Source organism: Streptomyces sp. NPDC002125 (genome assembly GCF_053593715.1).
The window spans coordinates 1-55760 of record NZ_JBSFDD010000009.1 but is presented as its reverse complement, the minus strand read 5'-3'; the positions used below and the strand labels follow the sequence as shown (position 1 = coordinate 55760).

General features: G+C 69.1%; 61 protein-coding genes (1 of these 61 running past the window's edge). 8 read left to right on the top strand and 53 right to left on the bottom strand.

From position 1 onward, the window contains the following. Positions 1–90: the 3' portion of a gamma-glutamylcyclotransferase family protein gene (locus ACWCQM_RS17545; protein ID WP_450916132.1), read on the top strand. Its footprint begins 399 nt before the window's first position; only the last 90 of its 489 coding nucleotides appear in the window; the start codon falls outside the window, past its left edge; it ends in the stop codon at positions 88–90. Between the two features lie 153 nt (positions 91–243). Here the strand turns inward: ACWCQM_RS17545 and ACWCQM_RS17540 are convergent, their stop codons facing one another. After that, positions 244–684, bottom strand: coding sequence for an SsgA family sporulation/cell division regulator (locus tag ACWCQM_RS17540; protein ID WP_450916131.1), 441 nt, complete (start codon positions 682–684; stop codon positions 244–246). Between the two features lie 261 nt (positions 685–945). On the opposite strand from ACWCQM_RS17540, the gene ACWCQM_RS17535 reads away from it, so the two are divergent. Then, positions 946–1380: a hypothetical protein gene (locus tag ACWCQM_RS17535; RefSeq protein WP_413093176.1), complete on the top strand. Its 435-nt coding sequence runs from the start codon at positions 946–948 to the stop codon at positions 1378–1380. A 46-nt stretch (positions 1381–1426) separates the two neighbouring features. Here the strand turns inward: ACWCQM_RS17535 and ACWCQM_RS17530 are convergent, their stop codons facing one another. The 6 genes from ACWCQM_RS17530 to ACWCQM_RS17505 all read right to left on the bottom strand — a co-directional run bounded on the left by ACWCQM_RS17530 (position 1427) and on the right by ACWCQM_RS17505 (position 7066). Further along, a complete protein-coding gene (locus ACWCQM_RS17530; protein ID WP_450916130.1) occupies positions 1427–1651 on the bottom strand; it encodes a hypothetical protein in 225 nt (74 codons plus the stop codon). A gap of 64 nt (positions 1652–1715) precedes the next feature. Continuing rightward, on the bottom strand, positions 1716–3005 hold the full coding sequence (locus ACWCQM_RS17525; RefSeq protein ID WP_450916129.1) for an MFS transporter: 1290 nt from the start codon (positions 3003–3005) through the stop codon (positions 1716–1718). Between the two features lie 57 nt (positions 3006–3062). Further along, complete coding sequence (trpA, locus tag ACWCQM_RS17520; RefSeq protein ID WP_411098863.1) at positions 3063–3881, bottom strand: tryptophan synthase subunit alpha; 819 nt, start codon at positions 3879–3881, stop codon at positions 3063–3065. A gap of 45 nt (positions 3882–3926) precedes the next feature. After that, entirely contained in the window at positions 3927–5186 is a 1260-nt protein-coding gene (locus ACWCQM_RS17515) for an MFS transporter (protein WP_376620647.1), read from the bottom strand. Positions 5187–5717: 531 nt separating this feature from the next. Then, entirely contained in the window at positions 5718–6062 is a 345-nt protein-coding gene (locus tag ACWCQM_RS17510) for an SH3 domain-containing protein (RefSeq protein ID WP_351866873.1), read from the bottom strand. Positions 6063–6178: 116 nt separating this feature from the next. Then, positions 6179–7066, bottom strand: a complete 888-nt coding sequence (locus ACWCQM_RS17505; RefSeq protein WP_450916128.1) for a hypothetical protein — start codon at positions 7064–7066, stop codon at positions 6179–6181. A gap of 387 nt (positions 7067–7453) precedes the next feature. On the opposite strand from ACWCQM_RS17505, the gene ACWCQM_RS17500 reads away from it, so the two are divergent. From ACWCQM_RS17500 to ACWCQM_RS17490, 3 genes are all read left to right on the top strand, one after another. Then, positions 7454–7798, top strand: a complete 345-nt coding sequence (locus tag ACWCQM_RS17500; RefSeq protein ID WP_351866868.1) for an SH3 domain-containing protein — start codon at positions 7454–7456, stop codon at positions 7796–7798. A 179-nt stretch (positions 7799–7977) separates the two neighbouring features. After that, entirely contained in the window at positions 7978–8337 is a 360-nt protein-coding gene (locus tag ACWCQM_RS17495) for a hypothetical protein (RefSeq protein ID WP_450916127.1), read from the top strand. Between the two features lie 42 nt (positions 8338–8379). Then, on the top strand, positions 8380–9177 hold the full coding sequence (locus ACWCQM_RS17490) for a glycosyltransferase family 2 protein (protein WP_450916126.1): 798 nt from the start codon (positions 8380–8382) through the stop codon (positions 9175–9177). 439 nt (positions 9178–9616) lie between these two features. Here ACWCQM_RS17490 and ACWCQM_RS17485 read toward each other — a convergent pair whose 3' ends face one another. From ACWCQM_RS17485 to ACWCQM_RS17295, 39 genes are all read right to left on the bottom strand, one after another. Beyond that, on the bottom strand, positions 9617–10048 hold the full coding sequence (locus tag ACWCQM_RS17485; RefSeq protein ID WP_450916125.1) for a hypothetical protein: 432 nt from the start codon (positions 10046–10048) through the stop codon (positions 9617–9619). Between the two features lie 125 nt (positions 10049–10173). Further along, complete coding sequence (locus ACWCQM_RS17480; protein ID WP_450916124.1) at positions 10174–11028, bottom strand: hypothetical protein; 855 nt, start codon at positions 11026–11028, stop codon at positions 10174–10176. 285 nt (positions 11029–11313) lie between these two features. Continuing rightward, positions 11314–12852, bottom strand: coding sequence for a 3'-5' exonuclease (locus tag ACWCQM_RS17475; protein ID WP_450916123.1), 1539 nt, complete (start codon positions 12850–12852; stop codon positions 11314–11316). Between the two features lie 298 nt (positions 12853–13150). Beyond that, positions 13151–13705 carry a hypothetical protein gene (locus tag ACWCQM_RS17470; protein WP_450916122.1) on the bottom strand — a complete coding sequence of 185 codons (555 nt, stop codon included), beginning with the start codon at positions 13703–13705 and terminating at the stop codon, positions 13151–13153. Beyond that, a complete protein-coding gene (locus tag ACWCQM_RS17465; RefSeq protein ID WP_450916121.1) occupies positions 13702–14280 on the bottom strand; it encodes a hypothetical protein in 579 nt (192 codons plus the stop codon). Before ACWCQM_RS17465 ends, ACWCQM_RS17470 begins: the two co-directional genes overlap by 4 nt. Positions 14281–14835: 555 nt before the next feature. After that, the gene (locus ACWCQM_RS17460; protein ID WP_450916120.1) at positions 14836–15606 is read right to left on the bottom strand and encodes a hypothetical protein; all 771 of its coding nucleotides are present in this window, start codon (positions 15604–15606) and stop codon (positions 14836–14838) included. Positions 15607–15851: 245 nt separating this feature from the next. Further along, a complete protein-coding gene (locus ACWCQM_RS17455) occupies positions 15852–16340 on the bottom strand; it encodes a single-stranded DNA-binding protein (RefSeq protein ID WP_332757075.1) in 489 nt (162 codons plus the stop codon). A 139-nt stretch (positions 16341–16479) separates the two neighbouring features. Next, entirely contained in the window at positions 16480–16791 is a 312-nt protein-coding gene (locus ACWCQM_RS17450; RefSeq protein ID WP_450916119.1) for a hypothetical protein, read from the bottom strand. A gap of 109 nt (positions 16792–16900) precedes the next feature. Continuing rightward, on the bottom strand, positions 16901–19909 hold the full coding sequence (locus ACWCQM_RS17445) for a hypothetical protein (RefSeq protein WP_450916118.1): 3009 nt from the start codon (positions 19907–19909) through the stop codon (positions 16901–16903). A gap of 96 nt (positions 19910–20005) precedes the next feature. Continuing rightward, entirely contained in the window at positions 20006–20242 is a 237-nt protein-coding gene (locus tag ACWCQM_RS17440) for a hypothetical protein (RefSeq protein WP_450916117.1), read from the bottom strand. Between the two features lie 66 nt (positions 20243–20308). Then, positions 20309–21127: a hypothetical protein gene (locus ACWCQM_RS17435; protein WP_450916116.1), complete on the bottom strand. Its 819-nt coding sequence runs from the start codon at positions 21125–21127 to the stop codon at positions 20309–20311. Positions 21128–21288: 161 nt separating this feature from the next. Continuing rightward, the gene (locus ACWCQM_RS17430) at positions 21289–22716 is read right to left on the bottom strand and encodes a hypothetical protein (RefSeq protein WP_450916115.1); all 1428 of its coding nucleotides are present in this window, start codon (positions 22714–22716) and stop codon (positions 21289–21291) included. Positions 22717–22912: 196 nt separating this feature from the next. Continuing rightward, complete coding sequence (locus ACWCQM_RS17425) at positions 22913–23758, bottom strand: N-6 DNA methylase (RefSeq protein ID WP_450916114.1); 846 nt, start codon at positions 23756–23758, stop codon at positions 22913–22915. A gap of 131 nt (positions 23759–23889) precedes the next feature. Next, entirely contained in the window at positions 23890–24510 is a 621-nt protein-coding gene (locus ACWCQM_RS17420; protein ID WP_450916113.1) for a cell envelope biogenesis protein OmpA, read from the bottom strand. 365 nt (positions 24511–24875) lie between these two features. Continuing rightward, on the bottom strand, positions 24876–25082 hold the full coding sequence (locus tag ACWCQM_RS17415) for a hypothetical protein (RefSeq protein ID WP_332757067.1): 207 nt from the start codon (positions 25080–25082) through the stop codon (positions 24876–24878). A gap of 182 nt (positions 25083–25264) precedes the next feature. Next, positions 25265–27571 carry an AAA family ATPase gene (locus ACWCQM_RS17410; RefSeq protein WP_450916112.1) on the bottom strand — a complete coding sequence of 769 codons (2307 nt, stop codon included), beginning with the start codon at positions 27569–27571 and terminating at the stop codon, positions 25265–25267. Beyond that, positions 27568–28179, bottom strand: a complete 612-nt coding sequence (locus ACWCQM_RS17405) for a hypothetical protein (protein ID WP_450916111.1) — start codon at positions 28177–28179, stop codon at positions 27568–27570. Before ACWCQM_RS17405 ends, ACWCQM_RS17410 begins: the two co-directional genes overlap by 4 nt. A 269-nt stretch (positions 28180–28448) precedes the next feature. Further along, on the bottom strand, positions 28449–29327 hold the full coding sequence (locus ACWCQM_RS17400; RefSeq protein WP_450916110.1) for a sortase: 879 nt from the start codon (positions 29325–29327) through the stop codon (positions 28449–28451). Positions 29328–29418: 91 nt separating this feature from the next. Then, complete coding sequence (locus tag ACWCQM_RS17395; protein WP_450916109.1) at positions 29419–30675, bottom strand: SpaA isopeptide-forming pilin-related protein; 1257 nt, start codon at positions 30673–30675, stop codon at positions 29419–29421. Between the two features lie 89 nt (positions 30676–30764). Continuing rightward, a complete protein-coding gene (locus ACWCQM_RS17390) occupies positions 30765–32084 on the bottom strand; it encodes a hypothetical protein (RefSeq protein ID WP_450916108.1) in 1320 nt (439 codons plus the stop codon). A gap of 163 nt (positions 32085–32247) precedes the next feature. Further along, positions 32248–32724: a hypothetical protein gene (locus tag ACWCQM_RS17385; RefSeq protein WP_450916107.1), complete on the bottom strand. Its 477-nt coding sequence runs from the start codon at positions 32722–32724 to the stop codon at positions 32248–32250. After that, on the bottom strand, positions 32721–33131 hold the full coding sequence (locus ACWCQM_RS17380; RefSeq protein WP_450916106.1) for a hypothetical protein: 411 nt from the start codon (positions 33129–33131) through the stop codon (positions 32721–32723). Before ACWCQM_RS17380 ends, ACWCQM_RS17385 begins: the two co-directional genes overlap by 4 nt. 13 nt (positions 33132–33144) lie before the next feature. After that, on the bottom strand, positions 33145–33564 hold the full coding sequence (locus tag ACWCQM_RS17375) for a hypothetical protein (RefSeq protein WP_450916105.1): 420 nt from the start codon (positions 33562–33564) through the stop codon (positions 33145–33147). Positions 33565–33840: 276 nt separating this feature from the next. Then, positions 33841–34368: a hypothetical protein gene (locus ACWCQM_RS17370; RefSeq protein ID WP_450916104.1), complete on the bottom strand. Its 528-nt coding sequence runs from the start codon at positions 34366–34368 to the stop codon at positions 33841–33843. Between the two features lie 227 nt (positions 34369–34595). Continuing rightward, complete coding sequence (locus ACWCQM_RS17365) at positions 34596–35231, bottom strand: hypothetical protein (protein ID WP_332757055.1); 636 nt, start codon at positions 35229–35231, stop codon at positions 34596–34598. 206 nt (positions 35232–35437) lie between these two features. Further along, positions 35438–37471 carry a peptidoglycan DD-metalloendopeptidase family protein gene (locus tag ACWCQM_RS17360; protein ID WP_450916103.1) on the bottom strand — a complete coding sequence of 678 codons (2034 nt, stop codon included), beginning with the start codon at positions 37469–37471 and terminating at the stop codon, positions 35438–35440. Beyond that, positions 37471–38091: a hypothetical protein gene (locus ACWCQM_RS17355; protein ID WP_332757053.1), complete on the bottom strand. Its 621-nt coding sequence runs from the start codon at positions 38089–38091 to the stop codon at positions 37471–37473. Before ACWCQM_RS17355 ends, ACWCQM_RS17360 begins: the two co-directional genes overlap by 1 nt. 103 nt (positions 38092–38194) lie before the next feature. After that, the gene (locus tag ACWCQM_RS17350) at positions 38195–38557 is read right to left on the bottom strand and encodes a hypothetical protein (RefSeq protein ID WP_325745555.1); all 363 of its coding nucleotides are present in this window, start codon (positions 38555–38557) and stop codon (positions 38195–38197) included. After that, the gene (locus ACWCQM_RS17345; RefSeq protein WP_450916102.1) at positions 38517–39677 is read right to left on the bottom strand and encodes a DUF2637 domain-containing protein; all 1161 of its coding nucleotides are present in this window, start codon (positions 39675–39677) and stop codon (positions 38517–38519) included. The genes ACWCQM_RS17350 and ACWCQM_RS17345 overlap by 41 nt, the downstream gene beginning before the upstream one ends. Before the next feature lie 250 nt (positions 39678–39927). Then, complete coding sequence (locus tag ACWCQM_RS17340) at positions 39928–40428, bottom strand: DUF6884 domain-containing protein (protein ID WP_332757051.1); 501 nt, start codon at positions 40426–40428, stop codon at positions 39928–39930. Between the two features lie 166 nt (positions 40429–40594). Next, positions 40595–40873 carry a hypothetical protein gene (locus ACWCQM_RS17335; protein ID WP_450916101.1) on the bottom strand — a complete coding sequence of 93 codons (279 nt, stop codon included), beginning with the start codon at positions 40871–40873 and terminating at the stop codon, positions 40595–40597. 138 nt (positions 40874–41011) lie between these two features. Further along, entirely contained in the window at positions 41012–41830 is an 819-nt protein-coding gene (locus ACWCQM_RS17330) for a hypothetical protein (RefSeq protein ID WP_450916100.1), read from the bottom strand. A 157-nt stretch (positions 41831–41987) separates the two neighbouring features. Further along, positions 41988–42530 (bottom strand): hypothetical protein, encoded by a 543-nt coding sequence (locus ACWCQM_RS17325; protein WP_450916099.1) that lies wholly within the window; start codon positions 42528–42530, stop codon positions 41988–41990. A 256-nt stretch (positions 42531–42786) separates the two neighbouring features. Beyond that, a complete protein-coding gene (locus ACWCQM_RS17320; protein WP_450916098.1) occupies positions 42787–43431 on the bottom strand; it encodes a bifunctional DNA primase/polymerase in 645 nt (214 codons plus the stop codon). A gap of 62 nt (positions 43432–43493) precedes the next feature. Next, positions 43494–43784 carry a hypothetical protein gene (locus tag ACWCQM_RS17315; RefSeq protein WP_332757046.1) on the bottom strand — a complete coding sequence of 97 codons (291 nt, stop codon included), beginning with the start codon at positions 43782–43784 and terminating at the stop codon, positions 43494–43496. Positions 43785–43812: 28 nt separating this feature from the next. Further along, complete coding sequence (locus ACWCQM_RS17310) at positions 43813–44979, bottom strand: hypothetical protein (protein ID WP_450916097.1); 1167 nt, start codon at positions 44977–44979, stop codon at positions 43813–43815. Positions 44980–45216: 237 nt separating this feature from the next. Next, positions 45217–45480: a hypothetical protein gene (locus tag ACWCQM_RS17305; protein ID WP_332757044.1), complete on the bottom strand. Its 264-nt coding sequence runs from the start codon at positions 45478–45480 to the stop codon at positions 45217–45219. 204 nt (positions 45481–45684) lie between these two features. Beyond that, the gene (locus tag ACWCQM_RS17300) at positions 45685–45921 is read right to left on the bottom strand and encodes a DUF3263 domain-containing protein (protein ID WP_332757043.1); all 237 of its coding nucleotides are present in this window, start codon (positions 45919–45921) and stop codon (positions 45685–45687) included. Positions 45922–45951: 30 nt separating this feature from the next. Next, entirely contained in the window at positions 45952–46275 is a 324-nt protein-coding gene (locus ACWCQM_RS17295; protein ID WP_450916096.1) for a hypothetical protein, read from the bottom strand. Between the two features lie 131 nt (positions 46276–46406). Between ACWCQM_RS17295 and ACWCQM_RS17290 the strand changes: the two genes are divergently transcribed. Together ACWCQM_RS17290 and ACWCQM_RS17285 are read left to right on the top strand one after the other, a co-directional pair. Continuing rightward, positions 46407–46679, top strand: a complete 273-nt coding sequence (locus tag ACWCQM_RS17290) for a hypothetical protein (RefSeq protein ID WP_332757041.1) — start codon at positions 46407–46409, stop codon at positions 46677–46679. Beyond that, the gene (locus ACWCQM_RS17285; RefSeq protein WP_450916095.1) at positions 46676–46996 is read left to right on the top strand and encodes a hypothetical protein; all 321 of its coding nucleotides are present in this window, start codon (positions 46676–46678) and stop codon (positions 46994–46996) included. Before ACWCQM_RS17290 ends, ACWCQM_RS17285 begins: the two co-directional genes overlap by 4 nt. A 31-nt stretch (positions 46997–47027) precedes the next feature. Here the strand turns inward: ACWCQM_RS17285 and ACWCQM_RS17280 are convergent, their stop codons facing one another. The 7 genes from ACWCQM_RS17280 to ACWCQM_RS17250 all read right to left on the bottom strand — a co-directional run bounded on the left by ACWCQM_RS17280 (position 47028) and on the right by ACWCQM_RS17250 (position 53931). Next, entirely contained in the window at positions 47028–47333 is a 306-nt protein-coding gene (locus ACWCQM_RS17280; RefSeq protein ID WP_450916094.1) for a hypothetical protein, read from the bottom strand. A 115-nt stretch (positions 47334–47448) separates the two neighbouring features. Continuing rightward, complete coding sequence (locus tag ACWCQM_RS17275) at positions 47449–47727, bottom strand: hypothetical protein (RefSeq protein WP_332757038.1); 279 nt, start codon at positions 47725–47727, stop codon at positions 47449–47451. Positions 47728–47993: 266 nt separating this feature from the next. Continuing rightward, positions 47994–48221 carry a hypothetical protein gene (locus ACWCQM_RS17270; protein ID WP_351866744.1) on the bottom strand — a complete coding sequence of 76 codons (228 nt, stop codon included), beginning with the start codon at positions 48219–48221 and terminating at the stop codon, positions 47994–47996. 248 nt (positions 48222–48469) lie between these two features. After that, positions 48470–49912, bottom strand: a complete 1443-nt coding sequence (locus ACWCQM_RS17265; RefSeq protein ID WP_450916093.1) for a hypothetical protein — start codon at positions 49910–49912, stop codon at positions 48470–48472. A 369-nt stretch (positions 49913–50281) separates the two neighbouring features. Beyond that, on the bottom strand, positions 50282–51430 hold the full coding sequence (locus ACWCQM_RS17260) for a hypothetical protein (RefSeq protein WP_450916092.1): 1149 nt from the start codon (positions 51428–51430) through the stop codon (positions 50282–50284). A 190-nt stretch (positions 51431–51620) separates the two neighbouring features. Further along, positions 51621–51869 (bottom strand): hypothetical protein, encoded by a 249-nt coding sequence (locus tag ACWCQM_RS17255; protein WP_450916091.1) that lies wholly within the window; start codon positions 51867–51869, stop codon positions 51621–51623. Positions 51870–52002: 133 nt separating this feature from the next. Next, positions 52003–53931: a hypothetical protein gene (locus ACWCQM_RS17250; protein WP_450916090.1), complete on the bottom strand. Its 1929-nt coding sequence runs from the start codon at positions 53929–53931 to the stop codon at positions 52003–52005. Between the two features lie 419 nt (positions 53932–54350). Between ACWCQM_RS17250 and ACWCQM_RS17245 the strand changes: the two genes are divergently transcribed. Beyond that, positions 54351–55661, top strand: a complete 1311-nt coding sequence (locus tag ACWCQM_RS17245) for an ATP-binding protein (protein WP_450916089.1) — start codon at positions 54351–54353, stop codon at positions 55659–55661. The last annotated feature ends 99 nt before the right edge of the window (positions 55662–55760 follow it).

The following is a 55760-nucleotide window of genomic DNA, read 5'->3' as shown; positions in this document are numbered from 1 at the left end:
GCATTCGAGGCCCAGCATCTCGTTGCGTACGCAGCCCGCTGCGCGCGGCTTGCCCCTGGGCTGGCCGCTGGGCGGCCGAAGGGCGAGTAGACCGCGACGGTGCACGGAGGAGCGGCGGAACCCGGCGACAGACGGCTGTCGGCACTACCAGTCGGTGCGGAAGCGCCATGCCCCTGACATCGGTCAAGGGCATGGCGTCCGAGCTGGAAGTGTCGGCATGAGGCAGCGGAATCTGTTGCAGGGCTACGAGGTGGTGAGGATGCGGTTCAGTTCGGCGTCCAGCGCCGCTCGCACGCTGGGCACTGAGCTCTCCCGGCCGTACGGAACCGCTTCGGTCGTACGGCGGAGGAAGTCTTCGATCGGCGGCCGAGGGGCCGTCAGGATCGCGCTCGCGCCGTCCACACGGAGACGGAAGACGACGTCGTCTGCGTTGCGCGGATCAGGACCGATCTGTACATCCCCTTCCCCCGTCAGCCGGACCAGGCTGTCTCGGATCAGGTCGCGGTTCACATGCCAGACGACAGGCTCGTCTCCCATGCTCATGCGGAAGACGATCCGTACGGCGTACGGGTCTTCCAGCGCGTAGTGCAGAAACGCTGTGATGACGAAGCAGGGGTGCGGCTGCGGCATGTGGAGCCGCATCGCGAAGGCGGTGCTGACCGGCTCCTGCACATCAGTGCTCATCGAAACTGATCTCCTCGGTAGTGAATGGCAGGAGTGTCTAGCTGAGGCCGTTGAGGCGTGGTCCCGTCGCGAATCTCTTGCCATCCGTGAGCAGGTGTCGGCGTTGGTCTCTTCGGGGACTGAGCACGCAACCTACGGGGTGGAGCGGACAACCACCCGGAGCTCCTGTCTGTGATCACCACCGCCGACAGGCCGTGTCCGGTTGACCGGTGAGCATGCGGCGGGGCCACCACCGCGGTGGCCCGCAAGGAGGTCACGACTTTGCCCGCCGACTACATCCCTTCGCCGGCCGAGACCGCGGAGGCCATGCCTGCAGAGATCGAAGATCAGGTGCACGCTGACTACGCCGACTGGAGTGTGGTGACCAGTGTGGACGAGAGCCATCCCTTCCCCATGCTGGTTCTGGGGAACGACAGGGCCGAGTTGCATCTTGAGCTGGGCCCGGAACGACTGGACGAGCTCCTCGGTGCGCTTGCCGCGCAGATCCAGGAGAGCGACGACGGTGATCTTGACTACCTGGAGCCCGATGATGCTGCGCGGAAGCCTCTAACCAGGCGGATCGGTTCCAAGGCAGTGCACGCCTCGGGCTGGCCGACCGCGGACCGCTGGTGGCGGTCGGCCGATTCAGGTACGCGCATCATCGTCGTCGGCGTCATCGTGGCGGTCATGGTGCTCGGGCTGCTGGTGACGTTTTGAGCCCAACGTGACGAGGCGCCGTCCTCTCCAGCCCGCGGGTGTGCTGTCAGGCAGTGCGGTCGCTGCTTCCTCGAATGAGAGCGAGTTGCTGTTCATCGGGCAGCTGGTCGAGAAACGTCGCCTCGCCGTACTGCTGTGCCTTGGCGGTCAGTGCCTCTTCTTCTGTTGCGCCTGGAAGGAGAGCCCAGGTGGCGGTGCACCACGGCGCACCGACGAAGTGGTGGAGTCGACCGTGGGAGAAGCACCAGGCGAAGACGGTGGGGTCACTCAATGGTTGTCCTGAGGTGCTAGTCGGGAAAGGTGGTGATGGGCAACGTACCTGGCGGTACCGACAGTCATGCTGTTCCCGCGGAGTGCTCTGCTTCATCGTTCGTCGAGCGGGGTCCCGGGGTAATCAGTGGGTCGGCCGTGCGAATGCTGGAGTGCAGCGGCCAGCACAGGACAGCCCCGAGTGCCCCGGCGCCGCAGATGGTCCACGTCGCAGTCACTCCTCCGCCGTGGCTGAGGGACCAGGCGGCAAGGAGAGGCGCGGCGATGACCGCCAAGGCGAGGTTGCTGCCCCACAGGCCGGCGTACCGTCCGTGTGCTCCAGGCGGGGCAAGGCGGGAGACGAGGTCGCCGGCTGCGATGAACAGGATGATCTCGCCTGGGACGGCGGCGGCTGCGGCAAGGCAATAGCCGGCGGTGGAATCCGCCAGACCGGCCAGGCCCATGCCGGCGCCCAGGAGGAGGGCGCTGGTTGCCAGCAGACCGGTCATGGGCCCTCCGTGCGCCGCGCGTCTGCTGAGCCATGGGGTCATGAACGGGGACAGGATCAGTACGGCGGCCGCGTTCGCTACCTGCGTCCAGCCGTATGCGGTGGCGTCCAAGTTGTCGTAGCTCATCATCATCGGAAGGGCCGTGAAGACGCTGCCGGCGCAGATGAGTGCGCAGAGGCTGGCGAGGGAGAGCAGCCACAGACGGGCGTCGCGTACCGCGTGGGTGTACCCCGTCTTGGTTGCCTCGGGGCCGGTGCGGCGGGCGTAAGGAGGGAGCAGGAGTACGGCGGCCACTCCGAACATCGCGCAGGCGAGCGCGTTGACCCAGAACAGTGTCGGAAGTCCTGCTGTGGCGGCAAGATAGCCGCCCAGTGATCCGGTGAGGGCGGCACCGATGTTGACGGCGAAGTGTCGCCAGCCATTCACCAGTACCTGCTGCGCCTTGGTGGGGAAGGTGTCGTCGATGAGTGTGGTGATCACCGGCCGGGCGGCGTCGTAGACCACGCCGGTGAGTAGGGCGGCGGTGATGATCCCCGTTGAGGAGCGCACTTCCGCCAGGATCGGCAGGATGACCGCGGCTGTGGCCATGGCGCAGGCAAGTGTTGCGCGCGGTCCGATGCGGTCGGACAGCCAGCCGCCGCCCACCTGTCCTATGAGCCAGCCTGCGCCGAAACTTGCCACGACCCAGCCGGTCGTCTGTGCGGAGAAGCCGAGGCTGTCGGCGTGGTACGGCAGGAAGGGGTAGGCGAAGCCGAGGGCACGGATGGCGAAGGTTCCGATCAGGGCTGCCCAGATGATCGGGGGCCATCGGCGGTTCTCGGCTGGTGTTGTGGTGGTGGCCTGCGGCGAAACGACGGCAGAAGGCACGGCTGCTCCAGGGGTCAGGTTCCTTGTGCGGGGGTGGTCGCGCCGAGGCCTGCTCGGTCAGGTCAGCGCGGGGGTGCGGATGGAGTCCGCGAACAGGGCGGCGGTATCGGCGGCAGCTGCTGCGCCGGTGCTGTCGGGGCGCCGAAGGAGACAGCGGACGATGGGGGATCCGACTACGACGCCGGCGACGTGAGGGGCGACCTGCTCGGCAAGCTCGGGGGTGGAGATGCCGACCCCGGTGACGATGGGGACGTCGGACAGTCGCTTCAGCCTGCGGGTGAAGGCCTTCAGGGCGGCTATGTCGAGGTGTCCCTGGTAACCGGTGCGGCCCGTAACGGCTGGGGCGTACAGCCAGCCGCTCGCAGGTGCGGTGACCTGGCCGAGTTCGGTGTCGGTGGCCTGTCGGGGGGCGAACTGGAGGTTGTGGAGTCCTGCCGCCCGGGCGGCTACGGCCCACTCGGCAGCTGCGGCCGCGGGGAGGTCCGGGATCAACGCTCCTGCGGCGCCGGCGTCGGCGAGTTCACACGCGAATCGACGCGGATTGTGCGCGCGCACGGGCTCCCAGTACGTCATCACCAGCACGGAGGCTTGGGTGGTTTCGGCTGTGCGCCGGACCGTGGTGAAGACGTCCTGGATCTGTGTCCCGTGTTCGAGGGAGCGCTGGTTCGCCGCGGTGATGGCCGGTCCGTCGAGGGGGGCATGCGGGTGGGGCAGGCCGATTTCGAGAACGTCCGCTCCGGCTACGGCGAGCATCTGCAGGGTCTCGATGTCCAGGCCGGGGGCCGGAAATCCGGCCGGCAGGTAGGCACCGAATACGGGTACGGGCTGGGCCAGCCTGGCGGTGAGACGGGCCGCAGCGGGGGTGATGTCGTGCACGGAAGGTCCTTGGGGGAGTGATCGGCCGGGGCCGGGAGGCCCGGGCTACGGGGCGGGGGTGGGAAGCGGATGTGTTTGTTCCTGCTGCGCGTCTCGGAGGGCCCTGGCCAGGGGGCGGCACGCGGCGACGGCGACGAGTGCGCTGCCGACCAGGAGGGCGGCGACCAGGGGGCGGCCACCGGTGTTCAGCGCCAGGGCTATGCCGAGCGGCGGAAGAGAGGCGACGGCGGTTGCTCCGCTGAGGACTGCCTGGTAGCGGCCGGTGGCGTTGCGGGGGGCGTGGGTGGAGATGTAGGCGCCGAGCGCGACGGAGAAGGCGATCTCACCGGGGACCAGGAGCGCGGCCGCGGCGGCGTACCCGAGGGTGGTGTGCTGCAAAGCGGCGAGGCTGATGCCAAGCCCGAGAATGGCGCAGCCGCAGGCGAGGATGGGGACGAGCGGGTATCTGGGGGTGTCCCCGGAGCCGACGAGCAGCCGGGTGAGGGGTGGAGTGAGCGCCAGGACTGTGATCGTGTTGGCGAGCATCGCCAGGCCGTAGCTGGTGGGCGGGAGTCCGTCGTCGGTCATGAGTAGCGGCAGGACAGAGACCAGTCCCCAGGCGCAGGTCATGCCGCAGACTGCCGCGACGGCGATCCAGCGCAGTGAGGGGTCGGCGAAGACCTGGCGGTAGGTGACGGCCGGGACGTCGGCGCTGTCAGTCGCGGTCCGTGGTGTCAGGACTCGGTAGGCCACGGCCGCGAATCCCAGGCACGCAAGTCCGTTGACGACGAAAAGGGCTTTGTAGCCGTAGTGATGGGCCAGGTATCCGCCGGCTGCCGCACAGATGGCTATGCCGACGTTGGAAGCCCAGTACAGCCAGGACTGCGCACGGGTGCGGCCGGCTTCACTGTCGATGGTGGCGTTGATCTGCGCGCTGACCGCCGGCCGGTGGATCTCCATCGTCATGCCGAGGAAGAACGAGACCAGGAGCAGGGCGGGAAACGACTCGGCGATCGCGAGGGCGAAGCAGGCGAGGGAGGACAGCGCCATGACGAGCGAGAGGCCGACCCGTTGTCCCAGCCGGTCTGTGAGGGCCCCGGCTGAAGCGAGGCCAGCGCACCAGCCGAGTCCGAATGCGGTCAGTGCTGCGCCTGCGGCCGTGGTGCCGTATCCGAGCCCGTCAGCGACGTAGTAGCCCAGGAAATCCCATGCGAAGCCGGCGGCCTTGATGAGCAGAGAGGAGGCAAGCAAGGTCCAGACGACGGATCGCGCCGCTCGCATCGCTGGGCTGACGGGCGGGGTGATGACGGTGGGGGCGGTGGTCATGCAGCTGCTCCGGATACTTGAGGGGCGAACGCCCGGTTGTGCTGGTGGGAGAGGGGTGGGTGGCCCGGATTGAGCCCGGACCTGTCGGCCGTCTCTGGAACCCGACGGACAAGTTCGAGCGCCGCGATGCTCAGCCCCGACCGCTTCGTCTTCGTGGAGGTGCGATCTCTTGTTCCAGCTCGAGGTCGGCGTCGATCTCCTGCTGAATCGCCGGGTCGTACCGCGGTTCGAGGAAGACGTCTTGCCAAACCGGTCGAGGTGACAGCGGCTGCCGACGGGCTCGCCCGGGAAGGGTGGTGCGTGCGCCCGGGACCTGTTGGGACCGGTGCGCTGGCTGAGCGGGTGACACTGCGTCTCCTCTTCGTGGCATGACCAAGTGGGCCGCAGAGGGCATCAGCGGTCTGGAGGGGTGGGCGGTGCCCCGGCACTGGGGCCGGGGCACCACCTGTACGTGCGCAGGGAGCCCGCGTTGCGGGCATCGCGTATACGGAGGGCCCAGCGGTGACAGCTCGCACCGCCTGGCAGGTTCGGCTAGCCGGCGAGGCTGAGGAGCATGTCCTTGCGTATCCAGCCGTACGTGTTCGCGGCCATGCCGCTCTTGGACCGGTAGATCAACTTGCCGTAGTACCAGTCACCCTTGCCGCAGTAGATGCGCAGGTCGTCGCCGTCGTAGAGGAATCCCTTGGAGGCGTACGACGTCCCCGGGCCCGATCGGTAGTTGATTCCGTTCCCGTCGACCTGGGCGTTGTGGTCCGCCAGGTTGTAGGTGCAGCTGGAGGCGGTGGCCGCTGACGCTGCCGGTGCCAGGGCGGCCGCCCCGCCGGCCAAGAGGGCCGCGGACAGGGCGACGGTGGTGAAACGGCGGATGGACTTCATGAGTGCTGCTCCTTCGATCGCTGGCGCTTCCTGAACAAAAGCCATAAATGCGACTCGCCTGAGCAGGCGGGGGTAAGGGGTGTTCTCACCCCCGCCTGATCGGTTACGACGTGGCGTTACGCGGCGTCGGGCTTGCCGGCGCCTCGAGCGGCGCGGCGCTTGTTGATGCCGGCGACTCCGAGGGCGGCAACGCCGGCCGCGAGCAACCCACCTGCCGCCAGGCCGAGCTGGGTGTTGCCGTCCGCTCCGGTATGGGCGAGCGATCCGCTCGGCTTGCTGCCTGCCACGTTCTGCGTCGTGTCGGACACCTTGCTCGCTTCGGACTTGCCGTTGCCAGCTGCCTCACCCGCCGGCCCGCCCGCCCCGGACCCCGGCGTCGACTCGTCGCCACCCCCAGGGTTTGAGGTCGGGTCCGGGGTGGGGTCGACGCTCGGGTCGGGCTTCGGGTCGGGCTTCGGGTCCGGCTTCGGGTCGGGCTTCGGGTCCGGCTTCGGGTCCGGCTTCGGGTCGGGCTTCGGGTCCGGCTTCGGGTCCGGCTTCGGGTCCGGCTTCGGGTCCGTACCCGGGTCGGTGCCCGGGTCCGTACCGGGATCGGTGCCCGGGTCCGTACCCGGGTCCGTGCCGGGATCGGTGCCCGGGTCGGTGCCCGGGTCCGTGCCGGGATCGGTGCCGGGATCGGTGCCGGGATCGGTGCCGGGATCGGTGCCGGGATCGGTGCCGGGATCGGTGCCGGGATCGGTTCCCGGGTCCGTGCCCGGGTCGGTTCCCGGGTCCGTGCCCGGGTCGGTTCCCGGCTCGGTCGGGTCGTCCGCGGGCGTCACGACCGTCTTCGCGTCGGCCTTGGCCCCTTCGTCCCCGGCCTCATCGGCCTTCACCTGCGCCGTGGCGCTCACCTCTGCGGCCGAGGCACCGGTGGTGGCGACGCCCAGCACACCGACTGCCATGACGGCGGCCGAGGCCACCCGCATCATGCGCCGGCGCGGCGTCGTACTCCTCTTACTCATGCGTCTCGCTGCCCTTCATCGCACGTTGGCAGGCCGCCGCGGATCGACGATCTCCAACGAGACGCACAGTAGGAACGGAAGCGGACACCTCCCTCGAAGCGCATTACCGGCGGCCTCGACCACACGCCGAGGTGGTGACCACTGTCCTGTTGGGCCCCCGTCGTCAGCGCCTCGGCACAGCACTCCGGCCGCAGACGAGCCTGTCCGCTCTGCTTCATACGTTCAGGACATGAGTAGTTCACAGCTTCCGACCCACCCAGCGGGGCTCGCAGTGCCGGCACAGGTCCCACCAGTGCCTCTTCGACGCCCTCCAGAGGCTCGCGCACCGCCGAGGGCGCCTCGCGCCGCCAGCCGAACGCCGTCTCTCGACAACGAAGGAAGTAATCCATGCGACCTCTGACCCGCCGGGCCGCGACCGCCACCGCGGTCACAGCCCTCATGCTCGGTGGAGCCACCGCCCTCGCCGCTCCCGCATCCGCAGTCGGCTCCACCGCGTGCACCAAGAACGTGGCCGACTACACCGCCTGGACCTCAACCACCGTCCACCTCCGCAACGGCCCGAGCACCAGCTACACGTCCCTGGGCCTGCTGCGCACCGACACCAAGATCACAGTGGCCTGCTACGCAAAGAGCGGCACCTGGGCCCACATCAAGGTCCGCAGCGGGGCCAACTCGGGCAAGACCGGATGGATCAGCGCCTACTACATCTCGGTGCCGATGCAACTGGACTAACCGCGCCACAGGGCGCGGCAACCGCCCCCGAAGGCGCCGTTCCGGCCGTCACGCCATGGGTGGGCCCTGACGCGAGAGCGTCAGGGCCCACCCAGCCCAACACGGCCAAGTTCCACCGATTCCTGAAACGTCACCTGAGTCCTCCCCTCCCTGCGGAGCCTCGGAAGGAGACACATTCCGTGAACCGACCACCCCTGGCCGCCCACTACGGCCTCGGTGTGATCTTCCCCGTTGTCGTATTGGACAGCAGCGGATGGAAGCAGGCGGCGCCCTGGGCCCGCCCCCAGCGGGCCACAGAACGCGATGACCTCCTGGTCCTGCGCTGGTCCGGTTTGGACCAAGACGAGGACGAGTCGGTACAGCTGCTGGTCGCCCTCGCCCGACTCGCACCCGACCCGCTCGACGACGAATCAGCGCTGGCGGCGTATGCCGAGCAGTTGCCCCGCTCCGTACGTCTGATCGCGCTGCGACCTTCCGCACTGATTGGCAGCTGGGCAAAGCGCCCCGGACAGCAGCAGCCGGCCCGCCGCGTCGCATAGCCCCTCTCTTACCGCCCGACCTGCACCACATCGGAGTCGCACATGCCCTACACCGACGAACCGGCTGTCGCCGTCATCACCCCGACCGGCCTGAGCAGCCGCCGCCTCGCCTACCTGGAGGAGCTCTATGAGAGTCTCCGCCTGCAGAAAGAGGTGACGTGGGAATGGATCATCGCGCCGAATGGCCCCCACGCGGATCCGGATCGTATCCCCGAGCTGATCGCCAAGGACCATCGAGTGCGGGTCTGCGCCCGGCCCGATCCGGGTCCCGCGCCGGCTCGGAATACGGCCCTGAACTACGTGTCCGCACGCTTCGTCGCCTTCGCCGACGATGACGATCGGCTGCCCGAGCGTTCGCTCGCTGTGCGGTACGACCGCGCCATGGAAAGTGGGCTCCGGTGGGTCGCCGGCTGGTCCGCCGACTGGCGGTCCGACGGAAGTCTGGAGACGTGGATGTGCCCGACCCCGGTCGGAAGGCACGAGCCCGGAGACGTCTGGACGTACTGGCCGACGGCCACTGGTAGCAAGCCCCCGGTGGGGCACTGCATGCTCCTCACCGACACCCAGCTCGCTCGGGCCGTAGGCCATGGCGGGCTGCACAAGGGTGAGGACTACACCTACGTCATGGGGGTCACGGGCCGCAGTGCCGGGGAACTGCTACCCGCGGTCGTCTACCATCGGCGCGATCATGAGGACCAGTGGACAGCCGACGCAAGTTACCGCGATCAGGCGGAGTTCGATGCGCGTACGCACGCCTGGAACCAAGGTCGTGCCGAACGCGCTCTCTACCGGGCGCTGCATTCGCCAGACGGCCTGAACGAGGCGAGGTCATTGGTCTGACCTGCAAGCCCGGGCGGCGGTGCCTGCTGAATCATTCCGCAGGCCAAGGGGCTGGCAGCGTTAGGTCACCACGTTCCTCGCGCTGCCGGTCGATCGCTCCGGCCTCATGAAGCCGGCCGACGTGTGGGTCTGCATCATGTCCGCTCGGTCTGCGGCATCGCTGGGACGGCTGGGCGTGGCACAGAGGGCAGCTCAGGCTCAGCGGACACGTGAAGCCGTCGGTGAGACCACCGCACGCCCAGTCGCACTCCGCGGCGCCCAGGGCGAGACCGCGGCGGTCGATGAGGATGCCAGCGCCGAGCAGCTTCAGGTAGTCAGCCTGGTAGAGAGGAGCTGGCACCGGTTGAGTGATCCCATCAGCGCCGAGTCGAGCTCGGTCTTGAAGCACAGTCCCTCTTCTGGTTCGGATCTCGCCGGTTCGGCCTTGCCGTAGGTGCCGTCATGCGGCTGTGAGCTCCGCTTCATCGAGCAGCAGCATGGCCTGATCGAGCACGGTGGGCCTGACGTTGCGGTAGAAGAGGGCGGGCGGCCAGAACAGCTCAATCGGCTCCTGCATCCGCATGGTGAACCACAGCGCCTCACGCATGCTCTCCAGCACGTCGCGCGTCTGGCGCCGTCGCCACGCTCGGCCCGCCCACGTTCGCGCTCCGGCGACGTAGGTGTCCACCAGCTGCTGGAGCTGCAACAGAGCACGACGCAGGTGGTCCTCTGCTACCCAGCCAGCGCTGCTTCGGCTCAGGCCGTAACGCTCGTAGCGGTGCACCAAGCCCGTGGCCGCCTGGATCTCCCGCACGACGTCGCTCGACGCCAAGGCGTGGGTGAACTGCTGAGCCGTGATGCGGCGGGGGCGAGCGTGGCGGGCCGTGAGCACGAGGTCCTCCGAGGCTGGGGCGGGGTGAGGGCCACAGCTTCGGGCGGTAGCTGGCAGAAGCGAATCTCCCGCGAAATCCGCCTCGGCGCCTGTCACCGTCCGCGGGGTCTGGTGCTCGCCCGCGGTCACAGGGCGCTGAGTGCTTCCTCCGTAGCTGCGGCAACCCCGCCCACCTTCTGCGCCAGCTCCATCAGTTCCTTCTCCTCAGGCTCATCGGCGTTGTCGAGGATGCCGGGAAGCTCGCCGCCCGTCGCGGCGATCACACGCATCGCGCGCAAGAACTCCTCGTAGCGGTCGGCTTCCGCCAGAGCGGCTTTGCTCGGGGGTGCGACGGCAGGCTGGACAGGCTCCTGCGGCTCGTCTCCGAAGCCGTCAGCGTCGAAGTCGGTATCAGCGCCCCAGCCCTCGCTGTCGTCGCGGCGCGAGGCGGGGGCTGCACCGCCCTGCCGGGCCTGGGGCTCGTCCTCGCCGGCCCACATGTCCTCCTCCGGTGGCGCGTTTCGAGAGTGCGCACGGAGCGTCTCGTTCACCGCCTCATCCATTTCCTCCGGGCTGTCGGCATCGGACAGGCGGCTCTCGAGGGCATTGATCACTTCGGCGTCACGGCTCGGAGCGACCTGGCGCAGGGCGCGCTCGGTCAGCTGCAGCTCCAAGGCGTCGTCGCCGAGCCGTTCGGTCAGCTGGTGAGCGAAGGCGGCGAAGCGCGCCAGCCGGTAGCGGTGCGCTCGGGAGGAGTTGGTGAACTCCTTGAGTACGTACTCGCGCGGGTCTCGGTAGCCCAAGGGCTCCCATGCCCTCACACGGACGATCTCCGTCATCGTGCCGTCCAGCTCGTCGGCCAAATGCAGGGCGCGTTCCGTCAGAGTCCGTGCGTACTCCGGAGTGCAGGGTGTTCCCGGGTCGTCGACGACGACGCCGGTGATGACGCCCGTCTCAGGCTCGGTCGCCTTCTCAAGGCTGGTGTCGGAAGTGTGGTCCATGATGATCTCCGGAGGTCCGCCGCTGAAGCCGATGCAGCTAGCACTCTGCCGAGGAAAGCGGACACCTCCGCCCGAGCCCGGAAGGTGGGCTCGGCGCCCAGGCCGAGATGGGGGTGTGGGCGAGGTCCCGGCAGGAAACCGGCTCCTTGGTGACGCCGGACGCTCGCGTACGGCGCGGCCAGTCGTACGGCTCCGCCTCTGCCTCCCCTGCCGGCAGAGCTCTCGCGTTCGCGCACCTGGCGGCCCTGGTCTGTTCACCGCAGGTGGCGGGACACCGGTTCGCGGCTACGCAGAGGCGGCGACGGGTACCCCTTGCTCAGGGACGGTCGCTGGCACGTCGGTCGGCGTGGGCGGGTTGGGCTCGGGCTCGCCGGCTGGGGCGAGGCGGGGCTCGAACATGGTGCCGCGGCCTCTGGACATTTCCAGCAGGACCTCGCGGGCGGCCTGTGCGTCGCCTAGGGCGCGGTGATTCCCGCCCAGAGCGGTCCACCGGTTGGAGCCAAGCCACACCGCGTAGGACTCCATGAGGCACCACCAGTTGTCGGGATCGGCCAGGTGCATCGGCCGCTTCCCGACGCGATGGGCGTCGTTGGTGACCACGGTGCGGTCGAATTCCTCCTTGTACGCGCAGATCACCCTGCCCCGTGTCACCTTCCGCAGTCGAGGGAGGATCCTGTCGAAGGTCCGGGCATTGGCAGCCAACAGGTCCTCGTCGCTGATGCCGTGCACCCCATACGCCTCGGGCGCGATGGGCGCCTCGGGCTGCACCAGGGTGTTCATCAGCTTCTTACCGCTCGCGGCATCGATGACGGCCACCTCCACGGTGCGCCCGTACAGGTCCGTGGTCTCGGTGTCCAGGACGACGGCCGCGCCCGGCTCCAGCAGCGCCCGGGCCCTGCGGGTGATCCGGCCCCACTTCGGGCACAGGGTGATCTCGCCGGCGTACGGCCCGGCCGCCGGGTCCTTGGCGAGCTCGGCAGCGACGTCCTTCTTCGTCGGGGCACCGTCGCGGCGCACCCAGTCCAGCTCCCAGCTGCCGGTGTACGGGGAGCACCAGGCCCACACAGTCACGCCGTGCCGGTCGGCGAGGGCCTGCGCGAAGCCGCGGACAACGTCGCCCCGGGTGGGGGCCTTCCGCGCGTATGTGCGCAGCGGACTCGGCGCACCCTTGGGCAGGCCTCGTACGGAGTTCCAGTCCACGCCGGGGACCTCCTCTACCGCGCGGACGTCGGCGAGCCGATACAGCGGCACGGTGACCGTTCGGTACCGGCTCGTGCCGGCGGGCATCTCCATAGTGGTCACCGGGGCGAGCCACCCGGCCGCTTCGACGTACCGCAGGTCCGTGGGGTACCGGATCCCCAGCTCCTTGGCGGCGGCCTGACCGGTGATGTGCTGTTCACCCTCGGCCTCGCGGGGAAGGCGGTCGACGTCCGCGGTCAGGTAGCGGCCGAACCGGCCGACCTTCACCCGGCCCTCGTCTCCCATGCGGGCGATGTCCCGCCAGTGCCATCCGATGCGTTCCACGGCCTCGTCGCGGGTAATGCTGACCTCCAGCCACGCGGTGCGCTCGGCAACAAGCTGCTTCACCAGGTCCGCGTCGAGGGCGAGTGCGTCCTTGGTGCTGTAGAGCGGCCAGCGCTTGTACCAGTCGTAGATCTCGAGGTGCTTCAGCTCGATGAGCTGGTCGATGTCGTCGGCCACGACCGGCACACCAAGTCGCTCGGCGAGCAACGCTGCGGTGCGATGCACGCCCAAGGCTTCGGGCAGTGTCTTCTCGGGCGCCGTGGTCTCCCTCGACGCGGTCTCCACGGCGGTGTCCGTCATCGGTATCCCTCCTGGCAGTTCGTCGTCCTTGCTTGTGTTGTCCAACAGCATGGCGGCCCCCACTGTCACTGCGCGCTGTGTTCGGCCAGCCGCGTGCCAGTCCGAGACCGCTCGTGCCCTGAACGGAGGCATGCGACCCCGCGGGCCTGGACTGCTCACCAGAGCGTGAGCGTCCTGCTGATGTAGTCGACGACCGGGTCTCCGGCATGTAGGTGACCGGGGGTTGGAGACGGCCGAGCGCCCATACGGTCACGGCGTACTCGTATCCCGCCCTGTGGCGGACGCTCTTCCCGGGCGGTCACCGCTGTCCCTCCTGGGGTGATACGTCGGCCGGTCCCTGCTGAGCGGCGAGTTCGCGGAGCGCCGCGGCGGTGAGCGCGATGACGCCGGCGATCGCCCGCGGGTCGTCCCGGAGCTCCCAGACAATGTCGAGCATCCGCTGCCGGCCGCCCGCGCCGTAGGGCACCTGGTCGAGCAGACGTTGCACCACGGCCTGGGCACGGCGGGTGGCGGCCACCTGCTCCTCGACGTTTCTCAGTTCGGTGGCCAGGCCGCGGCCGAACAGGGCCCGCTGCTCCTCGGCGGCGGTCAGAACGGTCAGGGCATCCGTGTCGGCGGGCACCAGCCGGGTCATGTCCGGGATGCCGGCCGGGGTACGCAGGTGGTCGGGGCAATCCTCGGAGACGATGACTGCCAGGCACATCTGCGCGACGTGGAGTGTGTGGAAGGGCGAGAAGTCCGCAGCGTGCGCGGCCAGGACGGGCAGGCCAGCCGTCAGGGGGGCGTCGGGCCGGGAGTGGGCGAGTGAGTACTCGGCCGCGCGCTGCTGCACGAGGCTCCAGTAGGGGTTCACCAGCGATCTCCGTCCAAGTCGTCGCCGTCCTCGTATTCGTCGTCGCCGTCCTCGTCCTCGCCGTGCTCTCCCTGCGGCCCGTAGCCGCCCTCGTGCATGGACGCCTCGTCCTCGTACTCCTCGAACCGGTACTTGTCCTCGTACGGGTCGTACGGCTCGGCGGCGTCCGCGGCCATCTGCGCCCAGTGGTCCTCCTCGGCCTGGCGCTCGTACTCCTCCCGTTCGGCCGGGGTGAGCCCGGCGAGCCATGCCTCGTGCTCGGCCTGGCTTGCTGCCGAACGGGCCTCGAAGTAGCCGTTCCAGATGTGCGCGGGGTAGTGCGGCTCCGTTTCGCACTGGGAGTGGCGCGTGAGCAGGTCGAGTGTGTGGTGTCCGGCCGGGCGAGCGCATCGTCCGGCCTCGCCGAAGGGACCAGCGAGGCCGGAGCAGATGGGGACGAGCTCCGTCGACGGGGTGCGGGGCGAGGCAGGACGGCGGCCGCGCAGCTCGGCAAGAACGTCGGGGAAGCGGCGGTTCGTGTCCCGGGCGATCTGCCGGGCCCGGCGCTTGAGATGGTCGCTGCCTGTCTTGGTCACGGTTGTCTCCACAGCGGGACCCCACGCCTCCCGCCGGACGTTGCGTGAATGGGCGCAGCCGGACGGACAGGTATTCCATGGTGGTGCTGCGCGGGACCCAGTCTCGGTCCTTGTCCGTCGACGCCGCCCCTGTGCGGCGTGGGCGCGGGGCGGCAGCGGAAACGGCGGTTCGCGTCATGCCGTGCCGACACGATACCGGCTGCCGCCGACACCTGGGGAAGACCGCCTGCCATTGGGATGGCCTTGGCTGCATGTGTGGCTGGTGGTGTCCTGCGACAAGAGCTGCTCCGTCCCCTACCCCGGCTTTCCGCCTGCGGGTACCGCCGCGGTGCTCACAGGAGTCGAATTGTGCGAAGAACCGGCGACGCCGGATGGGAGAGCGGCAAGGGGGGAAGTGCCGGGCTGAGATTCGGACAGTTCGGTAGCGATCCGCCGTTCAGATGCTGGCGAGCGAAGTACGGTGGGCTCATGGCTGAGGCGGGATGTTCCCCCGTCGTCCCGCCTCAGCCGTTATGCCCCCTCGCGTGGCGGAGGGTCTGGGGGTGAGGCGCTCCGTCACCCCTGCGCATGCTGCGGGCGGCCGTCGCTGCAGGACGTCTCGGCACATGGGACCTCTCGGACGCGCCAGTTGCCGTTCCTCGGGATGTGGTCGCACAGGCGGCGCTTGACCTCCCCATGGATGCACTCCTCGCTGATATGGAAGTGGCGGGTGCGCTTCCGTTCCGGCGCTGCCTGCGTGGTGGCACGTCCGGCATCCACTGCTGTTCGGACCTGCTCTGGGTGTGCCGCACGGAGCAGCTCGGTGATCGGCGACTCGGGCCCAGCAAGATCAGGGGTGGGGATTGTGTGGGGGCGCAGCAGCCGGTTCGCGTTGAGGGGGTGTTCGTCGTCCGGCCGGGCGTCAGGCGCGAGGAGGATGCAGGGGATGTCTCGGCGGTCGGGCCCGTGGGGCAGGTCGGCAGGGAGGAGATCGGGCTCCATTCCGTCGTTGAGCAACTCGATGATGCGGAACAGGAGCTGCTGCGGGCTGGTGGGGTCGGCATCCGCCACCTGCCAGGCGGATTGGTGCGGAGAACCGGCCGGCAGAGACGGAAGGCGTTCGGGCCGGGGGTGGCCGATGGTGTGCAGCCGACGGCCGTCGGCTGCGAGGACTGCTTCCAGCCACCACAGGTCGCCCTCCTGGCCGAAGGTGAGATAGGCGGCTCCTGGGATCTGCTCCCGGAGGGTGGAGGCGATCAGCGTGATGACGTCGCGGGCGGCGTCGCGCCGCAGAGCGGCGATGTGCTCGTAGGTGAGCAGCGGGGAGATCATCAGAGGGGCGGGCACGGAGCGGGGTCCTCTCGGTCTGTGAGTTCTTGGGTGATCTCTCGGTGCCATTCACGGTGTTCACGAGCGCGCTCGGTGCCGTGGTCGAGAGACTTGAGGCTGTGTCCCGGGCAGCACCAGTCGCGACGCTTACCCAGGCGGGTCATCAAGGCCGCCACGTGTTTTCTCCCTGTCCTGTCCCCTACGTACCTCCGGCGGGCCAGGCGGACTTCGCCTGGCCCGCCGGTCGGTCGGATTCACCCGTGCTAGAACGGCGGCTCGTCGCTCGGGGGCGCCGAGTTGGTGGCCCACGGGTCATCGGCGGGCGGGCCTCCCGCCGCCTTGGTCGCCTGGCGGGCGTTGCCGAATTCCTCGCGGCCCGTGCCGTTGCCGGTGGTCTTGGCGATCTTGGCCGTGGCGTTCTTGAGGCTCGGCCCGACCTCGTCAACGTCCAGTTCGTAGACCGTGCGCTTGGTGCCGTCCCGGTCCTCGTACGACCGCTGCTTCAGTCGGCCCTGCACGATGACGCGCGTGCCGCGCTGGAGCGATTCCGCGGCGTTCTCCGCCGCCTGCCGCCAGACCGAGCAGGTCAGGAACAGGCTCTCGCCGTCCTTCCACTCGTTGGTCTGCCGGTCGAAGGTGCGCGGGGTGGAAGCCACACGGAACTTCGCGACCGCCGCGCCGGAGGGAGTGAAGCGCAGCTCCGGGTCGTCGACGAGGTTTCCGATGACGGTGATGACGGTCTCTCCTGCCATGCAGCTTCTCCTGGTGTGAGTGGGTGGCGGCCGGCGCGCACGTTGCCGGGGGGGGTGGCTCGGTGTGTGCCGGCCGCCGTGGGGTGGTGACGATCGAATGGTGTCGGGAGAGTGCGTCGGCGGCGAGATCTCGCGAATCTCAGGCCGCCTGCACTTCGTGGGTGTTACGTCGATGGGTGGCGGCCGCTGCCTGCGCACGCAGGTAGTCGGCCATCTCCTGCGGTTCGTCGCGGAGGTCGAGGAGTTCGTCGGCGAGGCGCCGCGCCAGCTCTGGCTGATGCCAGGACAGGGCCTCCAGCAGCCGTGTGCTGATGCCGGCCAGGGTGGTGGTCATGGCTGTGTAGGCCAGTAGCTGGACGTCAGGGTCGAGGTACTGGCGTTCTGTCTCGGTGCGGCGCAACGCGGCCAGTCCTTGGTCGAGGATGTGGTGGCGCAGCTCGGTGGTGGACACGACGGGCGGTCCCCTTCATGTGCGGATGGGGTGAAAGCATCATCGCCCGCAATCCGGACACCCCCTGCTGGCCGTGTCAGTCACGGATGGCACGGCCAGCAGGGGCGGATCAGACGCTGTGCACGACCTCGGGCCGCTGGTCGGCTCGGGCCACGTACCGCTCTCCGAGTACCCGAGGTGCGCGGCCGGAGGCGCGGTCGAGCATCTCCGCGCGCCATCCATTGCCGGGAGGGACGGGAACGCCGTGCGGGGAAACGGCGTCGATGGGGAGCTTCAGCGCTGCTGCCAGCTCACGCCGCTCGGCGGTGGTGATCTCCTTGCTTCCGGTCCGGCGCTGAAGCGCGGTGGTGATGTGCAGCCACCCGTCGGGCTTCCGCGTCACCGACCAGTGCTTGCCGGTCTGCTTGCGCAGACCCGCGCGGAGCCCGTCCTGGACGTCCTTCTCACGGTCGAGCCGTACCGAGTCCCGCCCGGCGGCGTCCGCCGGGTCCACGCTGACGCCGCCTTCCGACCACACCTTCGGCGTCTTGACCGGCTTGCCGGTCTGCCCGTCGACGGCGCCGGCCGCGTACAGCCAGCGGCCGTCCTGCGCCTTCGCGAACTGGTCCGCTCGGCTGCGCTCGCTGCCGCGCCATGCTGCCCGGACCTCCCTGATCTGCGCGTACGACTTGCGGGTGAACCCTTCCTCCGGGGCGTCTTTGGCCGTCTCCTCCCGAACCGGGGCGGCCGCGGGCAGCGGCGCGCTACGCAGCGGCGAGCCGACGGCCGGGTGGTCGGCGGCATACCGCTTGGCCATGGCCAGACCGACCACCCGAACGTGCCGGCAGGTGTGGTTCTTCTTGAAGTCCCGGCAGGTGCACTGCAGGGTGGCGCCGTCGTCGCGGTCCGTGGACAGCTTCATCTGCCCGTCCGCGTCGTTCCAGGCGACCGCCTGACCGGTCACGCTCGCGTCCAGGAACTTCGCTCGCGCCTGTGCGACCGCGACCTTCCCCGAGGAGAGCTCCGTGTCGATCCGTCGACGGTCGGCGTAGAGGAGCGACCCTTCGTTGCCGAAGCGCAGTGCCGCGCTCGGCGGGACCGTCGCGACCGCCGGAGGCATCTGGACCGGCCGGCCGGCGGCACGGGCGGCCTGCTTCTCCGCCTTGATCCGGGCACGGCGAGCGGTGTCGTCCTGCCCGGCCCGGGAGCCGGACACAGGGCAGGAGTGCGCGGAGGTCATGGAGGCCCACTGACCGCAGGTGGCGCACTTGCGCTGCACCGACGCCTCGGTCGCTTCGGCCACGTTCTCGAACTGGTAGGCGACGTTGTTACCGTTCTTCGCCCAGACCGACTGGCTGACGTAGCTGGTCAGGGACGAGGCCGCCATCATCTGCTGGTACTGGCCGGGCGACATCCGGTAGGCGTACGTCTTGGCCGGCATCACCTGTCCGTCGCGCTTGCGCGTGTACGGCCGGGTCGTGACCTCGAGGTAGCCGGTGTCCGGGTTGTAGCCAACCTGCTGGATGCGTGCAGAAGCCGGAGCGTTCGACGTGCGGGCCTTCGACAGAGCGGTGGCCGTGGATATCTGCGCAGGGTCGATCCCCGCGTCCAGGAGCCGCTTGTCGATATCGATGCTCTTGGCGTACCAGTCGTCGTACAGGGCGTTGTCGGCGTCGGTGAGCGGCGCGGTGTCGGGGTTCTGCCCGCGCAGCTCGGCGCGGCTGCGGATCTTCTCCCGGATTCGGTCGGCCTCACGAGCGTGCTCCTCGACCTCGTCGAGCAGGGCCGCGTTCGGGCATTCGTCGCGTGCGTGCCCGAACTGGCCGCAGCCACCGATGCAGCGGATCGCCGCACCCGCGATCTCGGCCTTCTTGTCCTTGAACTGGATGCCAGCGTGATCGCGGTAGGCCTCCTCCGTCTTGGCCTGGCTGCGGAGCTTCTCGAATTCCTCCTCGTCGTAGCTGCCCTGAGCCTCCAGATCGTCCATCTTGGAGTAGATCTCCTCCATCGCCCTCTGGCGCTCGTTGACCTGTCGGCGCAGGTCTTCCAGCTCCTCGACGCGACGGGCGTTCGGGCACTCGTCCTTCAGGTGCCCGAACTGTGCGCACTGCTCGCACTTGACGGTGCCCTGGCCGACACCGCCGACGAGGGAGTTCGTGATCTGCTGATCATGCTGCAGAGCCGTGTCACGTTCCCTGCGCATCTCCTCCATCTTGGTGAGCCCCGGGCCGATGTGCGCCCAGTTGTTGCGGGCGGCTTCATCCGCCCGCTCCTGGTGGCCACGGATCTCCTTGTCCAGCTTCTTCCACCGCGCCCGGGCATCGTCCCGCTGTGTGACGAGGAACTGGTTGGGGCAGGCGCTCCGCTCGTGACCGAACTGGCCGCAGCCGCCCTCTCCGGTGCACTGCACGTTGCCGGTGCCCGGCTCGGCAAGCCGTACCCGCTGCGCCGAGGTCAGGGCCGGGCGGGTGGGAAGCGAGGCCAGCTGAGCGCGCCGTTCCTCCTCCATGATGCGCAGAGCCTCACGGGAGACGTTGCTCTGACCGATGTCGGCCTGCTGCCGGGCGGTAAAGCCTGAGACGGCCAGCTGGTCCCGCCACTTGTCCGTCAGGGAGATACGCGTGTTCTCCCGCTCCGACTTCTGCCGGCGGACGAGCGACTTCCAGCGGCTCCGGGCCGCCGCGGCCGAGATGCCCATCGTGCGGGCGTAGACGTCGAAGTACCCGTCCTTCGCCTCCTGATTGCGCTGCAGAAGCACACCGAGGCGCTGCATCGCCGCCAGGTCCTGGCCGCGCATCTTGTGCTTGGGCTGCAGCGGCCGGCCGTGCTCGTCCTTGCCCGTCTTCAGCCGGGCGATCTCCTGATCGATCCGGGTGACCATCCCCGGCTGCCGGTCGCTGTCCCGGTACTTGTCGGCCTGCGAGATCCGCGGGTCGCTCTCGATCTGCTGCTTGAGGCCCTTGAGGAAGGCCAGCTGCTCCTTCTCGGTGGGAGCCGGGAAGCCCTCGTACTGGTGACCGAACTCGTGCACGCCCGACTGCAGCTCGAAGTCGTCGTAGTCCGTGTACCCGAGCTGCCTGAGCAGGTGCTTCTGATAGCCGATGACCGCCGAGCGGCCCTTGTTCTCGCGGCAAACCACGTTGTGCCCCTCCAGTGGATGTCTTACTGAAGGGCGATCTTGCGACTCAAAGCGGACAGCCCCCGTTCGGGCTGCCTGGGGGCCGAACGGGGGCTGTCACTGGTTGTCGTCGCGGAAGTCACGGCGCATGGCGACGACCGGGGGGCACAGCAGCAGCAGACCGATGAGACCGAGTCCCGGCTTGTCGAGCAGCAGGCCAAGGCCAGCGGTCGCTGAGCCGGCGAAGGTGAGCACCAGCATGGCCCGGCGCCGTTTTCGGTACTCGTTCCAGGCGGCGAAGGCGGCGGTCGGCGGCAGCAGGTGCATGGTGATGAAGGCGATCAGCTCCCTCACCGCTGGAGGCCTCCTTCTTCACGTGTAGGCGCCGTCGGAAGTCGCGCCGCCGGCGCGGCCGTCACCTCAGGCGTCCGCGGCCGCGCTGCTCTCCAGGACGGAGGTGTACAGGTCGTCCATCGGCACGTACTCGCGCTCCTGCAGCTCGATGACGCCGGCGCGTCCGAGAGAGGACAGGTACGTGAAGGGGTCGATCGGATCGAGGATGACGAGGTTCTCCGGGTGCTCGACCACCACGACGACCTTGCGGCCGTCGGGCATCTCGGTCTCCAGGCCTGAGGAGGGCTCGTTGACGTCCCCGTCGACGTACTCGCCGCGGTTGAGGACGAGGGGCACGGTCGCCGACCACTCGCCGAGCTCTTCCTCCGCCGGGTTGCCCAGGTCGTCCTCGGCCGGCGCCAGGTAGATCACTCCGGTGGGCACCGTGCCGGCGGCCGCGGCGGCCAGCAGCTGCTGCTCCTCCTCGTCGAGGGTGTTCCAGCTTCCGTCGTCGTGGGCGGTGGCGTTGATGCGCTGCTGCAGCGTGTGCCGGATCGTGGTGGCGTGCGCCGACCGGGCGTCGAACGCTGCGAGCTCGGCCTGGTCGATCGCGTCCTGGTTGCCGCTGGCTATGGCCTGCTCGAGGGCGGACTCCAGTCCGGCGTAGTCCGGGATGAGCTGGGCGAGGATGTCGGCCGGCCGGTCGGCGAACACGCGCAGGGCCTGGTCCCGCAGGACGGCTTCGAAGGTGTGCGGCCGCTCCCGGCCGATGAGGGGGAGGGTGTAGCCGTGCCCGGGGGACTTCATGTCGGCGGTGTTGGTGACGACGACGGCCGGCGCGGGCCGGGCGGGGTCGCACTGCTCGACTCCGAAGTCGGGGGTCTCGGGGTTGTTGATGGCGTTCATGTGGTGGCTCCTGGTCTGGGACGAATGTTCGGGGTGTGTCGTCCAGGTCGTCATCGACGGCCTGGACGTGGTCGCGGAGGTTGCGACGAGGCTTTCCGGCGGGCGGGAGGTGGTTGTGGTGTGGGCTTCAGGCAGTTGCTCGTTCCTCGGTTCCGGCAGGGCTAGGCGGCCAGCTCGTGGCTGGGTTGTGGGCGGGACGGTAGACGAAGGGGCGGACACCCGGGCTCGACGGCTTCCTCGCCCTCGGCGAGGAGTTCGTGCGCACGCTGGCTGCGCAGGCCGAGGCGGGCAAGGGACTCGGTCCAGTTGAGGCCCTCGTCCCGCAGGAATTCGAGTTCGAGGCGAAGCAGGTCAGGTGTCCACTCGCCGGAGCGCCCTGCCGTGCGTGTGCCGAGGGGCTCCGCGGCCGGCTGGTCGATGTTTTCCTCTTCCCAGGCGAGCGGCGGGTCCCACCGTTTGGCCAGGGCTCGTTGGCGGGCGAGTCCGGAGGGGCCTGGCCGATGCGACAGTTGCCCCCAGGCCGCCAGCACGGCGGCTTTGACCGACGGGGTGGCGCTGCCGGTCTGGTTGAAGTCGGTGAGGGACTTGACGGTGGTGCCGCCCGCGTGGGCGATGGCGTTCAGCGTCCAGCCAAGCGCGCACAGTCCCCGGAGGCGGCGGATCAGGCCGACATCTGTGACCCCGGGACGACGCTGGAACGCAGGAGCAGGCAGCTCGGTGAGCGCGAGAACCTGGCGTGCCATCGTCGGGTGGATTCCTCTGCGAAGTCCTGCGGCGTGGTCGTCGATGACGCTCGTGAGCGTGGACGAATTCACCCCGGCTGTCTTCGCGATGAAGGCGATGCTGGCCAGTTCGTACGCCTCCTGAAGTTGCCGGACGTGCTCGACGACTGGGGTGGCGTCAACGGCGTCTTTCCGGAAGGCCGGCGTCAGGTCGGTGGCCTTCAGGGCGAGCAGTCGTTCGGCGAAGCGGACCTTGATGGTTCGTGGCCGGCCCGCCCGCACGTCCTTGAGGGTGGCAGCCAGTGTGCTCACCGTCATCGTCGCGGCGCGCGCGACGGTGGCTACTGAGATCTCGGGGTGTTCCACGAGGATGCGGTCCACATGCTCCATCACCGGGGCAGCGTCAGTCGACTGGCCGCCGTAGCCGCGGGCTTCGTGGGGAAGGTCTGCGGCGCTGAGCAGGAGCAGGCGGTGGGCCACATCGGCGTTCACGTTGCGCTGCTGACCTCGGTCCGCAGCGCGCAGTACGTCTTTCAGGGTCGTGGGGGGCACTTGCGCGTGCCGAGCTATGGCCGTGACGGGCAGGTGCGGGCGCTGGACGATCAGGTCCTGCACATGTCTGGCGGCCGGCAGCGAGTCGATCACGCCGGTGTCGAGAACGTAGCCGGTACGCCTCCTGGCCCCTGCGGCGGTGGTGGCCAACGGGTGGAGGTCGTTGAGGGGGATCTGCTGCGGCTCCTGAAGGGTCGTCGCGTTCACTGCCTCGGCGTGTGAGGTGCCGACGCCGGTGATGCGGATGCGGGAGCCGCCGTCAGGGCTGCACGACCAGTACACCTGTTCAGGTGCGACGTGGTGGTCAGAGGTCATGGTGGCGGTGCTCCTGGGAGGTCTGCTGGTGCTTTCTGGGTGGTGAGCCGTTCGAAGGGTGGTTCTGGGCAGCTTAGGAGGAGGTGGTGCCACCTCCTCCTACTGGCGAGTTTCCGTTGAGCGCTGTCGGCGCGAGAGCCTCGCCGGCGGTTCCGCTCGGTGTGGAAAGAGCTGACGGCCAGCCGCCGGCCGCCGGTCACGCGGGCCAGTGCACCGGCCTGGTTCGCGTGGGGTACAGCACCGGTCTGCGCCGCTGTTCGCTGATAGCCTCCTCGGCGCGCGCCTGGGCGTCCTTCTCGAGTTCGCCCACGTCGTGGAAGGCGTCGCCGCGGGACACGGTGACGTTCGGACCGAGCCGGAACAGCACGGCGTTGACGGCGCAGCACGCGACGTGGATTTCGTCGATGTCGTTCATCCACCACCGGTAGTCGGCGGGATCCTTCCCTTGGAACCGCAGCGTGGCTGCTGCCGCACGGACCATGGTTCCGGTTCCGGCGCACGGCTCGATCAGCCGGGCGCCCGGCGGGACCGGATCGGTGAGGAGGATCTCCGCGTGGTGGTCGGCCGCGATCGCCGGAGTGAAGAACTGGCCGGCCTTCTGCCGGTCGGCGTAGCTCCGCATCCGTTGGACCAGCAGGCCGATCAGGTCTTCGCCTTCGCAGCGTGTGAGATCGCTGGCGTACTCCAGCAAGCCGGCACGGACCAGGATGCGGATGTAGTCGCTGAGCCCGCGGATGTCGCCGTCACCCGGCTGGGCGAGCCAGTCGTGGAGAGGGCGGGCTGCCTCGGTCAGGACAGGGTTGTAGGCCCACAGGTTGTTCCACACCGAACGCAGGACGTCGGTGGCTTCCTGGTCGTCCAGCGGGAGGAGCAGCGGACCGTAGTCAGGGCCGGCGGGGGTGTGGGGGGCTGCCAGAGCGAGGGCGGAGAGCGCGCCAACGGCAATCGGCAGGTCGCTGGTACCCCCGCGGTTCTCGAACCACCAGGCCAGTGCGTCTCTGATGATCCGGCGGGCGTGGTCGGGACCGTTGTCTGGTGCCATGGCGCGGCGTATCGAGGCGGGCGGTATCCCGTAGTGAGTCATGTCGAGGTCTCCGGATGTGTGGCGGTCTGGGGCTCGCGGGGGCTGGCAGAGCCCGGCCCCGGGGCGTAGGGCGCCCGAGGTCGGTGTCGTCAATCGGTGAGGCCGAGCGCGGCCTGCAGCAGGTTGAGCAGCTTGGTTTCCTCGTCGCCGAGGGCCGCTTCGCGCAGGATCCGCTTGCGGAGGATGGGCACGTTCACGTCGATACCGACCGGCCTCTTGGTGCCTTCTGCGGCGATGATCCGGTAGTTCCGACTATCGATCATCCACGCCTCGTACCGGTCGGCGGGGCGGCCGAGCCGGGCAGAGGAGTCGGCCGCAGCAGTCTGGGAGGGGCATGGGCAGGTGGGGTCGGCGCAGGGCCGTCCGGCCGGGTGTGTGGCCAGGACAGAGCGTGCGCGGTAGCGGCTGGCGGTGCCGTTGAGCATGGGGCAGCTGCTTGCGGCGTACGGGTGGCACTCGGGGTGGATGCCAGGTTCAGGGGAGTAGCCGTGGGCGGCGTCGGCGGGGCGGACGAGAGCGATGAAGCGCTCATTCAAGGGGTCGCCGCACAGCTGGCACAGTCGGTCCAGGAATGCCTGGTGCGTCCGCGCGCGGTCCAGGCTGCCGAAGACGGCATGCCCATTGTGGATCAGGGAGACGTACGGGACGACGAGCCCGCCGGAGCGTGGACGGGCGGAGCAGCGCTCAGGTATCGCCGGTGCGGTGGTCATTCGGGGCCCCTCGGTGCGCAGGCCTGGCTTTCCCAGGCCGGTTTCGTATGTGTGCGGCACCGATTAGGTCCTCGTAGCTCCCCCTTGCGCGCGCTGCGGCGAGAACGGCTCCGCCCATCGCAGCGGAGCTATGTCACCGTGGGGCTGCTGGCGGACAGCTCATTTGTCATCCCGAACGCACGTCAGCCCCGCTCCGAACCCGGAGCGGGGCTGACGTGCGTTCGGCGACGAGTGTCGTTCAGCACCTGGAAGTGTTGGCAGCGGCGAGGGTGCGCTGGAGCTTGTCCGCCTGGTAGGAGCAGACGCGGCAGGTGACGCGCGCGTCTGCAGAGAGCCACTCAGCGTCTCCCTCGGGAGCCCGCGCTTTAGACGCTGTCCTCCATCGCGGTGAGCAGGGCCAGCAACTCGTGTGATCTGAGCCGGGTGGCGGCCGCCGCGCCAGTGCGCCGCACCGAATAGGTTCGGTCGCCGACATCGAGCAGGAAGGTCCCTTCGAGCTCGTTGCCGTCGGACTCGGTGACGTTCCAGACGGCACCAGCGGTGCGGACGACGATGCTGCGTCCAGCGGTCACGTGTATCTCCTGGTTGTGCACAGGTGGTCGGTGTCGGCACTACTAAGCCCGGCCCGCGCACTCGACGCCGCGCGGCCGCGAATCTTGAGGTACGTCACCATTGCGGCCTTGCTGATGGACAGCTCCGCGGCGCAGGGGTCCGTCTCCTCGTCCTCGGGGACGGGGAGAGCCGAGGGTCCTACTCAAGCCGCTGGGGCGATCATGGTTCCGGTGTTCTCGTCCGGCTGGCTGAGGCTGATGACCTGCTGAGCCACTTCCGTGATCTCCTCGCCGTGCGAGACAACCAAGGCGGGCCAACCGAGTTCGGAGAGGCATGTGAGGACGGCTCGACGGGTGTCTGCGTCGTGAGCTGCGGTGATCTCGTCCGCGATGATCATTCCGATCGCGTTGCCACCTGTGATCTGCTCGGTGATGCCCAGCCGGAAGGCGAGTGCGGCCGTGGCCTTCTCTCCTCCTGAGAGGACCCGGGTGGGGCGTACCGTGCCCTCGGCGGTGTGCACGCGCGGGACGAAGGCGTCATCGATCTCGAAACGCACGTGCCGGTCGGTGATCTGGGTCAGCACGTCAGTGGCCGCCTGAGACACCGCTGCGGTGTACTCGGCCAACAGGTCGCGTCGGAACTGAGCAAACGCCGCGGCGGCCTCGTGCAGGATGTGCGCCGTATGGAGCTTGTCGGCTTTCGCACGCATCCGGGCTTCGGCAGCCTCATGTGCCGTGGCCAGCACGGTCGCGCGTTCGGCCACCACCAGGAAGCGGGTGTTCGCCTCGGACGCCTCGGCGGCTGCCTGATTGTGTTCGGCGCGGGCTGCGGTCAGCGCGCCCGTTGCCTCGGCCAGCTCGTTGGCCGTGACGTCGGGGTGTGTGGTTTCCCGCGCGGCCAGGTCGGCGCGCGCAGCCTCCAGCTCAGATTCGGCGGTGGCCAGCTGAGTACGCAGACCGTGTGTGTGCCGAGCCTGGACGAGTTCGGTGCCGAGCTGCTCGATGGCGGCCCGACCGGCTTGGAGGGCCCGCTCAGGGTTCGCCGGGCCGGCGAACCCCGGGAGGTGAACCACCACAGCGCTCACGGCCTCGTCGGCCGCGCGTCGTGCCGCCTCGGCCTGCTGCCGGGCGGCAGCCGCCTCAGCGTGCACCGCGTCCAGACGAGTGGACAGTTGCGTGAGTTCCTGGCGCCGAGAGAGCAGCGCATCGTGAAGCTGGACCGCCGCCTCCGCCTTCGCCTTCGCGTTCTTGCCGTCCCTGATGCAGCGCTCCCACTGGACACGCAGATCAGCGACCAAGACCCCCACGTTCCGCAGCGGCTGAACGCAGGTGGGGCAGCAGGCGGACTCGGCCGTGGTCAGCGCCTGTAGTGCCCGGCTGAGGCGGGTGTACTCGCCCTTGAGCGCCCCGCGCCGCTGCTCGTACTCGGTGTGCTGCTGCTTCGCCGATTCGATGCGCCGGTCCAGTTCCGGGTCGGCGAGCCGGTCGACCTCGGCTCGCGTCTGCCGCACTCGGCCGTCGATTGCGGCGGCATGCTTTTCGGCGGCATCGGTCTGTTCGACAGCTCGCTCGGCCGAGTGGACAGCATCCCGCAGGACGTCCAACTGTCGAGTGAGGGCCTCCGGCGTGGGAGTAGTACGGCCGGCCTGGCGCAGCTCCCCGGTCAGAGAGGCCACCCGCCGCTCGCACTGCTGGACCCGCTCATCAGCACGTGCCCGGATGATCCGCTCCTGCTCCGCCAGCCGGTGCCGCTGCTGTACATCCTGGGCCTGCGACTCGGCGCTACGCACCCGGTCGGCGGCTTGGCGCGCTGCCTCAGCAAGCTGCTCATGCGTCTCGTGAGCCTCAGCCGCCTGCTGCTGGGCCTCGTCGAGCGCGCGGCGGGCCTCATCGGTCTCCTCACGTGAACCGGGCATGGCGGTCGCCAGTTCCTCGGCCCGGCGGGCCTCGGCGTTCGCGATATCGACCTTCTTCGTAAGGTCGCCAAGCCCGGTCTGCTCTTCAAACAGCTGCTGGACCTGGGCGGGAGTGCCTTCGGCCAGCCCGGTCAGTTCGCCCTGTGCGATGAAGAAGGCCCCGCAGTAGGCCCGGCCGGTCAGTCCGGTCAGCTCGTAGATCTTCATGGTGAGCTTGCTCGGGCTGATCTGCGGTTCGTCCTGGCCAGGGCCGGTGGCTCCGTTGGTCCACCAGCGGGCGTACGCCTCCTCTCGTACGCCGCCCCGGTGGTTGCGCTGCCGCAGACCCCGAAGGGCCGTGTACCGCTGCCCGTTGAAGATGAAGTCGACTTCGGCTTCGCACGGCTCACCGTCCGCGCCGGAGCGGCGCATGTCGGCCTGCTTCAGTCCTCCGGGGACCTCGCCGTACAGCGCCCACACCATGGCGGACAGGAAGGTCGACTTCCCCGAGCCGACCGGCCCGTGCAGGGCGGTGATGCCGGTGTCGGGGATGGTGATCTCGCCGTGCCGGACCGAGCGGATGTTGCGGACGCGTATCCGGATGGGGGTGATCATGCGACTGCTCCGTCTGTGGGGCGGATGTTGACGCGCAGAACGGTGCTGGAGTCCTGCCCGGGAGGCGTCTGGATCCGGGGTGCGGCAAAGTGGAGGGTGCGCAGCGCCGACACCAGCTTCAGCTGCGGGGCGTCGCACTGGTGGTGCTCGGAACCGTGCACGTACTCGCCGTCCGCGAGCGCGAGGCTCCCGGCGTGAGCCCAGGCCGCGTCGTCGGCGGCGACCCGGGTGGTCTCCGCGTCGGGACCGTTGGCGTACACGATCAGGGCAGGGGCGTTGCACGGGCAGGACCAGGCGTAAGTGCACACCAGAAGGATCGGAGTCGGGTCGTCCACGCTGGCGTGGCCCAGCAAAGTGGTTGTCTGCGCGTGCGGCTTCCACACACCGCTCTGGTACTCGTCCTCGTTCACCGCCTGCATGTGCCGCTTCGAGCCCGGGGCAGCGTTGCTCATCCAGCCGACGGCGCGCAGCTGCCCCCGGTCGGGGTGCCGGGTGACGAGCTCTACTTCGAAGACCCGAGCCTGCCCGAGCGCCTGGTGGGCGGCGGCGTCGGTGTAGGTGCGGAACGGCTCGAAGAAGTTGCTGGTGATCGTCAGGCTGGGAGACATGCCGGGTCCTTCGGGGCAGGGTCGCGAGGTGATGCCCGAAGATCACCATTTGGCGAGGTGCGGCGCGAGAATCCGCGAATCTGGCTCTGTGGTCTCCGGCACCCTCGTCGTCGAACCGTCCGCCTCACCTCTCGCTGCGGACCGGGAAGTGAGTGGTCAGCACGACAATGAGGCCGAGACCGACCATGGCCCCGGTGCCGAAGCCGGCCCTGGCCGTCCAGCAGAGGGCCGGCCAGGGCGTCGGGACCGCGCGGGGCAATCGGACACCGTCATCGGACGGAGGTTCCTCCGCTTGATCGGACGAGGTCGGCGGTGACGACGACACGCTTGGACGAGCCGTTGGCCGGCCAGCACGTGACGAGTGTCAGCACCGGCTTGGTGGGAGTGGCAGTGGGCTTGCCCGGTACCTGGGCGATGACGTTCACGTTGCTCGGGTCTACGGTCTGAACGGAGGCCACCTTGTACGTGTAGGTGACGCGGTTCGCCGTCGTGACGGAGATGGCCGCACCGGGCGCGATGCGGTCGATGTTCTTGAAGGCGGGGCTTGCCACGCCTGAGCGGTGGCCGGCTATGGCGTAGTTCCCGATCTGTCCGGGACGTTCTGTCCCGGGGAAGTGCCCGACGCCAGCTCGTAGCTGTCGGCTGGTCACACCCTCGTAGACGGGCTGGGCCCAGTCGTTGCCGAGCGCCGGGATGCGCAGGACTTCGGTGACTTCACCACCGCCCCCTGTGGTGGGGTTTCCGCCGACGCTGTGGGGGCCGCTGCCTTTCGGGTTGGAGGAGGACCAGGTGTCCAGTGCGGCGGATGCGTCGGACTGGGCCTTGACCGTCCGGTCCGGCATCTTCGGGTCGCCACCGACGGGCTCGTCGGCCGCAGGTTCGTCGGGGGTGGCGGAAGTGGCAGAGGAAGTGAGCGGATCCGGGACGGTCGATGCCGGCTCGGTGGGGGCGATCTTCTGGGTGGCGGCAGGCTGGTGTGCGCGGGTGGACGGCTCATCGTCCCCGCGGGTCACCAGGAGTGCGGTGGTTGCGAGGCCTGCGACGGTGACGGCGGCGATGCCCGCGGCCAGTGCTCGTCGGGTTCGGCGCGGTCGGGTGGTCGGCTGTGCTGTGGGAAGGCTGTCGGGGCTGTGTGGTGCGTCGGACACGTGCGCTCCAAGGACGGGTCAGTGGGGGCGCGGGCCGGGACGTGGACGTCCCGGCCCGCGGCGTCGGCGAGTGAGAGCCGTCAGGTTGTGGTCACGCGCCGGTCTTCGGCAGCTCGGTGATGTCCACGGGCCGCGGCTTCGGCTTCTCGGGCTGGGGGATCTTGACGTCGATGACGCTGACGTCGGAGGTCTTGCCGTCCACGACGGTCACGTTCTGGTCCACGGCCAGCTGGTAGCCCTCCACGGCCTGGACCTCGTGGATGGTGTAGGTGCCCGGCGGGAGGTTGTCGACCTGCCAGAGGCCCTGGCTGTTGGTGGTTCCCTTGGCCACCGTCTTGTTGGCCTCGTCCTTGACTTCGAACTGGACCCCGGACAGCGGCTTCTTGGTGTCGCTGGCGGTCTTGAGGAGCTTGATGCTCCCCTTCAGCGCGTTGACGGTGATCTTGAGCTGGGCTTCGGCGCTCGTGGTGCCGCCGGCGACGAGCATCCGCTGTGCCTTGTCGTTGGCGGGCAGATGGGCGATCAGCGTCGAAGCGGGCAGGTTCTTGGCCACCGCCTTCAGCTCGACGGTCCCTGCCTTGGCGGGTGTGATGGTGGCTGTGGCGACGCCTTCGTCGTTCGTGGTGACGGTGCCCGCGCCGGCGACGGCGCCCGCCCCGTTGAGCTGGATCTGGACGCCGGGGACCTTCTGCCCGGACGCGGCGGTGACGTCCAGCGTGATGGTGGTCTTCTCGCCGGGCTTGAAGGCGGCGGGGGTGTGCACGTTGACCTTGTACGGTCCGGCCAGCTTGCCCGCCTCGGTGATGAACCCCTCTGCCTTGGTCTTCACCTCCTTCGGAACGTTCGGGTACGAGACCCGCTCCAGCGCCCGCTTGCCGTTGGGCAGGGCGTACGTGCTGCCCTGCTCGAGGAAGCTGTACACGGCCGCGTCGACGGCCGCTGCCTGGCTATCGCTGGCGGTGTCCCCGTACTTGGACAGCACGTACGCGGCGCGGGCGGTGTTCTCCTTGGAGACCTGCCGACCGGTGGCCTTCGAGGTCCAGGTGGTGACCTCGGTGGCCTTGCCGTACTGGCCGCCGGCCGCTGGACCGGCGAGGGTCGGGTCGGCGCAGTAGGCCCGGCCGGTGATGCCGCTGACCGGGGCCCCCGGCGCTCCGTACGCACCGAGGTGGGAGGCGTCCGGCTTGTTGAGGTCATCGGGGATGGCAAAGCCGGGGCCCCATTTGTCCGCTGCGACCGCGCTGGGGGCGGCGCACAGGGCGGTCGCGCCGACCAGGAGGGCTGTGGCGAGAACGGTCGAGCGGCGCAGCGCCTGGCCCGGCGCCGGGCGGCGTGTGTTCAGGGTCAAGGTGTTTCTCCTTGCCGGTGGGGCCGCAGTTCAGCCCCGTCTGCTGCGCAGCATCGTCGGCAAAGCGGACACCTCCGCCCGGGACGGGTTCAGTCGGTGATCGCAGCCTCGCTCGACGAGGCGGAGGTGGGGGTGATCTCCTTGGCCCATTGCAGGGCCTTGGTGCGGACCGGCTCGGCGATGACGTCGGGGATGCCCATGCGCCGGGTCAGCTCGGCACTGCGGGTTTCGAATTCCGTGCCGTAGTCCGTGATCCGCCCTGTGATCAGGCGCTGCCTTCCCGCTGTGCTGTCCGCGTCCTGTGCCTGGGTGGGGTGGGGGTAGTCGATCTGCCAGGACGCGGCGGCAGAGGCGAGGCGGCTCCATCGCGGCTGGAGCGCTCGCAGAGCCGCTCGCTGGCCGGGGGTGGTGCCGCTGATGCGCTGGCGGACGATCGCCCCGGCGTCTCCGGTGAGCTTCGCGCTTTCGGCGTCTTCCAGTTCCAGCGCGGCGATGCGGTCGGTGATGAGCTGGTCGATGTCCTCGGTGGTCAGCTCGGCGGCGTCGATGACGGGAAGGTCGTGCTGAGGCCGCTGCCAGATGGTGCGGGCTTCGACGTGGACGCGGCCGGTGTCCTCGATGGTGACGTGAAGCCAGCCGCGCGGGCCGAGGTCGTCGGAGAAGCCCCGGGTCAGGGAGGAGCCGGTGTACCAGACCTGCCCGGGACCGTCGTGGTCGTGACCGGGTACAGCGCCGAGGGAGTGGTAGTGCGAGAGCAGCAGCGCGTCCCATCCGCGGTGGGCCCACTCCAGGGGGATGGGGCGCTCTTGCCCCTCGGGGTTGATGCAGTGGTAGAGACGGCCGTCGGCTTCGAACGTGCCGTGGCAGACGAAGAGGTTCACGTGGCCGGGCAGCGGGACGGGGTCGATGTGGATACCGGCGTCGGCCAGGGAGCGGTCCAGGCCGTAATGGGACACTGCGTGGATGGCGAGGCCGTCGGTCGGCTGGTGGATCTCGTACAAGCCCGGGTAGGGGCCGGTGCCGTCGCCCGGGCCACGGCGGGGGTCGGGGTAGACCGCGTGCATGCCGAGATCGGGTCTGTGCATCGTGCCCATGGCGGAGATGTCGGTTCCCGCGCCGGCGCAGTGGTTGCCGCTGTTGCCCAGGCCCCAGATGTTGGCTCGGGCCCGCAGGTCGTCAACGCGGTTTGCGAGTTCGACGTCGCGCGGCAGGGGCCGGGCCCGGTGGGTGAGGTCGCCCCCGTCGATGATGCCCTGCACCCCGGCGTCGAGCATGGCGCGCATGGTCAGGTCGTGTGCGAGGTGCCCGTCGACAACGCGCTGGTTCCAGCGTGTCTGAGGGTGCAGTCGCATCCGGGGGTTGTGGTAGCCGAGGTGCTGGCAGCCTCGGATTCCCAGGGTGTAGGCCACAGTGGGTGCCCTTTCTGGTGGTGGGTCCCGCCTGCGCTGTGGCGGGGCATGAACCGGGCGGTTCGTGCCCCGCGACAGTGCACCGTGCCGGACATCTGGTCACGCGGCCGCGAAACTTCTCCCGGCGGCGCCTTGGCGGTGAGGGCCGCTGCCGATGGGGCTCTTACGCCGGGCGCGCCGTTGTGTCTCCAGAAGCGGAACGCTGGCGCCAGGTGATGAGTCTCAGGATCTGGTTGGCCAGCTTTTCGGCTTCGGCATCCGGCAACTGCACTTCGATCTGGCGGCCGGCCGCCGTCTTCGGACCGTCCGTGATTTCGACGGTGAAGCAGATGTGATTGTGTGCCTGTCCCTCCGCCGCGGCATGGCGCAGCAGTTCCTCTTCGGTCATCTGCTCGGGGGCCGATGCACGGGAGGCGGCAGATACCTGGGTGGCGAACGCGCGGGGGAAGGCGAAGCTCGTCACCTTGGCGAGCCAGGGACGCCCGCCTCCGCGGGGGCGGCGCTGTCGACGATCGATGTCGATCTCCAGCAGGCTCAGTTCGACAGCCTCGGTGATCTGGGCAACGGTGGTGCCCTTCTTCCGAGACAGGGCCAGGAGCTCACGCAGTGCGGTCGACGGGGTGGCGTGCCCGTCTTTCACCGTGCCGGTCCTTCGAGCTGGCGCGCCCTGGCTGTGAGGGGACTCCCGGATGGCTGGGTGGAGTCGAAGTTGGCCAGCTTGGCCCGGAGCTCGTCCTTCTCCACGTGCTTCCAGTGGATGCGGCCGCTGTCGTGCCGGTACTGCTCGGCGTAGTGCTCGCCGCCCGCTCCGGTGCCCGCCGGCCAGTGCTCCACGATGGTCACCTGGAAGGGCTGGCGCAGCCCTTCCAGGGTGAGGCGGATCGCGGCAGCGGCCGTCTCGATGCTCATCGTGGGTTCGGTGGTCTCGGTGACCACAGCGAGGATCTGCTGCTCGTCCAGCTGCCATATGCGGCACGGACGCCACACGAGCTGGTTGTCGTTGCCGAGGTAGCAGACTGGCGTCGAGTCGATCAGAGGGGCTAGCACCGCGGTCTTCCTCCTACTGGGGGGCTGAGAGCCCGTACTCTGCGGCGTTCTCCCCGTCGTACGCCTGCGCCGGCGAATCTGCGGTGCGCGGGTCCGCTGCGGCCGCCGGGACGCCGACGGCGGATATCTGCAGCGCCTCGTCCACCAAGTCCCGGGCGGCCTCCAGGTTCTTGCGCAGGTCTGCGATCTCACCAGCCGGGCACACCGTGAGGACAGCCAGGCTGGCTTCGATGCCGGCGCGGGCTTCCGTCAGCCTTTCGGGGCTGGCACCCACGCTCTTGTCGGAAGCCAGATCGGTCACTGTCTTGAGGTTCCGCTTGATGCGGGCGGTGACCGCGCGCAGGGCAGCTTCGATGGCCTTGGGCTGACCAGCCGCGAGGAGCGCGTCCCGCTCTGTCGGGTCGAACTGGACGAGCTGTACGGGCTGAGGCATGAGACAGGTCCTAACCGTCGGAGTAGACGCCGTCGGGTGACCCCGAGGCGGCGCCTACTCTGCCTCCCGATCCGGACAACCCCTTCGAGGCGCCGTGGCTCCGGTGATGCATGATGCATCGGCTCGTTCAGGGTGGCTTCCCGGTCGAACCCGGCAGGAGGCGGAGCGTATGTATGGCCGTCACGGAGAACCCAGGCTGTCGCACGGTCGCGCGACAGCCTGGGTTTCCTGGTCTGCTGCCTCTCACCTGCTCGGCAAGAGACAGCTTCGGGGTGGTCAGCTGGCGGTGAGCACGTAGATGTGCGTGTGAAGGGCGGCGTCAGCGACGGCGTAGCGGGCGAAGAGACGGCCGGTGGCCCGGTGGTAGGTGATGGACGCTCGCTGATGCCTGGCCAGGGTGCCCTGCAGGGATGCGCGTACGGAGGCCAGATTGAGCGGAGTCGGGTTGCCCCGCAGGACGCCGTGATCGTTCCCCAGGAACGACTGCACGCCGTTGAGGGAGGCGGTGTACAGCACCGCTCCGGTGGCCGGGCGGAAGACCAGCGCGTCGAGGGCTTCGCGTGTGGCGCAGCTGGTGCCCGGCAGCGGCCGGTAAACGGTCGGGAACGCGGGAGTGTATGTGCCGTCCTCCGAAGCGAGGGCTGCTCGGATCGCGTCGTCGGAGCGGCTGATGTGCTGGTCGTCCAGAGTGCCCCACTGTCCTGCGTGGCGCAGGCCCCGGCGCCACGTTGTCCCGCTGGAGCTGACGATGTCGCCGTCGGTGAAGCGCATCGCCACGAGGTTGGTGTGGGAAGCGGTGGTCATCTTCGGCTCCGTTCGTCGCTGGGGTGATGTGGTGCAGCGTGCCGCCGTTCAGCGCCGTTTCCCATCCAGGGCGAAAACAGAGAAGGCCAGGGGTGCGCTTCGCGGAGTGATTCGTTACTTGCGCACCTGACTCGACGCCTTGTCACGCTTGTAGGTATGTGCGGGCCCTCCGCTTGCCAAGTGCTGCTCATAGGTGCGCGCACCGCACTTGCACACGATCTCGTCCATCACAGGAGGCCGAGTGTGGGCAGCGGGCCAAGGCCGTCATGGCGCAGGAGAAGGGCTTGTTCACCGTCGGCCCACCCCCAGCAGCGGACAGTGTCCCGGTGTTCGTCGGTGGCTCGCACCTGGATCCGCCGTCGCCAGCCGAACAGACGGTCTCGCTCGAGGTCGGGGTCGAGAACCATCAGGCGCGTTCCGAGGCTGTAGACGAGTTCGTCGCCCGCCTTGACGTGCTCAAGGAGCGCGGCCTCGACGTACTTCAGGGCGAAGTCGTAGTGCATGTAGAGATTGGCCCGGCGGTGCCAGGCCGCGACAGACCGGGCTTCCGCCCCGGTGCCCGGTACAGGCATGCTCAGCAGCGTGCGCTGGTTGCGAAGGTACGCGGCCCGGTGTGTGGCAGGCAGGGTGGCGGTAGAGAGCAGTTCCGTCACCTGAAGCCTGAGGCCTCGGTTGTCAGTCTGGAGCAGGGCCACCTGGACGCCGAAGGGGGTGGAGTAGACCCGGTGAACGAATCCGGTGGCCCGGTGCGGGCCGGTGGCCTTCTGTCCGACCCACGGCGCACGGTCGTCCTGGCACAGGACGGGGCGGCTCAGGTGCATGGGGTCGTTGAGAGGCAAGGGTTCGGATACCGCCAGGCTCATGGTCTCTCCAGTGTCGGGCTGCCGTGTTCGACCGAAGGTCACCAGCTGTGCCTCGGCAACGCGAAGTGCAGCGAATCGGCATCCGTCGTGGGGGATGTGAGGTCTGCCGCCGGCCCTCCTGGGCCGGCGGCTGCTGCCAGCACGTCGGCTCACCTCGGGTGAGCCGACGCATCGGTCCGCGTAGTCCGCGGTCTCCTGTGGCTGCATCAGTGAGCTTCGCTGGTACCGCCGTTCGGCCCGACTGCCGTGGTGCCGGAGGGGATCTCGACGCGGTAGAACCCGATCAGCGGGTCCTTCTGCTCGGCCCAGGACCCGAATTTCACGGGGGACTTGCTGTTGGCGGCGTGGATGACCTTCTTGGTGGCCGGGTCCCAGACCATGGCGACGTGGATGGGTTTGGCCTCTGTGCCGAAGAAGACGAGGTCGCCCGCCTGCACCTGGTCGGCCGGGACCTTGTGTTTGGACAGCTTGGGGAGCTGGGCGGTGGTGTCCCCTCCGATGTTGAGCTTGCCGCCGGTGGCCTGGTAGTAGGCCCACTGGGTGAAGGAGCTGCAGTCGAAGTCTGCCGGGTGGTCGCCCTGGAGACGGCGGGCACCGTACAGGTAGGTCTTGCCGAGACCGGTCTGTGCCCAGGCGAGAGCCGCGCGTACGACCTCGGAGTCCGCTGCCGGCAGGGGCCCGGTGGCGCCGGCGCCGTCGGGGATGACGATCGCACCGCCCGAGTCGGCGGCGCAGGCCTGGGCCTGGTCCTGGGCCTCGGCGTACTGATCATTGCCGTAGGTGGGCGAGGCCGTCGTCTTGCCGCTCATCCAGTCCTTGGGGTTGACCGGGCCCGGGCCGTTGTTCTGGCCGGGCCTGTGGGGATCGCGGACACCGGGCAGGCGGACTTCCCAGTGCAGGTGGGCACCGGTCACGTTGCCGGTGGCGCCGACGTTGCCGATGTGCTCCCCGCGCTTCACTTCCATGCCGACGCGGGTGCCGAACGTCGACTGGTGGGCGTACCAGGTCTGGACTCCGCCCGCGTGTTCGATCTTGGTGAGGTTGCCGTAAGCGCCCCCGTCCCCGACGAAGATCACCTTGCCATCGGCCGGAGCGTAGAAGCGGACACCACTCGGGGCAGCGAGGTCTATGCCGGTGTGGCCGGCCGACCACCGTCCGCCGCTCTGTCCGAACTCGGCGGTGAAGGTGAAGGTGCCCTGCTTCATGGGCCACTGCCACCCGGCCGAATTGACGCCGGAGGACCCGCCGCTGGACGGGGTGCCGCTGGACGGCGTGGGGGTGGAGGCCTGCGTTGCCGGGGTGGTGGATGTCCCGGGGACAGAATCGAGCGGAGGCGTTGACCAGCTCTTGGCCGCAGCGGACTTGATCTGTGCGGCGTTGGTGACCTTGGCGTTGAAGTCGTTGACCGGCTCGGGGATGCCGGAGGGCTTACCGAGCGTCGGGAAGGACGGGTTCTTCTTGATCGTGTCGGCGAGGTGCTTCTGCCAACGCTCGATCATGGTGGTGTCGCTGGAGAAGACGCCCCGGTAGCGGGCGGACTGGGTGGTGACGACCCGCATGTAGGTGGTGTTGGACACCGTGGAGCCGGAGTACCGGCGCAGCGCGTTCCAGGAGTCGGTCTCGGCCTTGAGGGCGTGGATGTAGTTGGCTGCGGCGAAGGCCGCATCCTCCACGTTGTAGCGGTCCTTGACGCCGTCCCCGTTGCCGTCGCCGCCGTATGCGGCCCACGCTGGGTCGCCGAACTGAACGATTCCCTTGTAGCCCGCGCCGTTGTCACCGCCGGGAGCGGCGGAGGGGTCCTGCCCGTAGCGGGTCTCCTGGTACATCTGGCCGGCGATCAGCGTCCAGTCGAGTCCTGGGTACCGGGCGGCGGCCCGGATCGAGGCGAGCATCATCCGCGGGGGTATCTCCGCCCTTGCGGTGTCGGAGGGGAGGTACATGCCTTTGCCGGGCATGATCGGGTTGTAGGCACCGCCACCGGGGACTCCGGTCGAGCCCTGCTGTGCTGAGGCGTCGTCCAGGCATGCGGCCTCCGCGGACTTCGATCCCAGGACTCCGACGATCGCGCCGAACGCGGTGAGGAAGGCGACTGCGACAGCGCAGAAGGCGGCGATCCCAACGAGCAGCCACCACTTCCAGCGCTTGCCTCCTCCGTTCCTGCCTGCGGCACGCGCCGCCGCCCGCCGGGCGGCGGCCGCCGCTATCTTCCGGGCGGCGAGCGCGGCGATGGGGGCGGCCATCAGCTGTTCTCCGTGGTGCCCGCGTCGCCGACGCCGGCGAGCTGCAGGCCGGAGATCTTCCACTCACCCTTGGTGTAGGTCGCGGTGATCTGGAAGTCGGTGCTCTGGCTGGTCTGCTCTTCCTGGTGGAGGCGGACAGTGGTGGAGGCGAGGGTGGTCACCGACCGGCCGGCGCCGTCGACGGGCGCGTTGCTGATCACGGTGTCGCGCTTGAGGTCGGCTGTGGCGGTGGAGGAGCACTTCGTCCGCTCGCACTCGGCCCACGCCCGCCCGGTGGGCAGGGTGGTCTGGTCGACGATGGCCGGTGAACCGTCGGTGAGCTCGCGGGCCTTGGCCGTCCAGGCGGCGGCGTCCGTGCGGTAGGTGTATGTGCCGAGGGTGGTCAGGTACTCGCGCATCACCGTGTGGGCGGCCGCGAGTTCTTGGGGATCGATGACGGCTGGGACGGAGTCGACCGTCCCGGCCGGCGTACTGGGTTCGCTCGTGGTGTCCGGCGCGGGAGCGGTGGTGTCCTTCTTCTCCCCCTCGGGGCTGCTGCGGTTGAGGGCGACCGCCAGGCCGACGAAGGCGGCCAGGGCGATCAGGGCGGCGGCGATGATGACGGCGCGGCGTCGTTCCACGGGGACTCCCTGGGACGGTCGGGGGCGTTGACGCCCGCGACCGTAGGGAGCAAACCGGACACCTCCTGGGGAGCTCGTGCGGCAGCTGCTTCAGGCAGTGTTCTCAGGCTGCTGCGGCTCCACGGGTGGGCCACCACTCGTCGTGGTCTTCCTGCCGGCACAGGGCACAGCGGCCGTCGTGTTCGGTGGTCATCCCGCAGGCGCAGTTGCTGATCGGTCGTACGTCGACCGGCAGCTCCTCGCCACGCAGCGCAGCGAGACATGCCGGACAGAGCCCGTCGGGGAGATCGGTGCCGGCGGCCAGGCGGAGAGCCTCGTCGGGGACGACGGCCAGTCGTCCGCAGGAGGTGGGGAGCAGGGCGCCGGGAGGCGGGGCACCGAGAGATGCCGGCGTGGGGAGGATGTGCCGGTACCGGGGATCTGCGTCAGCGTGGGGGCTGTACGGATTGGGTGCGATGGAACTCATGGGGGCTCTTCTCATGCGGTGCGGGTGAGGGGGCGGCGTCAGCGGGAGTGCCAGTAGCGGTGTCGATCGTTTCGGAGGCTTGGAACTCGCCCTCCTCGGTGGGGTCGGGGACGACTTTCAAGCGGCTGCGCTCTTTGCGGAGCGCGGTGATGTAGACCCGCACGGTGTTCTCGGTCAGTCCGAGGCTGGGCGCGAGACGCTGGGCCAGCTTCCGGGCGGACAGGTCCGCATCTGGCGAGGTCAGGGCGTCGTAAGCCGTCTTTACAGCGGCGCGACCGTCTGCGGGTGGAGCAGGGGGTTCTTCCTCCTGGGGGGACGACGGCGGGTCTCCCTGCGCGGCGGTCGGGGTGCCTTCAGGCCGGTCGGGGGGTGGTGGTTCCTCCTGCGGGGTGGCGCTCGGCGGGGCGGCCGGCGGCGGATCGGCCTGCGAGGTGGTCGGGGCGCCTTCGGACCGGTCGGGGGGCGGGGCCGGAAGTTCGGGTGCGTTGGATCGCTGCAGGACCTGTGGGGCATCGGCCTGCACGGGAACGCCGTACTTCGCCAGCCGCAACGGCATCAGGGCCTCGATGGGTGCTGTGCGCCGCCAGGCGGGCCCGTACCGCACTTCCAGCCCTGCTTCGTAGATCAGTCGGTCCTGCTCGAGCTTGATGACCTGGTCGTAGGAGCGAAGCTCCCAGAGCTTCATCCGACGCCACATCCGGAACGTGGGCACCGGCGACAGAATCCACCGGGTCAGCCGGACGCCTTCCATGTGCCGGTCGGCCGTGATGTCCGCAATGCGCCCGACCGCATGTCGGGCGGCTTCGACTGTCACGACGAACAGGACGGGGATGACGGCGTGCATGGCTGTGCCGAGCGGGTCCGGCCACGCCGCCGCGGCGTTGAAGGCGATGGTGGCGGCGGTCAGGAGCCACGCCGTCTGCCGGAGCAGCGGGAACGGGATTCTGATCCAGCTCAGCAGCAGATCGAGCGCGAGCAAGACCACGATCCCCGCGTCGACGCCGATCGGGTACAGGCGCGCGAAGTCGCCGAACCCCTTGGCCTCCGCTAGGTCTTGGACAGCCGCGTAGGAGCCGATGAAGCCGATCAGAGCGATGATCAGGCCGCCGCCGGTGATCACAGCGACGAGAAGAGCGTGAGCGCGTGGGGCCCGGGTGGGCTGCGGCTGCTCTACGTCGGGCGGGGTCACTGGCGGACTCCCAACGGTTCTGTGGCCCTGGCTGTCTCGCGTGGGGTAAGGCCGCAGGTGCCGAGATCGCCGCGGTGATCAGTACGGGTGGTCATGCGGCGCACGGTAGGAAGCGAAGCGGACACCTCCTGTGGAGCCGGCGCGCGGCAGGGTTCTCTCTGGCCGGTCGGCGTCCGTGTGGTCAGTCCTGGCGACGGTGATCGCGCAGGAGGGCTGCGGCTTCCTCCCACCACTGGCGCCGAAGCTCCGGTTGTTCGGCTACCGCCCGGCACTGTCCGCGCTGCGTTCCCATGCCGCCGGTGAGCGGCCGCAGGCACTGCGGGATCGCGGGAAGGAGCCTGTGGGCGTAGCGCTTGCCGCCGAGGAAGATGACCTCAGCGCTGTGCAGGCCGAACGTGTCGGCCTGCTGGCGGAGGTGGTCGCTGGTCACCGAGGAAGGGTGATCGATCGTCATCTCGTATGGGACGAGGGGCTGGCTGACCGTGACAAGCCCGTGCAACGCTGAGGCGATCAGGATCTGGGAGGGGCTGCTGGTGAGTGCTTCTGCGGCAGCGCGCAGCGAACGGTGGTAGTGCCCGATGTAGAGCTTCCCGGCCGGCACTTCTTGCAAGTTGCCGTCGGGCTTGGACTTACGGGAACCGCAGCTGATGATCACGATGCGACGGCGGGGCGGAATGGGCATCAGCGTCTGTCCAGGCAGGTGTGCCGGGTGGGGCTGACGGCGTAGGCGACCGCCACGATGCCGATCAGGGCTGTGACCATCATCGCGGCGAGGGCAACGAGGCTCATGAAGGTGGGGCTTTCTCCTCGGCGGGCCCGCGCGTAGATGCGGGCCCGCCCGGCGTGGATCAGGCGGCCTGGACGACCGGCGGCTGCGGCAGAGGCTCGAACTCGGCAGCGGTACGGAGCTGATACCAGCGGTGGTCGTCGAGGACGATCTTGTAGATGCCGAGCAGCGCGTTCACCTCCACGAGGCGCGCGCCGGGCTCCTCCAGAGCCTTCCAGGCCGTGCCCGAGAGCACCGTCTTTCCGGCGTACTCGTTGTCGAGGCCGTAGTAGCGGACGTCGGTGAGCCGTTCGCGCAGGCGGCTGATGAGAAGCTCGTCGTTGGTGTCGATCGTGCGCATGGATGTGGTCTTCTCTCGGTTGGTGGGGGACGGCGCCTGGCTCGGCGCTCGTTGGCCGGTCTGTGGTGACGCCGGGGAACGTATGCCGGAGGCTGGGTGCCTACGGAGCGCGCGCGAATCCGAGCAGTCGGCTGTTGCTCAGCTTGTCGCCGCTGCCCTTTCCTCACGCAGAAGCTGGATGCGGGCGGCTTCCGCCCGGGGGCCGTGGACGATTCGGGCGAGCTGAGCGATACAGAGCCGGGCTCGCTCCAGGGTCGCCAGGGGGGCCACGACGGTGACCGCCCGACCATCCACGTCGACCCGGAAGGTCTTCTCGCCGATGCGCCGCACCGTATAGCGGTGACCGGACAGGTCGCTCACAGTCCACCGGCCGTCGCCGTCCCCCTCAAGCTGTACGACGCTGCGGATCAGGTCCAGCGGGGTGAGTGCAGGATGTACGAGGTCGACGTGCTCTCCGAAGGCATCCGACGCCATCCGCCGGGTGACGTAGTCACCAAGACGGCCACAGCCCTGCTCGGGGCATGTCAGCCGGTAGGGCTGGGATGCGGGCCCGGTCTTACGGATCTGCGGTTGCAGCGGAAGTTGTGGCGCCGCCTGCTGTGACTTCTCGTCGACCGGATCTGCGCCGTCCTCTTCGTTCGCCGCGTCGGCGGCGTCCGTGTCAGCCGAGGAGGGGTGCGTCGGGCAGGCGTTGGTGTCGCGCACGAACTCGAGCTGGACGCGGGCATCCAGCTGTTGGTCGAAGTGGCATCCCGCGTTCTTGCACTGGGCCCGGTACTCACGTCCGGGGCAGTCCTCGCCCTTCCGGTGAGGACAAGGCTCGCCGTTGGCGTGCACGGGCTTAATGCCGGCGCGGTGACGGCCCTTCACGAGATGCCGGGCGTCGGCTGCAAGGGTGGGAGCGTGAACGCTTCGCGGCTCCGTGTACCTGCCGTTGTCGTTGGAACGGGCGGGCATGTCAGTTCTTCCTTGTGGTCCGGTCGTTGCGGTAGGCGGTCTCAGAGGCGCCTTCGCATATGGGGGCGTCGCAGCAGGTGGTCCTGCCGCTGCTGTTGAGGGTGATGTCGGTTTCCCCGCAGTCGCCGCAATGCGGGGTGAAGCCGCAGGGAGGCACTCAGGCCCCCTTCTTTGCGGGCAGGGGGACCGGCGTGAAGGCATTGACGTAGTCGATCCGGCCGCCGGTCGCCGAGCCTTCGGCGACCGGCCCTCCCACGGAACACAGGGTCTGCAGTACGTCGGCCGACAGCGGCTTCGGGACGCCGTCCAGGACGACCCATCCCTGGAGGGTGCTGTGTCCGTCCGCATGGACGGTGCAGGCGGTGATGCCTGCCGAGTGGCTCGGGCCGTGGGCTGCGAGGAGGAGGAACGCCGCGCGGGCCAGGTCCGGGCCCAGATGACGGTCGTGACCGGGTGTCGGCGCGGTGATGACGAGGGTGTCACCCGGAAGGTCGGTGAAGACCTTGAGGGTGTGCTCGCCGTCTCCGAGCTGGTGGACCATGCCGCGCAGCAGCCCTTCCTGCATGCGTCCGAACAAGGCGACGTACAGGTCTGCCGGAAGGTTCTGGCGGGCTGCCTCGAGTCCGATGGCGTCTCCGCACCGGCGGAGCGCCTGCCGGGTCTCCGCGTGGTAGTCGTCTGCTGCCGGGCCGGTGTCCATGGCGGTTGCCTTCTCTGTCGGGGTTGTGAGTCGCGGGGTGCCGACCGGAAGCTACGCAGAGCGTCGGCGAGGTCGAGAGGTCCGGCGAATTCGACTCTCCCGACAGGCCAGGAGGCGGTCGAAACCAGCCCGTCGGCCCGCCTCGGGGATGTGCGCTCACAGGGGGGATGCCGGACAGGGCGGCTGAGGGGCGGTAGGTACGAAAAGGCCCCGGCAGGTGTCTGCCGGGGCCGGGGGAACCGGAGGATGTGCCTGATCAGCCGAGAGGTAGAGCTTCCTGCTGCGTGGCGGCTCGTCCGGGGCACGTACGAGAGGAGGCAGCGGCGGGGAGTTTCCGGGCCAGGTAGTCGGGCCAGGGACTGACCGGCCCGGGATGGGCGATCTCGTACGTGCCTTCGGCGGTGGTGCTGACCGGCAGAGGAACGAACGAGTCCGCCGACCGAATCGCGACGTGCCAGCCCAGCGGGCTGTCTGCCCCCAGGCTGGCTTGGGGGCAGCGGCCGTGGGGATGGGTGAAGTACAGCTGGAGGCCGCGTCCGGGCGTGAGTACCGAGAACGTCTCGACGGGGAACCGCGCTCCCTCTTTGTCGGTCAGGTCAGCCAGGATGTCCGCGCCGTCCTGGATACCTGGGGAGCGGTGACGCAGCGGCGGGAGTTCCCCGTTGGCCGGCACCAGGTCGAGGACGAGGAGGCCGGACGGGCAGGGAGCGAGTCCGACGTTGTACGGCCCGTGGTCCCAGGCGGCGTTGATCTTGTCGGTGTCGGAGGTCGCCTTCTGCTGCCAGTTCTGGACAGCGGGCGTGGTGGTGCTGGGCCGGAGTGGGAATACCCGCCAACCTCGGGCGGCGGCCGCGAGCGCGGCGGACTTGAGCCTCTGTCGGGGTGGGTGGTCGGTGCTCACGGTAGAGGGCTTTCTGGCGTCGGCAGCCGCGCGGCCGTCGCACTGACGGCCGCGCGACCTCTTCATCGGGCGGTGGGGCTCTGCGTCTGCTGGGGAAACACGGTGCGCACGGCATCGGCCAGGGCTCGTCCCAGCCACTGGGCGGCCCGCCGGAAGGTGCCGGGGAAGAAGTAGAGGAGCACGCTCACGGAGCCGACGAAGCACACGAGCGATAGGTGTGCGGTCACCCACGCGACCGTGATCATCACAGCACTGACGATCATGCACAGAGTCTCGAAGAGCAGCATCGTCGCGTTGGGGAAGGCGATGGCCAGGAGGCCGAGTGCGAGGAGAAGTCCGAGCTTCGAGCGCATGAATGTCACCTTTCGGGGATTCCGGCAGTCAGGCGGTCGGCACCGCCGATGCAAAGCCCGGGTCTGCGGAGAACGCTCCGAGGGCCTGTTGAGCCTTGATGTGGGCGGCTACCGCCCAGCTCTTGATCCTTTGGACCTCGTAAGACTGTTCGTGGTCGCTGACCTGTGCCCGGAGCTTCGCAGTGCCCACCTCCACCCGCCGAAGGTCGGCGAAAAGGTCGGGCGTCCGTGCTTGCTCCAGCCGGCCGACCAACTCCATCAGGCTCCGAATCTCGGGCGTAGGGCCGAGCCGGCGCTGGACAGTCGCGATGTCGTCTGCGATGTCGGCCATCCGGATCCGGAGCTTGTGGCGGTAAGGCCGCGGCGTCGGCCGGGTACGACCGGCGGGCCAGAGGAATCCGACGTCCTTCATGTCCTGGCTGCTGACGAACAGCGGATCGGCGTACGAGCCTCCGGGGCCGGCCAGGGATACGACCACGCAGCCGTTACCCAGCCGGGTAACGGCCAGCACCTCCGCGGCCGGGCGCCACGCTCGCGGGTACAGCGTTCCGTCTTCGGCCCGGCCGTACATCGGGGTACGGATGATGTCGTCCTCGTCGAGATCGTCCCAGTCGCCCCATGTCCATCCTTCGGGCACTGCAGTGCGCGCGGCGTCCTGCTGTTGCTGACGTGCAGCGGATTCAGCGGCAAGGTCTCCGAGCCACACGAGGTCTCCGGCGGCTTCGCGGCGCGTGTCGAACTCCGGGCCGGAAGAACCCGTGCCCGCCCGCTGGTACCGCCACTTCCTGCCTCCGCCACGCCGGCTGACGATGCCGAGCTCACCGAGGCCGTCCGCTGCTACCACGTACGTGTAGGAGCCACTGCTGCTACGGATGAGAGGCCCGAACTTCGCACGGGCCTGGTTGTCAGCCTTGCGCTGGATCTCCTGGTTCTGGAACGCCGCCCGCGCGGCGTCGTCCGCGCGCTGCTTCTGAACTCGCTCGAGCTCCCTGAGGCGACCGACGAGAGCACAGACGGCGATGCGGCTCGGTTCACCGCGGGGTATGTGGGGCCCTTCACCAGTGGCCAGGAGATGCCGTCGGTCCCACTGGAGGAGAGCAGCGATCTCGTCCGTGATGGACGTGTCGTCGAGCTCAGCAGCCGGCGTGACTGATGCGGGCATGGGCGGGACGGCTGCTGGTGCGGCTGTACTCATCGAAGGCTTCTTCCGATGCGGGGAGGGCTGTTCTGTGGCCAGAGCTGACCAGAGGGCACCCCCGCGGTGGCCGCTGCGGCGAATCCGGCGCCGCACGGGCAGACGGATCCGCATAGGCCCGGGCGCCGCCCGCTCCTTCAGCTTGGGGAAGGCCGGACAGGTCCCGCGGTCGGCGAAACGGGCAGCACCTGCGAGCCCGGGAGCCTGGCTTCTGCCAGGCTCCCGGGCGGGCTCGCTTCAGATCCGGCGCGCGCGGACCTCCAAGATGCCTGGTGCCCGGTGCGCCCAGACGGCGCCATCGGGGACCAGCACGCTGTGTGTGTTCAGCAGCAGCGTCGCTGCCGTGTCGGTCGGTGGCTCGGGCGAAGCCTCGTCCCTGCTGCAGACGGAGAAACGGGTGCGCTGATCGTCGTAGATCTCCAAGCTCCATTGTCCTGAGGCGCGGATGAGGCGGACAGTGACGAGATCGGCAGAGGATGCTGCGGAGGTGATGGTGTTCAACCGAGAAGGCCTTTCCCTCTGGGCAAACGGACGTCGGCGAGGTTAGGGGCAGCCACTTTCAGGGAGCGCCCCCACGCGAATCAGGGACGCTCCGGTCGGCGGGGTCCTGCTTGGTGCCTCAGCGACATGCTGCGAAGCGAACCGGTCAGCAGCGGCGGACCGTGCTGGTGGTCTGCTTTGCAAGGCAGACCACCAGCACGGTCATCACGGGGTGGGGTACGCGTGTCGCCCGTGCCGTTCCCGCAGGGCTGTGATCGTTGCCGGGGCATGGTGCGTGGCCGAAGGGTCGTCCAGCACGTCCTGGAGGACGCTCCAGTACGTGGCGGTCGGCAGACCAAGGCGGTCTTGGATGTACGCGTCCTGCGCGGAGGTGTCTCCCAGCTCGGTGACATGGGTGGCAGAGGCGAGGACGAGGAGGGCGTCGCCGGTCAGTGCGTTCATGAGCTCCCTTCTCCGTAGTGGGCTCCCGCGTCAGCTGGCGGCAGGCGTGGCGGGGTTGTTCTGGCAAAGGTCCATGGCGTCGCCGGGTTCCTCGGTGCCGCCGGCCCAGCCGACACGAGTGCCGTCGGGGGTGGTGCTGTAGCCGTAGCAGTGCCACCCGGCGTGGGTGGCACCGGGAAGATTCCAGTCGTGGGCGGCGTGCTCGGTGGTGCCGTCGTTCGTGCACTGAGCGGGAAACCGGCCGCAAGGGAGGGCGGGGGCGTAGATCGTGAGGGTCATGCGGGTGGCGTGCTCCCAGTGGTCGGTGGGGCTGGTCGGGGTTGCGCCACCGAAGCTAGACGTCAGAGGGCGCATCCTCGGAAAGCTGGCGAATTCGGGCGGCTGGTGGCGTTCACTGGAAGGGGTGGGCCAGCGGGCCATATCCTCGAAGGCGCGCCTGCTGGCGGGGAGCGAACCGATCCACCGCCCGGACAAGGAGGGTCTCCATGACTGCGCAGCCCGTAGAGCCGGCACCGCGGCACCCCCGCAAGACGCTGCGCGGAATCCGGGAGGCTCTGCCTACCGATCAGGTGGCGGCGTTCGAGACCGAACGCGACGGCCTCGACCTGGACGACCTCACGCGCGTCGCTGCCTTCAGGGACAAGTGGTGGGCTCGGGCGGTGACCGCTCGCGATGCGCAGCTGGATTCGGACAGCGACGCCGGCATGGCTGGCGACCTGGACCTCGCGGAGCCGTGGTCGCTGGCGAGTGGCCAGTGAGCGAGAACGACGGCCGTCCTTCACAACCGCCGGGAACGTGGCCGTGGGCCCCGTCCAAGCAGGCCCGCGCCCAGTACGAGGAGCTGACCAATCACCCCGCCGCCCCGACGCCGCAGGATGCCGTCGACGCGATGATCCGACGGATCATCGCCGATCCGTACCGGGCAGGGTCGACTCGTTCGCCGAGCCGGCCTGAGTGGGACCGGGTGGCGGCGGAGGGCTCCTTGGTGATCCCCTACCAGGTCCATGATCCGGAGCGGCATGCGCAGGCCAAGGAGCGTTTCGTGATCATCCTCCGCATCGTGTGGGCGGACTGACGCCGAGCGGTGCCATGCGGCCTTCCCACGTCTAGAGGTCGCTGTGCCTGGGCCTGTGCCGCTCAGCCAGGTCTCGCAGCCACTGCGGAGTCTCGTCGGGCTCGTAGGTTCCCAGCATCTGCCAGCCGGACGCCCGATCGTCACCGATGCGGCCTTCCGGGCCGAGGCGATAGCCGGTCACAGTGGCCTTGAACGGCATGTAGGCCGCCTCACCGGTCCGTTTGCGGTACTCGATGACGACCGCCTCCGGGTCGAGGACGTATGCCACGTCGGCGCCGTCCATCACCACATACGCGGGAGCGCCGGAAACGATCATGTACCGCGTGACATCGGTCATCGTGACCGTAGCGGTGACCTGCAACATCTCTCCCTCGGCCGGGCCGTTCGATCGGGAAGCAGCGGGGCCCGGGCCCGGCAGGAACGAGATGTCGTCCCTGCCGGGCCCGGGACTGTCAGGCCTTGTCGGTCTTCTGCGGCATGACGGCCGCGACGGAGTCGGCAATCGCGCGGGCCAGCCAGCGGGTCGCCCTGGGAATGGCGGTGGGGTTCGTGCGGGCCAGCACAGCGACCGCGCCGATGCAGCAGATGAAGGCCAGGTGAGCCTTGACCAGCGCTACGACGACCAGCACGGCGCTGATCACGGAGCAGACGATGCTGAAGAGGACCATGCCCAGGCTCGGGAGCGCCGCCCACAGGAGACCGAGTGCCAGGATCAGGGCGAGCTTACGCATGATGTGTCCTCCGGGGTCGGGTCGCTTTGACGAGGTGGAGATTCGCACCACACGGCCCGATCTCCTCAGCGCGCGCGAAACCGGGGAGAGCCGCTTGAAGGGCGGGTGAGCGGGGTGAGGTGTTTCGAGCCGAAGCCCTTGCTGGGCCGTGGGCGTTCCGGCCGGGGCCAGGCGGCGTGGGCAGGTGCCCATGGTTCAGGGGAGAGCGGACAGCGGAGGGCAGGCCTGCGGAGCGCGGTGCACGGGGGCCGCGCTCCGACGGTGACTCAGGCGCCGTAGGGCGGACGGCCGGGGCAGCCGTACGCGGAAGGCGCCAGGTCGACGAGTGCGTTCCACTCTCCGATGGCGTCGCACACGGTGCACCGGCCCATGGGGGCCTGGTCGTCGATGTGCTGCTGACCGATGGGGAGCACGCGGTGCGGGCGGGTAAGGTCCGGGGTCCGCACGGTGGAGATGACGACCTCGTCAGTGGGCTGCAGTATCGCCGTGCTCATGTGGCGCTCCTTCGGTCCGGGCTGCTCTGGATCAGCCGCTGTCTTGTGGAGCTGAAGGTAGGCAGCCTCGGCGGACGACCCGTCGGCGCCGCGAAAGTCCCCTTCCGGATGTCCGGCAGCACACGTCCGCAGCTGCGCGTCGGTGTCACGTACTGCCGGACAGCGCGCTCGACTGGAGCGCGCTGGCTCCCGCCCGGGCAGGCGGGAGCCGTCTGGGAAGATGATCTGCATCTGGCTCACCGCAGGATTCACCCTGGCCGTACGGCCGGTGTCGATCGTCGCTGATCACCGAGGGCTGCCCGCGGGCCTATCGAGTCGCGGCCGCGGGCGTTCAGCATCCTGGGAGAGCTCAGCCTTCGTCTGCCCACGTCTGCTCGACCAGCTCCGCCGCGCGCCTCCTGCTTGGCGATGGTCACCGACGGGTCCGACTGGATATCCGGCAGCGTGCGGAGAGGCGCGAGGAGCTCGCGGTACTGCGCGGCGCGCTTGCGGTGCTCGGCCGCCTTCCGGGTCAGCTTCTGCTGTTGTTCGCGCAGCTCCTTCAGCTGCTGCCGTGTGGCAGTGAGAAGCGCCGGGGCGCGGTCCTTGGCAGCGGCCAGGTGCAGGGCCTCTGCGTCCGGCCGCGCGAGATACCGCAACGCGAGTGCTCGCAGCACACCGGACGCCCGTCGTTCGGTGGCCACCGGTGCGGAGCAGCCGGTGGTGGGAGAGAGCCGTATGCGGGCCGGCAGTCGCTCGGGGGTGGTCAGGGTGATGCGTCCCGTGTCGCCGCTGCTGCTCCAGCCGCCGCTCAGTCGGATGGTGTTGATCGTCGGTTCGTCGCGTGCTTCATGGCCGTAGCGGCTGGTCGGGATCCCGTACGTGATGTTGATCCCTTCCGGCCAGGGGGTGTTGTTGTACCGGTAGCGCTCCACGGTGAACGATCCGGCGACCCTGGCGCCCTGGACGTTGTAGACCACGCTGCCAGGCCGTGTGCCGGCCGGGGCGGGGGTCTCTCGTACGGTCAGGATGCCCATCTGGTGACCGTGACGGTCGAAGAACGGCACCTTCACCGGGGTCGGGTCTGCTGGAAGGACAGCGCCGGCCCGCCGGCGCAGGATGCCGGTGAGCTGGTTGACCGTTCGGCGGGCCGAGACTCGCTGGGCGGTCACTTTCTGGATTTCGGCCTCGAGCTGGTCGGCCTGCTGCTCCTCGTACCTTGCGTGCTCGTCTGCTCGGGCGACCGCAGCCGCCAGCTTCAGCTCGGCGACATCGTCGCGGCCGCGCCACATCTCCAGGAGGCAGCGGACCACGGCTTCGGTACGTCGGCGGGTGCCGTCCGGCAGTCGTTCGGTGAGGAACGTCCGGCCGGAGGCTACGGCGTACGGGCCCAGGAAGTAGCGCGTCGGGATGGTATCCGGGTCGAGCCCGGCGGTGTGGCCATGGACGCCGACCCGGTAGACGACGGGCTCGTCGGGCCGCGGTGTGTAGTACGTCTGCGGCTCGAGTCCGTCGCCGTACTGCACCTGGACCGTCGTGGGCAGCACGGTGCCACCTCGCTTGGCCTCCGGGGCCACGATGAAGGTGCCCTTGATGTGCGGTCCGGTGACCTTGAATCGGACCCGCCCGTGGGGCAGAACGGTGTCGAGGATGGTCAGCGTGCCGATGCCGGGCACGCCGACCGAGCGGGGCGTATGTGTCGGCACAGACATGGTCAAGGCTCCAAGGCGGATCGAGTGGGTTCAGCGCCCTCGGGCGCCACCGCGATCTGCGCGGCCGGCCTCGGGGCGGGAGCGAAGGTACGAGGAGGACCTCAGGTGCGCACGGCACGGCGAATCGGCGTCTGCGATCACATAAGGCGGGCCGTCCACAGCCCGCGGACGGGGCGCCCTTCCGGGCGGCTCTCATCCTCCAATCGGTACGACCGGCGGCCCTGAGCCCGGGGCGCCGCCGGCTCGCGGAGCCAGCGGGGTGCAGGGACGGCACGAGGAGGCGGGGACGGACAGGCCTGTCCGTCCCAGATCAGGTCCTCGACGGCCGCCAGCCCCGGGGTTCCTCCCGGGGCTGGCGGCGTGCGCCGGTCACGCCGCGTACGCCAACGCCTTCGACGGTTTCCCGGTGTGGCTGCGCAGACCGCGCCTGCGGAGCGGATCGTGCCGTTGCGGGTCCACCGGGACGACCGTGGTGATCGGGTCTACGTCTTCTGGCAGCAGATGGAAGTTGACCCAGTGTGGTTCGACGAACATCGTGACCTCCTGAGTCCGCTTCGGGCCGGTCCAGTAGCGGTGGAAGTGCCCGGCCCGCTGGTGCGGCGCTCGCTGCACTCCGGAGGGCACACCATCGCCTTCCGTAACCCTTCCAGCAGCACGCCTGGCCGCGTGGAGGCGGGGTCCCACGCGCCAGCCGACCTCAACGAAGAAGGGGTCCCGGTCGCGCGGCGCAGGCCTCTTGCGCTTCTTGCGGGTGGGCTTGACGACGGGAGGTTCGATGACGTCCCGGTTGTCGCAGCACAGGTACACCAAGATGCTGAGAGCGGGCTTCAACAGGGCCTCGAACAGGGCAAGGACCGGCTTCTCTTCAGGGGTGCGCGCCCATCGGGCTTCCGCTCGCGCTGCGGCGAAGCTGACCGCCTGCTTCAAGGTGAACTGACGCAGTCCGGTGGGGATGTGGAGGCGTATGTACGTCTGGTGCCGCACCTCTCCGGTGTCGTCGTCGAGCAGGTCGATGACGAAGAGCAGACCGAGGCCCTCGATGTCTTCGTCGGTGTACGTCTGCCGCTCGGGCAGTTGGTTGTACCCGTGGACGAAGAAGCCTCGCACCAGCCCGTCCGACTTCTGGTAGCGGATCGGCCACGGGTCCGGGAGGACGACCAGCGGATTGATGTAGGGCAAGTGGTCGAAGATCCTGCCGGGCAGTTCCTTGTACGTCGACCGATACAGCTCGGCGGCCAGGTGCTCGTTCACATCGAACGTCACCCGACCGCGCCGGGCCCACATCCGGTAGATGCCGACGTGAGAGGCCTCGTCGATCAGGTCGGCCTGGTCCGCAAGAGTGAAGCGAGCCGGAACGTAACGCGGCGGGGTGACCACGCGGCCGCCGGAGAGCTGGTCGAGAACGGGAGCGATCCACACGTGGTTCGAGCGGAGCTGGTCCTCGCGGGCCTTCAGCTCCTGAACGAAGACCTCGTTGATGTCGTGGGTGCGCAGTGCTCGTGCGTGAGAGTTCGGCATGGCTCTACCTGGTCGTCGGCGGCGGGGGTCCACGGAGCCGCCCGGAGGCGGGACCGTGGCCGAAAGCTACGAACGCGGCGGTAGAAGCTCATCTGGTCGCGAATGCCGGGCGGCGGAGGGCGGGCTGGAGCTGGTCACCGGCCTGTGTCAGGACAGGCCGGGCGCTGCTCAAGGCGTCCGTCCGCCGCCGTCAGCTGGTGTGTTCGTCGCGGGTCTGGACCGCTGCTCCGACGATCACGAAGGTCACGGGCACCACGGCGGGCAGCCAGATCCACCCGTCGGCTCCGCGCACCCAGTCCGTGAGCGTCAGGGCGCCTATGCCGAACACGATGAAGCTGAGGTAGCCGGCGTTCATCAGGTGCCGGCCCTGACCCCGCAGAAGTCTGGGGTGGTGCCGGGCATGAGTTCGGGGAACTTCTGGGTCCTTGGGTGGGGTCACGGTGGCTACTCCTGTTCGTGGCGTCCGTCCGCCGACTGTCGCGGCCGCAGCGGACAGCGCAGCCCGCGCCGGCTGACTGGCTGGGCGGGCGCGGAAAACCGAGGGGGCCGCTCGTGCGGCCCCCTCGGGGTGGTCAGGCGTTGGTCAGCGCGCGGGCGAGCGCATGGCCCACGATGGGCCCGAAGTTCGTGGGGTCGCTCAGGTACTCGACGTGAGCGCCGTTGGGAGCCCAGCCTCCGTCCTTGACGCTCAGCCACAGCAGCAGCACGCCCGCGCGGGTGAGGTGGTCGGCCGCCCGCTGCACATCCGGCGTGTTGGGCAGGTCCCCATCGGTGATGACCACCGCGACACGCGCGCCGGACTTGCCGGTGAGGTTCAGCGCACCGTCCAGCGCGTAGAGGGACTGGCCGCAGCCGTCAGAGCCGCCGCCCATGACCGGCACGGGGACGGTGAGGGGCCGCTTACCCGGCTTGATCAGGGCTGTGGCTATGTCGGAGCGGTTGTACCCGTTCCAGGCGACGGAGGCAACGGTGCCCGCCAGACGCGGAGACGCCACGGCGTGGGCAAGAGCCCATCCGGTCGAGGCAACCGCCCCGATCCAGGGGCCCATCGAGCCCGACACGTCCAGGCTGATGCCGACCGTGAGAGGCGGGTTCTCCTCCTGACGGCGAGAGGTGCGCTGCCACGGCAGGGCCGACACCTCCGTGCGAGCCCGGATCTGCGCCTCGCGGCGTACGACCTCCCGCATGACCATGCGTCCGGGCGGGGCGCTGACGGCGCGTGTCGTGCGGTTCACATCCCGGTACTGGGCCTTGCCCAGAGCGTTGAGCAGCGCGCGGGCCTGGCGCTGCTGGCTCTCGTCGGGCTTAACCTGCTGAACCCTGATCTGCCGGAAGCCGACGCCGCCGCCGGTAAACACGTTCTGCGCAGCCTTCTGCGCAGCCTGGTGGCCGCTGTAGTCCGGCCGCTTCGGGAGGGCAACAACCGCGATCTTCGCGCGCGCCGATTCCACAGCGGCGCGCGCGATCTGGTCGACAACGCGCTCCGCCACAGACGGGGTGCTCTGCTGGTCGCCGTCGCCGTTGCCGTCGCCGTTGCCGCCACTGCCGCCGCTGCCGTTCTCGGCCTGGGAGGGGTCGCCCCAGGTGACTGCGCCGCACGGCATCATGACGGTGATCGGATCGCTATCGTTCTGCCCGTCCTCGGCGTCGCCCGAGCCTCCCTGCCCAGTGCCTCCCGACGGAAAGCCAGTGCCCTGCCCGCCCTGGCCCTCCCCGCCCTGGCCCTGGCCGCTGCCGCCCTCTTCGCCGTTCTGCTGGTCGTCGTCCGTGTCGTCCTGCGCGAGGCGGGCAACTCGTGCTCCCAGGGCGAGAAGCCCGTCCTGGTCGTCGTCGTCCAGCTCGAACAGCTCACGGAAGATGCCGTTCAGCTCCGCCATCACAGCGTCACCGAGGATTCCCGTCACCTGATCGGTGACCGGCTGCACCTCATCGTCGTCCAGCACCCCACCGGCCGCGCGGCCCAGGATGAGCACTGCCTGGTGCACTGCGCCCGGCACCGACTTGTCATCGTGCCCGCCGCTGACACCGGTCAGAAGAACGTGGCGGGTAGAAGCCCGCAGCCACGCCCGGTCGCCCGGCCGGTCCTGAATCAGCCGGTGCTCGATGCGGGGCTCTTCCAGGATCGTGGCCCAGCGCACGGCCGACGCGCTGTGCTGCCGGGTGGGAGCGAACTTGGTGTGCTTGGCGTGCGCGGCCTCGTGGGCGATGGCACCGGCGAACGCCGGGTGTGCACAGCGGTCGGCCCACGCGTTCGGGTCGATCAGCGCCGGGTTCGGCTGGCCCTCAAGGAGCTGGTCCGGGGCGAAGCGCCCCTCGGCGAGCGCCGGGTAGAACTCCGCGTACTTGCTCTCCGGAGCGCCAGGGTGAACGACAGCGATCACGTCGTCACGTTCCGAGACGGCCGAGAGCCATTCGCCGGTACGAGCCGACAGGCCAAGCCATGCCGGGTGCGTCACGTCGTCCCAGGGGGAGGTCAAAGGCGCTTTGGTGCGGGCGGTCATCGCGGGGGCCTTTCAGTCGGCGGTTCGTTGCGCCCTGATTGGGCCACCGCCCACGGCCTCGGAACGACTCGCCGCGAATCCAAGAATCTGAAGGTGGAAAAGGCCTTGTGGCGCCTGGGATACGCCGCGGACAGCACCGCCGCAAGCTCGGCGGAACCCTCCCGCCGGCTGCCGTCGGTGGCGTCTGGCCACCGACGTGGATCGTGGATCGTGCCTGAAGAACGACGCGTGACTCACAGCCCGCTGAGCTGCCCAAAGCCGCTGAAGCTCGGAAGTCGGCAGGCCGTTGACGGGCTTACAACGAGCGTCTGAAAGGACCCAACTTGCGCCGGACAGCCCGAAGTTGGGCGTTTGCCGGAGTTCTCATAAGTTCAGGGCATCGCAAGATCCCTTCCCGAACGAGACACCCGGAGAGCCCCATGTTCCTTCTCGGTTTCAAGGTCCAGGACCTCACCAGCGCGCAGCAGAAGACGTACGTCGCCGTTGCCACGTCCAACGGCTACTGCCACACGGCGAGCGCTGGGCACACCAAGCCGGTGTACCGGCGGGCCGGTGCCTACGGTGAAACCGGCACGAGGAACCCGAACGAGCTGGCCAAGCTCGCCTGGGGGGCGCTCCGGAGCAAGTGGGCCGACAAGCACGGCCGCAAGAACTACACCAACATTCTGATTCAGCCGATCCTCATCGAGGACTCGGGCCTGAGCGAGGAAGACTCCAAGGACCCCCGCAAGACCATCGAGTACTTCGAGGTGGAGTCGAAGAGCCCGTCCGGTGCCCACGTTCGCGCCGATGAGCCGCGCACCCTCGCGCAGATGTTCGTGAAGCGTCAGCTCTCCCAGGCTGCGCAGCCTGCCACGGCGGCCCCCCGTGCTCAGGTTGCCGACCAGCGCGACGCCATGATCAAGGGTGAGCGGGAGTACTACCGGCCCAACGGCCAGATCTACCGGCCGCGTGACCTGGGCGGCCACCACGACGTGGCACTGCTCAAGCACCTGCGCACTGCCGGTATCCCGGTGCGGCTGTACGGCCTGCCCGGCACCGGCAAGTCCGCGCTGGCGGAGGCTGCTTTCGGCCGGGACCTGATCACGATCAACGGTCACGGTGACATGACCGTCTCCCACTTCGTGGGCTCCTACCTGCCGCAGAACGATGGCACGTTCAAGTGGTCCGACGGCCCGCTGACCCGCGCGATGAAGGAGGGGCGTCCGCTGTTCGTCGACGAGATCACCCGTATCCCGTCTGAGGTTCTGGCCGTGCTGTACTCGGTTCTCGACGGGCGCGGGACGCTCAGCCTCGATGACAAGCCGGACGCGCCGGTGGTGACGGCCGCGCCGGGGTTCTATGCGCTGTGCGGCTACAACCCCGAGGGCATCGGCGTGCGGCAGCTCGATGACGCCCTGGTGTCCCGCTTCGCGGTCCCGGTGGAGGTCACCACCGATCTCGACGCGGCCAAGGCTCTGGGCGTCCCGGCGAAGTTCATCAGGCTCGCGGAGAACCTGCGCACGAAGGATGCCAAGGACCGTGAGGACGGTGGTACTGGGGTGTGGGTTCCCCAGATGCGTGAGCTGCTGCTCGCCTCGACGGTGGCCAAGACGGCGGGCGTGATGTTCGCGGCATCGGTCATCGTGGGTCAGTGCCCCCGGCCGGAGGACGTGCCGACGGTGACCGATGTGGCCTCGAAGGTCTTCGGTGTGACCGTCAAGGCCCTGGCTCTGGGAGGCCAGGTCTGATCGTGGAACCAACCCGCTGTTGCGGGCCCCGCTCAAGCGGGGCTCGACTTTATCAGAAGCATTTCGGCCGAAGCGAATCGGCTTGTTTGCTCGAAAGAG

Bases quoted from the DNA above. Each gene is read 5' to 3' on its own strand.
- ACWCQM_RS17325 (WP_450916099.1), bottom strand. From the start codon at position 42,530: ATGGACACCGGCCCGGCAGCAGACGACTACCACGCGGAGACCCGGCAG.
- ACWCQM_RS17510 (WP_351866873.1), bottom strand. From the start codon at position 6,062: ATGAAGTCCATCCGCCGTTTCACCACCGTCGCCCTGTCCGCGGCCCTC.
- ACWCQM_RS17490 (WP_450916126.1), top strand. From the start codon at position 8,380: ATGCCCTACACCGACGAACCGGCTGTCGCCGTCATCACCCCGACCGGC.
- ACWCQM_RS17330 (WP_450916100.1), bottom strand. From the start codon at position 41,830: ATGCCCGCCCGTTCCAACGACAACGGCAGGTACACGGAGCCGCGAAGC.
- ACWCQM_RS17350 (WP_325745555.1), bottom strand. From the start codon at position 38,557: ATGAGTTCCATCGCACCCAATCCGTACAGCCCCCACGCTGACGCAGAT.
- ACWCQM_RS17430 (WP_450916115.1), bottom strand. From the start codon at position 22,716: ATGACCTCTGACCACCACGTCGCACCTGAACAGGTGTACTGGTCGTGC.
- ACWCQM_RS17540 (WP_450916131.1), bottom strand. From the start codon at position 684: ATGAGCACTGATGTGCAGGAGCCGGTCAGCACCGCCTTCGCGATGCGG.
- ACWCQM_RS17275 (WP_332757038.1), bottom strand. From the start codon at position 47,727: ATGCGTAAGCTCGCCCTGATCCTGGCACTCGGTCTCCTGTGGGCGGCG.
- ACWCQM_RS17290 (WP_332757041.1), top strand. From the start codon at position 46,407: ATGACTGCGCAGCCCGTAGAGCCGGCACCGCGGCACCCCCGCAAGACG.
- ACWCQM_RS17455 (WP_332757075.1), bottom strand. From the start codon at position 16,340: ATGGCAGGAGAGACCGTCATCACCGTCATCGGAAACCTCGTCGACGAC.
- ACWCQM_RS17310 (WP_450916097.1), bottom strand. From the start codon at position 44,979: ATGAGTACAGCCGCACCAGCAGCCGTCCCGCCCATGCCCGCATCAGTC.
- ACWCQM_RS17410 (WP_450916112.1), bottom strand. From the start codon at position 27,571: ATGATCACCCCCATCCGGATACGCGTCCGCAACATCCGCTCGGTCCGG.
- ACWCQM_RS17270 (WP_351866744.1), bottom strand. From the start codon at position 48,221: ATGAGCACGGCGATACTGCAGCCCACTGACGAGGTCGTCATCTCCACC.
- ACWCQM_RS17420 (WP_450916113.1), bottom strand. From the start codon at position 24,510: ATGACCACCGCACCGGCGATACCTGAGCGCTGCTCCGCCCGTCCACGC.
- ACWCQM_RS17500 (WP_351866868.1), top strand. From the start codon at position 7,454: ATGCGACCTCTGACCCGCCGGGCCGCGACCGCCACCGCGGTCACAGCC.
- ACWCQM_RS17315 (WP_332757046.1), bottom strand. From the start codon at position 43,784: ATGCGCTCGAAGCTCGGACTTCTCCTCGCACTCGGCCTCCTGGCCATC.
- ACWCQM_RS17365 (WP_332757055.1), bottom strand. From the start codon at position 35,231: ATGAGCCTGGCGGTATCCGAACCCTTGCCTCTCAACGACCCCATGCAC.
- ACWCQM_RS17335 (WP_450916101.1), bottom strand. From the start codon at position 40,873: ATGCGCACGATCGACACCAACGACGAGCTTCTCATCAGCCGCCTGCGC.
- ACWCQM_RS17280 (WP_450916094.1), bottom strand. From the start codon at position 47,333: ATGACCGATGTCACGCGGTACATGATCGTTTCCGGCGCTCCCGCGTAT.
- ACWCQM_RS17405 (WP_450916111.1), bottom strand. From the start codon at position 28,179: ATGTCTCCCAGCCTGACGATCACCAGCAACTTCTTCGAGCCGTTCCGC.
- ACWCQM_RS17260 (WP_450916092.1), bottom strand. From the start codon at position 51,430: ATGCCGAACTCTCACGCACGAGCACTGCGCACCCACGACATCAACGAG.
- ACWCQM_RS17480 (WP_450916124.1), bottom strand. From the start codon at position 11,028: ATGGACCACACTTCCGACACCAGCCTTGAGAAGGCGACCGAGCCTGAG.
- ACWCQM_RS17505 (WP_450916128.1), bottom strand. From the start codon at position 7,066: ATGAGTAAGAGGAGTACGACGCCGCGCCGGCGCATGATGCGGGTGGCC.
- ACWCQM_RS17425 (WP_450916114.1), bottom strand. From the start codon at position 23,758: ATGGCACCAGACAACGGTCCCGACCACGCCCGCCGGATCATCAGAGAC.
- ACWCQM_RS17300 (WP_332757043.1), bottom strand. From the start codon at position 45,921: ATGAACGCACTGACCGGCGACGCCCTCCTCGTCCTCGCCTCTGCCACC.
- ACWCQM_RS17265 (WP_450916093.1), bottom strand. From the start codon at position 49,912: ATGTCTGTGCCGACACATACGCCCCGCTCGGTCGGCGTGCCCGGCATC.
- ACWCQM_RS17375 (WP_450916105.1), bottom strand. From the start codon at position 33,564: ATGCCTCAGCCCGTACAGCTCGTCCAGTTCGACCCGACAGAGCGGGAC.
- ACWCQM_RS17250 (WP_450916090.1), bottom strand. From the start codon at position 53,931: ATGACCGCCCGCACCAAAGCGCCTTTGACCTCCCCCTGGGACGACGTG.
- ACWCQM_RS17515 (WP_376620647.1), bottom strand. From the start codon at position 5,186: ATGACCACCGCCCCCACCGTCATCACCCCGCCCGTCAGCCCAGCGATG.
- ACWCQM_RS17245 (WP_450916089.1), top strand. From the start codon at position 54,351: ATGTTCCTTCTCGGTTTCAAGGTCCAGGACCTCACCAGCGCGCAGCAG.
- ACWCQM_RS17435 (WP_450916116.1), bottom strand. From the start codon at position 21,127: ATGAACGCCATCAACAACCCCGAGACCCCCGACTTCGGAGTCGAGCAG.
- ACWCQM_RS17475 (WP_450916123.1), bottom strand. From the start codon at position 12,852: ATGACGGACACCGCCGTGGAGACCGCGTCGAGGGAGACCACGGCGCCC.
- ACWCQM_RS17370 (WP_450916104.1), bottom strand. From the start codon at position 34,368: ATGACCACCGCTTCCCACACCAACCTCGTGGCGATGCGCTTCACCGAC.
- ACWCQM_RS17340 (WP_332757051.1), bottom strand. From the start codon at position 40,428: ATGCCCATTCCGCCCCGCCGTCGCATCGTGATCATCAGCTGCGGTTCC.
- ACWCQM_RS17360 (WP_450916103.1), bottom strand. From the start codon at position 37,471: ATGGCCGCCCCCATCGCCGCGCTCGCCGCCCGGAAGATAGCGGCGGCC.
- ACWCQM_RS17295 (WP_450916096.1), bottom strand. From the start codon at position 46,275: ATGCGCCCTCTGACGTCTAGCTTCGGTGGCGCAACCCCGACCAGCCCC.